The 57,671-nt window shown below is 36.6% G+C and carries 50 protein-coding genes and 1 tRNA gene (1 of these 51 running past the window's edge); 34 read left to right on the top strand and 17 right to left on the bottom strand.

Annotated elements, in window-relative coordinates:
• The first annotated feature begins 33 nt into the window (after nucleotides 1–33).
• A complete protein-coding gene (locus OQZ33_RS16390; protein WP_265800183.1) occupies nucleotides 34–552 on the top strand; it encodes a DinB family protein in 519 nt (172 codons plus the stop codon).
• Here the strand turns inward: OQZ33_RS16390 and OQZ33_RS16395 are convergent.
• Complete coding sequence (locus OQZ33_RS16395; RefSeq protein ID WP_265800184.1) at nucleotides 546–1,397, bottom strand: hypothetical protein; 852 nt, start codon at nucleotides 1,395–1,397, stop codon at nucleotides 546–548. The genes OQZ33_RS16390 and OQZ33_RS16395 overlap by 7 nt on opposite strands.
• 416 nt (nucleotides 1,398–1,813) lie before the next feature.
• Between OQZ33_RS16395 and OQZ33_RS16400 the strand changes: the two genes are divergently transcribed.
• The 6 genes from OQZ33_RS16400 to OQZ33_RS16425 are packed head-to-tail and all read left to right on the top strand — an operon-like array spanning nucleotide 1,814 to nucleotide 13,907.
• A complete protein-coding gene (locus tag OQZ33_RS16400) occupies nucleotides 1,814–4,981 on the top strand; it encodes a SusC/RagA family TonB-linked outer membrane protein (RefSeq protein ID WP_265800185.1) in 3,168 nt (1,055 codons plus the stop codon).
• A 17-nt stretch (nucleotides 4,982–4,998) separates the two neighbouring features.
• Nucleotides 4,999–6,534 carry a RagB/SusD family nutrient uptake outer membrane protein gene (locus OQZ33_RS16405; protein WP_265800186.1) on the top strand — a complete coding sequence of 512 codons (1,536 nt, stop codon included), beginning with the start codon at nucleotides 4,999–5,001 and terminating at the stop codon, nucleotides 6,532–6,534.
• Between the two features lie 49 nt (nucleotides 6,535–6,583).
• On the top strand, nucleotides 6,584–7,666 hold the full coding sequence (locus tag OQZ33_RS16410; protein WP_265800188.1) for a glycoside hydrolase family 43 protein: 1,083 nt from the start codon (nucleotides 6,584–6,586) through the stop codon (nucleotides 7,664–7,666).
• Nucleotide 7,667: 1 nt separating this feature from the next.
• A complete protein-coding gene (locus OQZ33_RS16415; protein ID WP_265800189.1) occupies nucleotides 7,668–8,714 on the top strand; it encodes a glycoside hydrolase family 43 protein in 1,047 nt (348 codons plus the stop codon).
• Nucleotides 8,715–8,750: 36 nt separating this feature from the next.
• Nucleotides 8,751–9,827 carry a glycoside hydrolase family 2 TIM barrel-domain containing protein gene (locus OQZ33_RS16420; RefSeq protein WP_265800190.1) on the top strand — a complete coding sequence of 359 codons (1,077 nt, stop codon included), beginning with the start codon at nucleotides 8,751–8,753 and terminating at the stop codon, nucleotides 9,825–9,827.
• Between the two features lie 51 nt (nucleotides 9,828–9,878).
• Nucleotides 9,879–13,907, top strand: coding sequence for a hybrid sensor histidine kinase/response regulator transcription factor (locus OQZ33_RS16425; RefSeq protein ID WP_265800192.1), 4,029 nt, complete (start codon nucleotides 9,879–9,881; stop codon nucleotides 13,905–13,907).
• A 33-nt stretch (nucleotides 13,908–13,940) separates the two neighbouring features.
• On the opposite strand, the gene OQZ33_RS16430 is transcribed toward OQZ33_RS16425, so the two are convergent.
• From OQZ33_RS16430 to OQZ33_RS16445, 4 genes are all read right to left on the bottom strand, one after another.
• Nucleotides 13,941–15,365, bottom strand: coding sequence for a TolC family protein (locus OQZ33_RS16430; protein ID WP_265800193.1), 1,425 nt, complete (start codon nucleotides 15,363–15,365; stop codon nucleotides 13,941–13,943).
• Between the two features lie 58 nt (nucleotides 15,366–15,423).
• Nucleotides 15,424–16,788 (bottom strand): HlyD family secretion protein, encoded by a 1,365-nt coding sequence (locus OQZ33_RS16435; RefSeq protein ID WP_265800195.1) that lies wholly within the window; start codon nucleotides 16,786–16,788, stop codon nucleotides 15,424–15,426.
• A complete protein-coding gene (locus OQZ33_RS16440) occupies nucleotides 16,781–17,785 on the bottom strand; it encodes an ABC transporter transmembrane domain-containing protein (RefSeq protein WP_265800196.1) in 1,005 nt (334 codons plus the stop codon). The genes OQZ33_RS16435 and OQZ33_RS16440 overlap by 8 nt, the downstream gene beginning before the upstream one ends.
• 115 nt (nucleotides 17,786–17,900) lie before the next feature.
• A complete protein-coding gene (locus tag OQZ33_RS16445) occupies nucleotides 17,901–18,236 on the bottom strand; it encodes a hypothetical protein (RefSeq protein WP_265800197.1) in 336 nt (111 codons plus the stop codon).
• A 292-nt stretch (nucleotides 18,237–18,528) separates the two neighbouring features.
• Here OQZ33_RS16445 and OQZ33_RS16450 point away from each other — a divergent pair, with 292 nt between their 5' ends.
• The 3 genes from OQZ33_RS16450 (at nucleotide 18,529) to OQZ33_RS16460 (ending at nucleotide 19,907) form a co-directional block, all read left to right on the top strand.
• A complete protein-coding gene (locus OQZ33_RS16450; RefSeq protein ID WP_265800198.1) occupies nucleotides 18,529–19,131 on the top strand; it encodes a hypothetical protein in 603 nt (200 codons plus the stop codon).
• 38 nt (nucleotides 19,132–19,169) lie between these two features.
• A complete protein-coding gene (locus tag OQZ33_RS16455; RefSeq protein ID WP_265800199.1) occupies nucleotides 19,170–19,715 on the top strand; it encodes a 2'-5' RNA ligase family protein in 546 nt (181 codons plus the stop codon).
• 118 nt (nucleotides 19,716–19,833) lie between these two features.
• Nucleotides 19,834–19,907 (top strand) — tRNA-Ile (locus OQZ33_RS16460).
• 76 nt (nucleotides 19,908–19,983) lie between these two features.
• Here the strand turns inward: OQZ33_RS16460 and OQZ33_RS16465 are convergent.
• Nucleotides 19,984–20,328, bottom strand: a complete 345-nt coding sequence (locus OQZ33_RS16465) for a hypothetical protein (protein WP_056850348.1) — start codon at nucleotides 20,326–20,328, stop codon at nucleotides 19,984–19,986.
• Between the two features lie 110 nt (nucleotides 20,329–20,438).
• On the opposite strand from OQZ33_RS16465, the gene OQZ33_RS16470 reads away from it, so the two are divergent.
• The 3 genes from OQZ33_RS16470 (at nucleotide 20,439) to OQZ33_RS16480 (ending at nucleotide 22,489) form a co-directional block, all read left to right on the top strand.
• A complete protein-coding gene (locus tag OQZ33_RS16470; protein ID WP_265800201.1) occupies nucleotides 20,439–21,218 on the top strand; it encodes a DUF72 domain-containing protein in 780 nt (259 codons plus the stop codon).
• Between the two features lie 12 nt (nucleotides 21,219–21,230).
• The gene (locus OQZ33_RS16475; protein ID WP_265800202.1) at nucleotides 21,231–21,788 is read left to right on the top strand and encodes a DUF4385 domain-containing protein; all 558 of its coding nucleotides are present in this window, start codon (nucleotides 21,231–21,233) and stop codon (nucleotides 21,786–21,788) included.
• Between the two features lie 83 nt (nucleotides 21,789–21,871).
• Complete coding sequence (locus OQZ33_RS16480) at nucleotides 21,872–22,489, top strand: hypothetical protein (protein WP_265800203.1); 618 nt, start codon at nucleotides 21,872–21,874, stop codon at nucleotides 22,487–22,489.
• A gap of 60 nt (nucleotides 22,490–22,549) precedes the next feature.
• On the opposite strand, the gene OQZ33_RS16485 is transcribed toward OQZ33_RS16480, so the two are convergent.
• The 3 genes from OQZ33_RS16485 to OQZ33_RS16495 form a co-directional block, all read right to left on the bottom strand.
• Nucleotides 22,550–22,894, bottom strand: coding sequence for a hypothetical protein (locus OQZ33_RS16485; RefSeq protein ID WP_265800204.1), 345 nt, complete (start codon nucleotides 22,892–22,894; stop codon nucleotides 22,550–22,552).
• 68 nt (nucleotides 22,895–22,962) lie between these two features.
• Complete coding sequence (locus OQZ33_RS16490) at nucleotides 22,963–23,166, bottom strand: hypothetical protein (RefSeq protein WP_265800206.1); 204 nt, start codon at nucleotides 23,164–23,166, stop codon at nucleotides 22,963–22,965.
• A 25-nt stretch (nucleotides 23,167–23,191) separates the two neighbouring features.
• Nucleotides 23,192–23,476, bottom strand: coding sequence for a hypothetical protein (locus tag OQZ33_RS16495; protein WP_265800207.1), 285 nt, complete (start codon nucleotides 23,474–23,476; stop codon nucleotides 23,192–23,194).
• Between the two features lie 226 nt (nucleotides 23,477–23,702).
• Here OQZ33_RS16495 and OQZ33_RS16500 point away from each other — a divergent pair, with 226 nt between their 5' ends.
• The 6 genes from OQZ33_RS16500 (at nucleotide 23,703) to OQZ33_RS16525 (ending at nucleotide 35,608) form a co-directional block, all read left to right on the top strand.
• Nucleotides 23,703–25,031 (top strand): putative sensor domain DACNV-containing protein, encoded by a 1,329-nt coding sequence (locus OQZ33_RS16500; protein WP_265800208.1) that lies wholly within the window; start codon nucleotides 23,703–23,705, stop codon nucleotides 25,029–25,031.
• A gap of 204 nt (nucleotides 25,032–25,235) precedes the next feature.
• Nucleotides 25,236–26,453, top strand: coding sequence for a Pycsar system effector family protein (locus tag OQZ33_RS16505; protein WP_265800210.1), 1,218 nt, complete (start codon nucleotides 25,236–25,238; stop codon nucleotides 26,451–26,453).
• Between the two features lie 8 nt (nucleotides 26,454–26,461).
• Complete coding sequence (gene ppk1 / locus OQZ33_RS16510) at nucleotides 26,462–28,495, top strand: polyphosphate kinase 1 (protein ID WP_265800211.1); 2,034 nt, start codon at nucleotides 26,462–26,464, stop codon at nucleotides 28,493–28,495.
• Between the two features lie 10 nt (nucleotides 28,496–28,505).
• On the top strand, nucleotides 28,506–29,408 hold the full coding sequence (locus OQZ33_RS16515; protein WP_265800213.1) for an SdiA-regulated domain-containing protein: 903 nt from the start codon (nucleotides 28,506–28,508) through the stop codon (nucleotides 29,406–29,408).
• 39 nt (nucleotides 29,409–29,447) lie between these two features.
• Nucleotides 29,448–33,053 carry a BamA/TamA family outer membrane protein gene (locus tag OQZ33_RS16520; protein WP_265800214.1) on the top strand — a complete coding sequence of 1,202 codons (3,606 nt, stop codon included), beginning with the start codon at nucleotides 29,448–29,450 and terminating at the stop codon, nucleotides 33,051–33,053.
• Between the two features lie 140 nt (nucleotides 33,054–33,193).
• Nucleotides 33,194–35,608, top strand: coding sequence for a GAF domain-containing protein (locus OQZ33_RS16525; RefSeq protein ID WP_265800215.1), 2,415 nt, complete (start codon nucleotides 33,194–33,196; stop codon nucleotides 35,606–35,608).
• A 159-nt stretch (nucleotides 35,609–35,767) separates the two neighbouring features.
• Here OQZ33_RS16525 and OQZ33_RS16530 read toward each other — a convergent pair whose 3' ends face one another.
• Entirely contained in the window at nucleotides 35,768–36,370 is a 603-nt protein-coding gene (locus OQZ33_RS16530; protein ID WP_265800216.1) for a GIN domain-containing protein, read from the bottom strand.
• Nucleotides 36,371–36,685: 315 nt separating this feature from the next.
• On the opposite strand from OQZ33_RS16530, the gene OQZ33_RS16535 reads away from it, so the two are divergent.
• The gene (locus tag OQZ33_RS16535) at nucleotides 36,686–37,042 is read left to right on the top strand and encodes a response regulator (RefSeq protein ID WP_265800217.1); all 357 of its coding nucleotides are present in this window, start codon (nucleotides 36,686–36,688) and stop codon (nucleotides 37,040–37,042) included.
• A 72-nt stretch (nucleotides 37,043–37,114) separates the two neighbouring features.
• The gene (locus OQZ33_RS16540) at nucleotides 37,115–37,480 is read left to right on the top strand and encodes a hypothetical protein (protein ID WP_265800218.1); all 366 of its coding nucleotides are present in this window, start codon (nucleotides 37,115–37,117) and stop codon (nucleotides 37,478–37,480) included.
• A gap of 28 nt (nucleotides 37,481–37,508) precedes the next feature.
• Here OQZ33_RS16540 and OQZ33_RS16545 read toward each other — a convergent pair whose 3' ends face one another.
• Together OQZ33_RS16545 and OQZ33_RS16550 are read right to left on the bottom strand one after the other, a co-directional pair.
• Complete coding sequence (locus OQZ33_RS16545) at nucleotides 37,509–38,813, bottom strand: ABC1 kinase family protein (protein ID WP_265800219.1); 1,305 nt, start codon at nucleotides 38,811–38,813, stop codon at nucleotides 37,509–37,511.
• Between the two features lie 5 nt (nucleotides 38,814–38,818).
• On the bottom strand, nucleotides 38,819–39,472 hold the full coding sequence (locus tag OQZ33_RS16550) for a TetR/AcrR family transcriptional regulator (RefSeq protein WP_265800220.1): 654 nt from the start codon (nucleotides 39,470–39,472) through the stop codon (nucleotides 38,819–38,821).
• 215 nt (nucleotides 39,473–39,687) lie between these two features.
• Here OQZ33_RS16550 and OQZ33_RS16555 point away from each other — a divergent pair, with 215 nt between their 5' ends.
• The 3 genes from OQZ33_RS16555 (at nucleotide 39,688) to OQZ33_RS16565 (ending at nucleotide 41,024) form a co-directional block, all read left to right on the top strand.
• A complete protein-coding gene (locus OQZ33_RS16555; RefSeq protein WP_265800221.1) occupies nucleotides 39,688–40,542 on the top strand; it encodes an HD domain-containing protein in 855 nt (284 codons plus the stop codon).
• A 60-nt stretch (nucleotides 40,543–40,602) separates the two neighbouring features.
• Nucleotides 40,603–40,743, top strand: coding sequence for a twin-arginine translocase TatA/TatE family subunit (gene tatA / locus OQZ33_RS16560; RefSeq protein ID WP_265800222.1), 141 nt, complete (start codon nucleotides 40,603–40,605; stop codon nucleotides 40,741–40,743).
• A gap of 89 nt (nucleotides 40,744–40,832) precedes the next feature.
• A complete protein-coding gene (locus OQZ33_RS16565; RefSeq protein ID WP_265800223.1) occupies nucleotides 40,833–41,024 on the top strand; it encodes a hypothetical protein in 192 nt (63 codons plus the stop codon).
• Nucleotides 41,025–41,091: 67 nt separating this feature from the next.
• Here OQZ33_RS16565 and OQZ33_RS16570 read toward each other — a convergent pair whose 3' ends face one another.
• Nucleotides 41,092–41,295, bottom strand: a complete 204-nt coding sequence (locus tag OQZ33_RS16570) for a hypothetical protein (RefSeq protein WP_265800224.1) — start codon at nucleotides 41,293–41,295, stop codon at nucleotides 41,092–41,094.
• Nucleotides 41,296–41,697: 402 nt separating this feature from the next.
• Here OQZ33_RS16570 and OQZ33_RS16575 point away from each other — a divergent pair, with 402 nt between their 5' ends.
• The gene (locus OQZ33_RS16575) at nucleotides 41,698–45,189 is read left to right on the top strand and encodes a PKD domain-containing protein (protein WP_265800226.1); all 3,492 of its coding nucleotides are present in this window, start codon (nucleotides 41,698–41,700) and stop codon (nucleotides 45,187–45,189) included.
• 3 nt (nucleotides 45,190–45,192) lie between these two features.
• Nucleotides 45,193–46,203 carry a type IX secretion system membrane protein PorP/SprF gene (locus OQZ33_RS16580; protein ID WP_265800227.1) on the top strand — a complete coding sequence of 337 codons (1,011 nt, stop codon included), beginning with the start codon at nucleotides 45,193–45,195 and terminating at the stop codon, nucleotides 46,201–46,203.
• Nucleotides 46,204–46,302: 99 nt separating this feature from the next.
• Here the strand turns inward: OQZ33_RS16580 and rpoN are convergent, their stop codons facing one another.
• A complete protein-coding gene (gene rpoN, locus OQZ33_RS16585; protein ID WP_056850328.1) occupies nucleotides 46,303–47,775 on the bottom strand; it encodes an RNA polymerase factor sigma-54 in 1,473 nt (490 codons plus the stop codon).
• Between the two features lie 161 nt (nucleotides 47,776–47,936).
• Here rpoN and mscL point away from each other — a divergent pair, with 161 nt between their 5' ends.
• Entirely contained in the window at nucleotides 47,937–48,326 is a 390-nt protein-coding gene (gene mscL / locus OQZ33_RS16590; RefSeq protein ID WP_265800228.1) for a large-conductance mechanosensitive channel protein MscL, read from the top strand.
• Between the two features lie 36 nt (nucleotides 48,327–48,362).
• Here mscL and OQZ33_RS16595 read toward each other — a convergent pair whose 3' ends face one another.
• Complete coding sequence (locus tag OQZ33_RS16595; protein WP_265800229.1) at nucleotides 48,363–49,235, bottom strand: ChaN family lipoprotein; 873 nt, start codon at nucleotides 49,233–49,235, stop codon at nucleotides 48,363–48,365.
• Nucleotides 49,236–49,366: 131 nt separating this feature from the next.
• Between OQZ33_RS16595 and OQZ33_RS16600 the strand changes: the two genes are divergently transcribed.
• The 7 genes from OQZ33_RS16600 (at nucleotide 49,367) to tsaB (ending at nucleotide 54,721) form a co-directional block, all read left to right on the top strand.
• Nucleotides 49,367–50,137: a LiaF transmembrane domain-containing protein gene (locus OQZ33_RS16600; RefSeq protein WP_265800230.1), complete on the top strand. Its 771-nt coding sequence runs from the start codon at nucleotides 49,367–49,369 to the stop codon at nucleotides 50,135–50,137.
• Nucleotides 50,138–50,213: 76 nt separating this feature from the next.
• Nucleotides 50,214–51,275 (top strand): sensor histidine kinase, encoded by a 1,062-nt coding sequence (locus OQZ33_RS16605; RefSeq protein WP_265800231.1) that lies wholly within the window; start codon nucleotides 50,214–50,216, stop codon nucleotides 51,273–51,275.
• Complete coding sequence (locus tag OQZ33_RS16610; RefSeq protein ID WP_265800232.1) at nucleotides 51,253–51,987, top strand: LytR/AlgR family response regulator transcription factor; 735 nt, start codon at nucleotides 51,253–51,255, stop codon at nucleotides 51,985–51,987. Before OQZ33_RS16605 ends, OQZ33_RS16610 begins: the two co-directional genes overlap by 23 nt.
• Before the next feature lie 1,059 nt (nucleotides 51,988–53,046).
• Nucleotides 53,047–53,205: a 50S ribosomal protein L34 gene (gene rpmH / locus OQZ33_RS16615; RefSeq protein ID WP_010601723.1), complete on the top strand. Its 159-nt coding sequence runs from the start codon at nucleotides 53,047–53,049 to the stop codon at nucleotides 53,203–53,205.
• Between the two features lie 66 nt (nucleotides 53,206–53,271).
• Nucleotides 53,272–53,667 carry a ribonuclease P protein component gene (locus OQZ33_RS16620; protein ID WP_265800233.1) on the top strand — a complete coding sequence of 132 codons (396 nt, stop codon included), beginning with the start codon at nucleotides 53,272–53,274 and terminating at the stop codon, nucleotides 53,665–53,667.
• On the top strand, nucleotides 53,654–53,884 hold the full coding sequence (yidD, locus tag OQZ33_RS16625; RefSeq protein ID WP_265800234.1) for a membrane protein insertion efficiency factor YidD: 231 nt from the start codon (nucleotides 53,654–53,656) through the stop codon (nucleotides 53,882–53,884). The genes OQZ33_RS16620 and yidD overlap by 14 nt, the downstream gene beginning before the upstream one ends.
• Nucleotides 53,885–54,034: 150 nt before the next feature.
• Entirely contained in the window at nucleotides 54,035–54,721 is a 687-nt protein-coding gene (gene tsaB / locus OQZ33_RS16630; RefSeq protein ID WP_265800235.1) for a tRNA (adenosine(37)-N6)-threonylcarbamoyltransferase complex dimerization subunit type 1 TsaB, read from the top strand.
• Nucleotide 54,722: 1 nt separating this feature from the next.
• Here tsaB and OQZ33_RS16635 read toward each other — a convergent pair whose 3' ends face one another.
• Nucleotides 54,723–56,135 carry a DUF5723 family protein gene (locus tag OQZ33_RS16635; protein ID WP_265800237.1) on the bottom strand — a complete coding sequence of 471 codons (1,413 nt, stop codon included), beginning with the start codon at nucleotides 56,133–56,135 and terminating at the stop codon, nucleotides 54,723–54,725.
• Nucleotides 56,136–56,166: 31 nt separating this feature from the next.
• Nucleotides 56,167–57,671, bottom strand: partial view of a hypothetical protein gene (locus OQZ33_RS16640; RefSeq protein ID WP_265800239.1) — the 3' portion only. 64 nt of this gene lie beyond the right edge of the window; 1,505 of the gene's 1,569 nt are visible here — the last part of the coding sequence; its start codon lies off the right edge, out of view — the gene reads right to left on this strand; it ends in the stop codon at nucleotides 56,167–56,169.

The following is a 57,671-nucleotide window of genomic DNA, read 5'->3' on the forward strand; positions in this document are numbered from 1 at the left end:
TTGTTATAAATTGGCATTTCTTAAAATTTATTTATGGCAAAATTAGAAGTTTGGCAGAGAGGACCATTACAGGACCTCGAACCTCTGTTACAGCCTGTTGGTCATGCGATTTTACAAGCGCAAGAAGAGTTACATGAATATTTGCTCGATTTTCCTACTGCACTTTTATGGCAAAAGCCTGCGGGTATGGCGTCTGTAGGCTTTCATCTGCAACATCTTTCAGGCGTGCTGGACCGTGTTTTTACTTACGCCAGAAACGAAAGTTTAACACCATTTCAGTTTAAGCAACTGGAAGAAGAGGGGTTTGATAGTGAAACCGGATACACTGTTCGATCATTAATGGAGAGGTTTGATGGGCAAATTATTATCGCCATGAAGCAACTTAGAGAAACTGACGTAAATACCCTGACTCAATTTAGAGGGATCGGTAGAGCGGGTTTGCCTTCTACCGTTATGGGTTTACTTTTTCATGGAGCCGAGCATACCATGAGGCATCTGGGGCAATTAATGGTTACAGCGGCTGTAGTGAAGGAAAACTATACAAATCAATAGTTCATATCTAAAGCAACTACATCTTCGGCTTTGATTCCATGCTTGTTCTCTATTTGCCTTTTGGCTTTGTCAAGCTGATTTACCTCATCAGAAATTTGTTTTAAAAACACATCTGCTTGCTTATTGGCCAAGTAATTTCCTATTTTTTGAATGATGGTATCTGCGAAAAATATTTGGATACCCAAAAAGGAAACTAAAAATATATAATGAGAAAAAATAATTTGTTTTGTCCCATTTAAGCCTAGTCGATAAGCCAAATAATCTAAAATAATTGGAATAATTAGTATGGGAAGAAAAGAATAAAGCTTGGATTGGAGCTGTATCTTTTTTTCAGTTTCTTCAACCTGTAATAGTTGTCTTTCTAATTTCGCTTTTAAAGGCAAATCTCGATTGGATCTTGATTGGTCGATTTCTGCTAATTGTTTGCCAAAGGCAACGTCTATTTGGCTCATGCTTTCCAGAAGTGAAAGCTCATCATCATTTAGTTTTTCCTGATCGGCAACAATCGCTTCCTGCTCGGTAATTAAACGCTCCATTTCATCCAGGTCTTCAGGAATCCCTAAATACAGTTTCTGTTCAACAACTAAAATCCTATCGTCTATCGTTTGTCTGATATCTTTAAGTTTTTGGTGCTGCTTCCTTAATGCTTCTTTTTGTAAATCATAATTGCTTTGAACCTGCAATAAGTTTACTGCAAATTCCAATTTTTCCAATTCGGTTTCATTAACAGATACACGTTTGTAAATTTCTCTGATTAATTCAAATTTATCTTTGGTGGAGGATAATTGTACAAGCTGCTTATCGTAGTTTGAAAGGTCTTTTGGCGAAAGAGAAAGGATTGGCATTAATGATTAATGTTAGGCAGTAAAATTATAAAATTTATTTAACGACACGTGTTTAAATAACGCCATATTTCATGATATGGTTTTTATAGTTTGAGCTGTTTAGATGAAAAAAAGATTGCTCAATTTTTTTGGACTACCGAACGATGAGTTTTAATAAAACTCCATTTCTGCTCCTCTCGCACATATTTTTTAAAGCAGAAGCTACATTTGTTATAGATTTAGAAACAATTTTTATACCGTTTTATACCGCAAAGCATTAACATTGCTACTGTTAAATCTCCTTTCGATTTGACAAACTAACCGATATAAACTTATTTCTAAATGATGAAAAAAAGCCGAACATCTTTGCTTAAAATCTGTCATATAACAGACGGATATCTACTTCTCTCCACAAAACAAAACCAAATGTAAACATTATGAAAAAAAGAAATTTACTCAATCTATTTCATGTCCATCAGGTTGGTAACTTCAAGCGCTTAGTTGCTTTGCCCTTGGTAATGGCAGCGATTATTACGCCGGGTTATGCCTCCTCAATAAATAAAAATGCTTTAGAGATTAAAGCTTTTAAAGCCGACATTCAAATTTCAGGAACGGTAAAAGATGCCAGCGGTGAAACGCTGCCTGGAGTTTCTGTTAGCGTTAAAGGCGGTGGCAAAACAGTTGTTACTGATGCAATGGGCAAGTTCAGCATTACCGTACCAGAAAATGCTACGTTAGTTTTTAATTACATTGGCTTTAGCGCAAAAGAAGTTGTTGTCGGATCAAATCCTATAATTAATGTAACCTTAGAATCGTCTAATACTGCTTTAGATGATGTTGTGGTCATCGGTTACCAAGCCATCAGACGAAAAGATTTAACCGGTGCAACCGGTTCTGTGAATACAGGAAATACTGAAAAATTAGTGTCCCGCTCACTTCCTGAGGCACTTCAGGGTCAAACACCTGGTGTTTCTGTTCGGAACGGTGGAGCACCTGGACAAGAGGCTGTAGTTAATATTCGTGGTTTAGCCACGTTCGGTAATGCAAGTCCTCTTTATGTTATTGATGGAATGATTGCAGACCCAAACACTACCGTTAATCCAAATGATGTAGATGATATACAAATTTTGAAAGATGCGTCTGCAGCTGCCATTTATGGTTCAAGAGCAGGTAATGGAGTTATCTTAATCACTACGAAAAAAGGTAAAGAAGGGCCAGCCAAAATCAGCATTGCAACCAGATATAGTATTTCTCAGGTTCCAAAAACTTACGATATGATGGATGCTGCAGAATATGCGGCGACAAATACCCGTGCTTATCAGGCATCAGGAATGGCTATTCAACCTGGTGTTGCTAATTACAATGGTAGAATTAATACCGATTGGGTGGATGAAACATTAAGAACAGGTTCTGTTCAAGATTACAACGCCAGTATCTCTGGTGGTGGTAATGGTTCAAAATACCTTATTTCTGGTGGTTATTTCAAAGATAAAGGCGTATTAATTGCCCGTGAATTCGAACGTGCATCCTTCCGTGTTAATACCGAAACAATTAAAGGTCGCTTCAAATTTGGCGAAAACCTTGCTTTCTCTTCATCTACCTCGAAAGCGCCATTTCAAGGTGGTGCCTTTGCTGGCAACCCATGGTACGATATGTTTTCAAGTGTTCCATTAATTCCGGTTCAGGACAATGCTTTAATTAGTACTGCAAATCCAGGAGGGTGGGGTTATGGTTCAAATGCAAACATCAACACTTTTTCGCGTAATCAGGTTGCCATTGCCAACATTACTTCTGTTAGATCTAATTTTGCAAAGTTAATCGGTAACGCTTACGTCGATTTCAAAATTATCGAAGGCTTAAATTACAAGTTTAATGCAGGTATAGAAACCAGTTTTGATAAAAGTAAATCAGTGAGGAAAGACGGTTCTTGGTATCAAAATCAATCACCAGAACTTAGTCAGCTAGGCGAACGTCGCTCTCAATTTTTAAGTTATTTGTTAGAGCACACGTTAAATTACAATTACAACATCGGTAAACACAGCATTAATGGTGTTGTAGGTTATACGCAGCAAACTACACAAACCGATTTTGTTTCGGGTAATGCCAATAACCTTACTCAACTTAATGGCGAATATTTTACTACGCTTGTTTCTAGTCCAACGGCCAGCAGAACATCCTCTGGTGACTTGTATAAAAGTTTATTGGATTCTTATTTAGGCAGATTAAACTATACTTATAATGAAAAATACTTAGCCACTTTTACCTTTAGAGCGGATAAGGATTCTCGTTTCTCTCCTCAATTTAGAACAGGTTATTTCCCATCTGGTGCTTTAGGATGGAGAATTTCCAAGGAAGATTTCTTTAAAGTTGATTGGGTTTCTGATTTGAAATTACGTGGTTCTTATGGTGTGCTGGGTGTCAATACGTTAAGTCCGTTTCAATTTATTGGTTTCTTAAACCAGGCGCCAGATGTAGTGTTAGGGCCAAACCAGGTAACTACCGCAGGTGCGATACAAGCAAAACTTGCTTCTGGAGATTTAAGATGGGAAAAGAAAAAAACAACCAATTTAGGTTTTGATGCTTCTCTTTTTAAAGATCAGTTTACTATTAATTTTGATGTGTTTAGATCAGTTTCTGAAGATGTATTGCTCAGCCAGCCGTTGCCAAGATATTTGGGTAATTTACAAGGTGATCCAATCGTAAATATTGGTTCCATTCAAAATAAAGGGGTAGAACTTAATTTAGGTTACCGCCCTAAATCAGATGGTGCGTTTAAATGGGATATTGCTGGTAACATCAGTATCGTAAGAAACAAAGTATTGTCATTAGGTAATTTGGGTATTGATACCGAAACAGGTTTACCAAAAGATTATATCCAGTCTGGCAATACGAGAACGCAGGTTGGGCGCTCAATTGGAGATTATTTCGTTTTAAAAACTGATGGCATTTTCCAGAATCAGGCAGAAATTAATGCACACCGGGCACAAAGTGCTTATGCAAAACCAGGCGACATTCGCTATCAAAATACTGTGGCTGGTGGAACAAATGATGATATAAATGATAAAGACCGTGTTTATGCAGGATCAGCATTTCCGAAATTTACAAGCGGTTTGCAATTCAATTCCAGATATAAAGATTTCACCCTTTCTATCCAGTTATATGGTGCTTTTGGACAGAAATTATATAACGATGTATTGAGAGATTTGGACAGCTACGGTAACTCAAACTACAGAAGAGATATCAATCCATGGACACCAAATAACACCGATACGACTTTCCCTAGATTGGGTTATCAATTTGCTGCAAACGATAGAGGAATCAACGAAAATGCAAGAGGAAATAGCGATAGATGGGTTGAAGATGGTTCATTCTTAAGATTACGTAATGTAGAATTGGGTTATAGTTTCCCGCAGAAATTAATCTCTAAAGCCAATATCAGCAGTGCAAGATTATATGTGAGTGGACAAAACTTGTTCACCATTACGAAATATAGCGGTTTAGATCCTGATGTTGTAGGTGCAAATCCAAACCTTGAGCCAGGAGTAGATAACGGAAATTATCCATCCTCAAGAATCATTTCATTTGGTTTAAGCGTAGGTTTTTAATTTTAATTAATAGAATCATGAAAAAATATATAGTCATATTAACTGTTACGATTATTGCTTTAGCAGGCTGTAAGAGAGATTTTGATGCAGTTAACCCAAATGCACCAACAATTGCAAGTTTCTGGAAAAACGAAACCGATGCGACAAAAGGAATTAATGCAGTTTATGGTACTTTTTACCGTACGGCGAGTTTGTATTCCCGATGGATTTATTACCATGGAATTTTAAAATCTGATGAAGGTTTTGGATCGGGTGGAGATGGTGGATTGAACAATCTAATGCGTTTCAATCAAACTAATTATAATGATGGGCTTACAGCCGATACCTGGCAAACACTCTATGTTGGTGTTTTCAGAGCCAATCAAGTGATTGCAAATGTGCCTAACATTACAATGAATGAAACGACCAAGAAAAGGATTATTGCTGAGGCAAAATTTTTAAGGGCTTTATTCTATTTCAATTTAACACTTTATTATGGTCGCCCGCCGTTAATGTTGGCGCCTTCGCAACCGAAAGATGTTCCAAGAAATGCCACTACAACTGAAGCTTATGCTCAGGTGGCAAAAGATTTAACTGAAGCCATTGTGGATTTACCGGTAAGTTATCCGGCAGTTGATTTAGGCAGGGCCACACGGGGTGCGGCTTATGCACTTTTAGGTAAAACTTATCTTCAGCAAAAAATGTATCAGCAAGCAGCAGATGCCTTTGCGTACTTAATTACCGGTGCAGGTGCTTCAACATACACTTTAACAGCCGATTATCGCGACAACTTTATCATCACGAAAGAAAACAACAGCGAATCTATTTTTGAGATTCAGTTTAACGAAAATGTAAATGAGAATACAGATGATGATGTAAATGAAGGTGCGATTAACAATACCGGTACTTCTATTGCACAATTTTTTGCGCCTCCAGGGGTCGGTTTTTCTGATGGTGGTGCCCGCAGATGGGTAGTTGATGAGTTTTTGCAGGAAAGAACAGTAGCCAATGCGCAAGATCCACGTTTAGCAGCATCGTTCATTTTTAATAATGCAAATCCAGCTGGCCCAACTGCAACAATCGTTTATGGCCAAACCTTTCAAAGTCGTTATGGCAACGGTCCTGATGCAAATGGCGTTTGGTTTCGTAAATTGTTAAATGATCACTGGAAAAATCAGGAAGGTTTCCGTTCGCCAAATAATTACCGTTTAATTCGCTATGCGGATGTTTTGCTGATGTATGCAGAAGCACTAAATGGCCTAAACAGAACTGCTGAGGCTTATCCTTATGTAGATAGAGTTCGCCAGAGAGCTGGATTAGCCAGCTTAACAGCAGCAAAACCAGGTTTAAACCAAGCTCAGTTTTTAACACAATTGAAACATGAGCGTGTAACAGAATTGGCGGGAGAAGGCTGGCGCTGGGCAGATTTGCAACGTTGGGGCGATTTAAGTCCAGCGTTAGCAACCAGAGATGCTGATTTTACCGGATTTATTGTTGGCAAACACGAAGTTTATCCAATACCACAAGGTGATATTGATTTGAATTCTAATTTGACGCAAAATCCTAAATATTAATTATACTAAGGTTAGCAGTATAGCTGCTAACCTTTTTAACATCACCTATATGAATATTTCAACATCAAAAGGATTAAAAATTTACCTGCTTTGGTTGGGGATTGCTGTCTCAGTGGGCTTATCCTGCGGGAAAACGAATAATCCAACACCCATCGATCCTGAACCACCGCTAGCGGTTAGTACATTCTCCAATCCTTTAATGAACGGTGCCGATCCCTCGGTATTTCAAAAGGATGGTGTGTATTATTATCTGCAAACTAATGGCGTTTCCATTAATTTATGGAGCACTACAGCTATGTCTAAACTAAGTTCGGCTGTGCCAAAAACCGTATTTACGCCAGTTGCTGGCGCTGCAAACTCCAGAAATGTGTGGGCACCAGAATTGTTCTTCTTCGATGGTAAATGGTACATCTATTACACTGCAGGAAACGGTGCAGACCTTAGTCAACGAACATGGGTATTGGAAAACAGTAGTCCAGATCCAACAACGGGAACCTGGGTAGATAAAGGGAAAATTTTCAGTCCAGGTGCTGATTTTTGGGCCATTGACGGTTCTGTTCTTGAAGTGAATGGCAACAGGTATTTCATTTGGTGCGGGCGTCCTGATGTAACGAATGTGAATTTGACACAAAATATTTACATCGCTAGAATGACCAATCCATTTACCTTAGAAGGAACGACAACAAAGTTAACCGAGCCAGAATTTGCCTGGGAAAAAAATGGTTTTGGGGTTAATGAAGGGCCGCAGGCACTAATAGGGCCAGATAACAAAGCCTTTATCATTTATTCTGCCAGCTATTGTGGAACGGACGATTATGCGTTGGGTCAGCTCAGTTTAAAAGCCGGAGGAAATCCTATGGTAAAAGCGGACTGGACAAAATCTACTACTCCGGTTTTTAGCAAACAACCCGGCAGCAATGCATTTGGCCCAGGTCATAATTCGTTTTTCAAATCTCCGGATGGGAAGGAAAACTGGCTCATTTATCATGCTAACTCTGCAACCAATCAGGGTTGTGCCGATTTAAGAAATGTGCGGATGCAAAAATTTATGTTTAAAGCAGATGGAAGTCCGGATTTCGGAACTCCTGTAGCAACAGGATTACAAATTGCCAGACCATCAGGAGAAAAGTAATATGAATAAAAAAAATAAAATCTATAAGGTTGCGCTTACAGTTTGTATCCTTCTGGTTGCAAAGTTGGGTTTGGCGCAAACCTTCACCAATCCTTTGCTGCCTTCTGGTGCTGATCCGTGGAGCATTTACAAAGATGGCTATTACTATTATACCCATTCCATGCAGAACAAGCTGGTCATTTGGAAAACCAAAAATCTGGCTGATTTAAAAACGGCCGAAAAGAAAACCATCTTTATTCCACCGCCAAATACGGCCTATTCTAAAGAACTTTGGGCACCAGAGATTCATTTTATTGCGGGTAAATGGTACGTTTATTTTGCTGCTGATGATGGGAACAACAATAACCACCGGATGTATGTGCTTGAAAACTCATCAAAAGATCCGCTAAAAGGAGAATGGGTTTTTAAAGGAAAAGTGGGCGATGCAACCAATAAGTGGGCTATCGATGGTTCAGTGTTCATCTACAAAAAACAGTTGTATATGGTTTGGGCTGGCTGGGAAGGAGACATCAACCAGAAACAGGAAATATACATTGCAAAAATGAAAAACCCCTGGACAATTGATGGCGCAAGACATAAAATTTCTACACCACAATTTGAATGGGAAAAACACGGTGATTTAAACGATCCAGGCAATCCGCCACATGTTGATGTAAATGAAGGACCGCAAATTTTGTTCAACAAAGACAAGGTTTTCTTAATTTATTCGGCGAGCGGCTGTTGGACTGATTTTTATGCTTTGGGAATGCTCACATTGAATGGAAAGGATCTCTTGGATGTTTCATCCTGGGAAAAAAGCCAGCAACCAGTGTTCAAGCAATCACCAGAAAATGGCGTTTACGCTCCGGGACATAATTCGTTTTTTAAATCTCCTGATGGAAAAGAAGATTGGATTTTATATCATGCAAACTCTGCACCCGGACAAGGCTGCGGCGGACAACGATCGCCAAGAGCACAGAAGTTTACCTGGAATGCCGATGGTTCGCCAAATTTTGGTGTTCCTGTAAAAAGCGGTCAGGAGTTGCAAATTCCATCACAAACTAAATAATTAATAGGGCTTAAAAGCCCTGCTAAAATTTACATCATGAAAAAATATTTCAGTTACTTATTAATAACTTTTTTCGGTCTCACCACTTTGGCTAATGCTCAGGAAACTACACCTGTTGTTGGAAAGGTATGGTCGATAGAAAAGGCAAATGCCTGGTACAAACAATATAAATGGATTAATGGAGCGGATTTTTTGCCAAGCACAGCCATCAATCAGTTGGAAATGTGGCAGGCTGATACTTTCGATGCGGCAACCATTGATAAAGAATTGGGTTGGGCAGAAAGCATCGGGTTTAATACCATGAGGGTATATTTACATAGCCTGGCCTGGAAACAGGATAAAGAAGGCTTCAAAAAGCGAATGGATCAATATCTCAGTATTGCTGATAAGCACGAGATCAAAACCATTTTTGTGTTTTTTGATGATTGCTGGAACAAGCAAGCGAAAATCGGCAAGCAACCTGCCCCAAAACCGGGTATTCACAATTCGGGATGGGTTCAGGATCCAGGCGACCCAGATTCAAAAAATGAGGCAAACTTTCCGGCTTTAGAGAAATATGTAAAAGATGTTATGACCCGTTTTAAAATTGATAAACGCATTTTGCTATGGGATTTGTACAACGAGCCAGGAAACTCTGGTAAGCTGACCACCTCATATCCCTTACTAAAGGCGGTGTTTACATGGGCACGAGCGGTAAATCCAGAGCAGCCAATTAGTGCCGGACTTTGGGCCTGGGATTACAGAGAGCTGAACGCCTTCCAGGCCTTAAACTCTGATGTAATTACTTACCACGACTATGAAGAACCACAATGGCATCAACGCGTTATCGATATGTTAAAATCTCATGGCAGGCCGATGATTTGTACCGAATACATGGCTCGTACAAGAGGTAGCCGCTTTGAAACGGTGATGCCAATTTTGAAAAAGGAAAATATCGGCGCCATTAACTGGGGTTTGGTGGATGGTAAATCAAATACCAAATATGCCTGGGATACGCCACTTCCAAATGGGGAAGAACCTAAAGAATGGTTTCATGAAGTTTTTAGAAATGATGGAACACCTTACAAAAAGGAAGAGGTTGAAGTAATCAAAAAACTTAATGATATAAAATAGTGGTGCTGCACAGCAAAGATCGCTATATTGTGTGCCCTATCTAGCCATTATATGAAATTCAAAAAACTAAGCAGGGCGATAGCCCTGCTACTTTTTTTTAGTTTTTTTCTGACCGAAAATGGATCTGCCCAAAAGATTTTTTTTCGGCATTATACCGTTAGTGACGGACTTTGTGCCAATACCATTTGGGATATTGAGCAAGATGATCAAGGTTATATGTGGTTTGGAACCAAATATGGTCTAAGCAGGTTTGATGGCTACGATTTCAAGTCTTTTCAATACCAAAAAGGGATTCCGGGCACGATAGGAAATAACTTCATCAGAAAAATTTTCAAATACGATTCAAAAACATTTTGGATTGGAACAGATGAAGGTATTTATGTTTTCAATTTAGAGACTGAGAAATTTACGCTCTTTAAACCACTCAAAAATTTTTTCATAAACGATATCATGCGTTCCAAAGATGGGAAAATTTGGATTGCGACCAAGGAGAAGGGTATTTACTGTTATACGCCGAAAACACAGGGATTACTCAATTTCTCCACTTCCTCGGCTGTTAGAATTTCATCGAACGAAGTGCCAAAAATTTTGCAGGACAATACTGGCGACATTTGGCTGGGTACTTACGGAAAGGGGATCGATGTTTTGAACCCCAGAACACATCAAGTTCGCCATCACACCACTTCTTCAACATCAAAGTTATCCAGCAACGTAATTCTTGATTTGTATAAAGATGCCAACGGCGATATCTGGATCGGTACGATGGCAGGCGGTCTAAACCTATGGAATCATCAAACCAATCAGTTTACCATTTATCAAAAATCTGCCGGAAACTCGATTAGCGACAATATTGTTCGCACGATTTATGAACCCAAACCTGGCTACATTTGCCTGGGCACCGAAAAAGGCCTAAACATCTTCGACCGGAAAAATAACCGCTTTACTGTTTATCAAAACAAAAATAACGATCCATTCAGTATCAACGACGATGCCGTTTACAACGTTTTTAAAGATAAAGAAGGTGGTATTTGGGTGGGAACTTATTTTGGTGGATTGAATTATTACCACGAGGGAAGCTCAGGTTTTGAATTCTATTATCCATCGGGAGTTAAAAATTCGCTATCTGGAAATGCGGTAAGTGCATTTTTAGAAACTAAACCCGGCCAGATGTGGATCGGAACTGAAGATGGTGGCTTGAACTTTTTTAATAGTGCTGATAAAACTTTTAAGAAATTCCCATTTTCGGCAGGGCAAGACAGTCTTTCATATCACAATATTCATGCGCTTTACAAAAGCAAATCTCGAAATATCTGGATTGGGATGTACACAGGAGGTTTAAATATCTTAAATCCATCAACGGGGAAGATAAAAAGATACAAAAGCGATCCGAATAATCCCAACACCTTAAGTGACAACAGTGTTTATTCGATAGAAGAAGATCGGCAGGGTAGAATCTGGGTGTCCACCATTTCAGGTTTGAATCTTTATGATGAAAAAAATGACAGATTCATCAGAATAAAAGGGAAGAACCTGGAAAAGAGTTGTATTTATCAAGTTTATCAGGATACAGACAATGTTATATGGATTGCTACTTACGATAACGGATTGATTCGAATGGGCCTGGATAATCAACTTACGCAATATGCTTACTCGAAAAATCCAGGCGCTATCAGTTCGAACAAAGTAATTTGTATACTCGATGATGGAGAAGGTAATCTTTGGTTGGGAACTGATGGCAGCGGGCTTAATGTGCTAAACAAGAAAACGGGTAAGTTTAAATCTTATGATGATGAAAACTGGATAAAAAGTGCTGTAATTTATGGTATCGTAAAGGATAATTTCGGTAAAATGTGGTTTTCTACCAATAATGGGGTGTTTGAATTTGATCCTAAGACGAAGGCAAAAAAGAGCTTTGGTAAATGGGACAATCTTCAAAGTCAGCAATATAATTACAAGGCGTATTACAAAGATTCTTCTGGCAAATTATACTTCGGCGGTATAAATGGTTTTAATGCTTTTTATCCCAACCAGGTTCAAAGCAATATAACAACGCCGAAAGTCTCTTTTACCAACTTTCAGTTATTTAACAAAGATTTAGATCTGAATGATGAAAACAGTCCGCTAAAACGTTCCATTAATTATACGGATGAGGTGGTGTTAAACCACAATCAATCGGTTTTGAGTATCGAATATGCCTCCTTGAGTTTCATAGCGCCTAACAAATTACAATACGCATTTAAAATGGAGGGTTTTGATAAGGGCTGGAATAACGTAGGCAGTCAGCGTAAGGCGACTTATACCAATCTTCCGGGGGGTGAATATAGCTTTCAGGTGAAAGTAATTGATGATTTAGGCGCAGATACGGGAAAGATTTCCAATATTAAAATTACCATTCTGCCACCATTTTATAAAACCATACCGGCTTACATTTTTTATTTTCTGGTGTTTGTTTCGGGTGCTTTTTGGCTGCGAAGATATGTTTATACGAAAGCACGTAAGCGCAATGAAATTAAGCTTGAGCGACTTAAAAATAAAAATGAGCAGGATTTTTACAAACAAAAAATAGAGTTTTTTACGGCTATGGCGCATGAAATCCGTACGCCATTATCGTTGATTATCGCTCCGCTAGAAAGGCTTTTATCCCGAAAGGAGAAAGATGCGGAAAGCTTGAGCCAGTTACAGGTGATGGAAGAAAATTCAGACCGATTGCTCACTCTGGTTAATCAACTATTGGATTTTAGGCGTATTGAAAGTGATATTTTCGAAATCCACCCAGAACCCATTGAACTTGTTTATTTAATAAACAGCATCCGCGATCGCTTTGCGCCAATTGCTACCAAACGCGAATTAGCGTTTTCTGTACAAAGCCATTTCAAAACATTAGAAGTAAACGCCGACCCAGAGGCCTTAATGAAGATATTGAGCAATTTATTAATCAATGCGTTTAAATTTGCAAGAGAGAAACTGGAAATAAAAGTTAACGATTTGTACACGAGTGAAAACGGCGTACAAATGATTTCTATTAGCGTGGAAGATGATGGAATTGGGATTCCGAAAGCGCAATTGGACTCAATTTTCAAGAAATTTTTTAAGGTTTCTACTGAAGAACATCAGTATACAAACTTAGGCGGAACAGGGATTGGCCTTGCTTTGGCAAAATCATTAACGGAAAAACATGGCGGTAGGTTAGAAGTGCAAAGCTCCGAGGGTGTGAAAACAACTTTCACCGTTTTGATTCCGTTTATTCAAAACGAAATAAGCATCACTGATGATTTAGATGCGTTAAATGAGGATCGGGAGGGCAGACAAACGGTTTTGGTAGTAGAAGATGATCCATCATTGTTAGATTTTCTGGTGAAAAGTTTTATTGCCGAAGGTTATCATACTTTAAAAGCAAAAAATGGAAAAGAGGGACTAAAACAACTGGATAATCATCAGGTCGATTTAGTTATTTCTGACGTGATGATGCCAGTGATGGACGGGATTGAGCTTTGTAAAATCATAAAAAATGATATTGATTACAGCCATTTGCCCGTAGTGCTGCTTACGGCTAAAACCAATACCGATGCAGAAATACAGGGATTGGAAAGTGGGGCAGATGCTTATATCTCAAAACCATTCAAGTGGAAACAGCTTTCGTTAGTCATCAAAAATCTGTTGGAGCTGCAATCGAATTTGAGGCAACGCTTTGCTCAAAGCCCCTTGGAAGGAACTGAAATTTTAATCAGTGGCAATAGGGATAAAAAATTCCTGGAAAAAATTACTCAGATAATCGAAGCCAGGATTTCCGACCCACAATTATCAGTTGAAGATTTAGGTAGAGAAGTGGGTTTAAGCCGATCGAGTTTATACAAGAAAATCAAAGCTAAAACTGGGCACGTACCGAATGAGTTTGTCCGATTGATTAGGCTAAAAACAGCTGCAAAGTTACTGGTAGAGCAAGAATACACGATCTCAGAAATTGGTTACATGGTAGGTTTCAACTCCCATTCGTATTTTAGTAAATGCTTTTTTACGCAATTTGAACTCACGCCAACAGAATTTGCTGAAAAATATAAACGGGATATTCCTGTAGATTAACTATTGGAATATCCCGAAATAAACCTGTTTTTTTTAATTTTGTAGCTGTCTTGTACCCGCTTTGTAGTAAAGCTCGGCTATCGTTTTCTGGTAACTAGAAATCATACTTTCTTGCTTAATTTTCATGTCGATTAACTTTGTTTCTCTACTGTTAATTAAAAACAAGTTACTTTCCCCGAGTGTAAATTTTTGGTTTTCGCCGTTAACCAAAACTTGCTGATTCTCTATACTTTTTTGTTGAAGAGCCAATTGAGCAGAATAGGCAGCAACGTCATTGTATGATGCTACGATGTTATTTCGAATTTCCCTTCCAAATTGCTGCAGCTCAAAATTTAGCTCTTGCTGTTTTATTTTTACTTCCCTAAGCTTACCACGTTCAGATCGTAAAAATAACGGGAAGGCAAATTCAATCCCTAACTTGTAATTGCTCCAGTTAAAATCATAGTAACCCGGAATATTACTGTTAAAGCTGGTTCTATTCGAAATTAAATTACCAATAACATTTAGTTTAGGTTTCAGTAATTCCTGGCGGTAACTTCTTTCAATGGCTAATTGAGCACCTTTTGTGCGCAACTTTACCAATTCTGGATGTTGATTTGCCGATTGACCCAATAACGAATCCAAAATTAAAGGATTTAGTTTAGCAGGGGTTTCGGTTGCATTTTGCGGAATAGCGTCTGCAGGTAATTCCAATGGATTTCCATCTTCATTCCAAAGGTGGTTTGACAAAACCAATCGGGCATTTTGCAGCTCGATTGCTGATTTGGCCCGCTGGATCATTCTTTCTTGCACGGTGATATAAGCTTCTACCGAATCAATAGCAGGTTTATCTCCCAATATGGTTTGCGTACTTAATGCCTTAAACCGTCGGTCGGCCAAATCAAGTCCTTCTTCAATTAACTCATATTGCTTATAAGCATAATACCAGTTCCAATAATCTTTGGCCACGCCATACCAAACACTGTTTATTTGTTTTAGTTGATCGGCTTCTGCATATTCCACCATAATTTTCGATTGGCGCAAGGTGTTCTTACGGGCATCGATAATTAGACCCTGACCCAATGGAATGCTGATGCCAATTGCCGAAAGACCCTGTGAATTGGTTTGACTCTCTGGATTAACGTAAGTTCCAACGTTGCGGTCGTAACCCACTTTTAAATCTGCACCGGCCAACCATAAAGGGATTTTAAGCTCGCTATCCCATTTATTATAATACTCAGTGTTTCCAAACAACTTTCTGGCGAAGCCTGCTTTTAGTGTGGGGTCGAAATAGCCCAGCGACTGCAAAACATTAGCCCGTGCAGCCTCACTTAACAATGCCGCTTGTTTAATAATTGGATGATATTTAAATACCAGCATTTGTAAATCTTCCAAAGAGAAAACCCGGGCGGTATCGTAACTTTTTTTAACAACCGTATTCGCCTTTAGCTGTGCAACACCAATTTGGCTTATTAACAAAAACCATATTAAGCAGACAGAAAAGCTTTTCAATTTTATGTTCATTTTCAATGCTTCTTTATTTTGTATCTGTCAAACTTTTTGGAGGTTCTCTTTCTAAACTTGGAGGGAAACCATTAAGTTGCCGCCAGATTTCATACCATAATGGAACAGATCGAAGAATGATGCGACCGAAAACACCAGACCCCTGGCGTAATTGCGGTGGCCAGGGCTCATCATTTTTAGGTACAGGACTGGTTTGGCTAATTAAAACGCGATATTTTCCGTCAGGACTGCTTACTTTATCAATAGAGAATATTTGGCCAGCGAAGGTACCCACAGCAACAGATGGCCAGCCCGAAAATTGAACAGATGGCCAACCTTCAAATTGCAAACGCACATTGCTGGTATCCAGAATCAGTGGAACGTCCATGGCGCTCACGTATAATTCAGCTGCTACCATAGGCGATTTTGGCTGCAAGGTGGCTACTGATTCTCCTTCTTTTATATTTTCGCCAATACCAGCCTTAAGCGTTTTTACAACGTATCCGTTTTGTGGTGCACGAACAACGTACAAACTTCTCCTTACATTAATATTGGAAATATCATTTCTCAATTTGGCAATTTCACCCTGCGCACTTGCCCTGCTAGAAATGGCTGAACTCATATCAGACTGCGCTTTTGCTAATGATTCTTGATATTTTGCCCTGATGTTATCCAGTTCGATAATCGAGTTCAATAGATTTTGGCGGGAGTTACCCAACTTATTTTGCTGGCTGATGACTTTGGCATTGTCTTCCTGTAATTTTAATCTACGGGTTTCGATGTCTGTTAAAGAGAACAGGCCGTTTTTGTAACCTGCTTCATATCGTTCTAAACGAGCTTTTGCAGTTTCATAAAATTTTTGAACAGCTAAAAGATCTGCACTATCTATGCTTAAGTAATTTCTGGCCTGAAGAACCTTGTTTTCTGCAGCCTTCATTTGGAAACGCAAGCCATCGCTCAATGCATCAATTTGAGATCTGGTGGCATCCATTTTTTGTGCCGCTGCGGTTTCGCTTCCGCGTTTTGCGTCTAATTGCTCATTTAAGCGGGTGGGTAATTCTGGGTCGAAATACGACTGGCTTGTTTCCGAGATCACTAAAATAGTATCTCCTTTTTTTACTTCCTGACCTTCTCTAACTGCCCAATGTTCAATTCTTCCTCCAATTTGATTCTGTACAGTTTGAGGTCTATCTTCAGGCCTCAAAGCAGTAACTGTACCTCGGCCAGGGATAGTTTGGCGGTATGGAAGAAATAGGAGGATAATGAAGAAAACAAGGACAAACAATGCAACCTTCCCTAACCGTTTCGAACCTTTGGCATCAATAATTCTGCTATTTGCATGCGTTGAAAGCTCTTCCCAATTTTTAATCTGAGCCAAATTGTTGCTAATTTTACCCATGGTTCAAGTCTCCTTCCTCTAATTCTAAATCCGTTACAACGGCTAATTTTTCACTTCCGGTAACCATATCAAACACCGTATTTAAATTGGTCATTAACTTCTCAATCGCATAACTAATTTGTACGATAATTACCTCTGCTGCCACAAACTGGCCAAAAGTGATTTGTCGTTCTACTACAAAATAAGATCCCATTAGCAGTAGTGCACCCATTAACACGGTACGCAATGCCACTGCACTCATAAAAAAGTTTCTTAACACGGTGAAATGATCATTACGGGCTTGAATATAATTAGCGGTAATTTCATCAGTGCGATCTATAATTTCCTTTCTTTTCGAACTGCTTTGGCGATAAGTGTCTAAATCTCCGGCAATCTCTTCCAAATAAGCTACCACTTCATATTTATAGCTCGATTCTTCCATGCTAGTTTGTACACCACGACGATAATATATCACTAGCACCAAAACAATTACAAACAATACAAATGTTCCGAAGGCCATAAAAACAGGATGATAAAATGATAACAAAATCACGCTGAAGAATATCTGGACTCCAGCCGCAATAATGTCCACCAGCAATTTTGTTAAGCCTTTTTGAATGGTTAAAATGTCGAAGAAACGGTTAACTAACTCTGAAGGGTTCTCACCTTCCAGCGCTTTCTTTTTGATTCGGGGTAAACGAAATGCAAATTCTAACGCAGCCTTGGTGAATATTTTTTGCTCCAAAAATTCGACCAGCGTAAGTTGGCCTATCAATAAAATTCCACCAATTACAATGCCCACCAGGATTACTGCGATAAGAATATAGGTTGAACTATAAACAGCTCCATTAGATAGTAGGTTAAAAACTGCACTTGTTCCCAGAGGTAGAGATAATCCAATTAAGCCTATTAGTAACGCATATACATAGATGTAATTGATGGTTTTTCGCTCCAAATGGAGCATGCGTACTAGGCGTTGCCAGGGCGTTGGTGCACCGGCGATATGTTGATTTTTCATTTATATTAACGATTAAAAATAGTTTAAATGCTTTGCAGAAAACTCAAGGAGATAGCAGGATGTAATAGGAGACCTAATCACGTCCATCGATTCTCTTTGAAATAAATCAAATAGATTATATCAAGAAGTCGGGAGGCGGTGTCGGAACATTTCGGGGCGGAAAAATATGCAGCTTCGTTTTTTGCATTTGAGCGGGAAGTAACATCCGGTTAATGTAATGCAAATTTTCCTTATGAGTTGCTGAAGATTCGTAAAGCTGAAGTTTCTTTTTTGCTTTCTCAAAAGACTCCTCATCTTTATCTTGATTATCTTCTGTGCCTTTTTCGGTAGAATATGAACTATTCGATGATGCGAATGTAGAAATAGAATAAGAAAAGAATTTTAACATCAGCATGCCCAGCAGCAAAAAGCCAAAGGTGCTTTTGGTAAAATTATTTCTCAGGTGCTTCATCATCATCGCTTATATACAAAGATAGGGGCGAAAATGTTTGTGTCGGATGTTAAGCTTCATACAAAAGTCAATTTCATAAGGTTCGAGGGTTTGATAACTTAAATGTTATACTAGTATTAAAATAGGATTAGAAAAAGGAGTGAATGGAAATTATAGACTAGCTATAGTCGCTCAATGTTGACAAATTTGTCCTGAAAATCCGCGAATAATAATTGGATGAGATTTTTAATGTAGGAGGTTGTTATTTTTAATGACAGAAATTTTAAAATTATTCATTATAAAATTAAATGATATGGCAGAGAATACAGCAGCACCATCCAAAAAACTAACCACCGGCGGAGTTTTAGTTCTCTTATTCGTTGTTCTGGCTTTTGTTGGCTACGGCTATTACGAGTTGGTTTGGAAGGCAAAAATCAACGGTTCTACTTTAATTGATAATCCTACAAACAAAGCTTTAGTAGTTACCATAGACGATCAGCAATACGAAGTTCCAGCAAATACGTTTTTAAAAGTCGATTTAGAAATGGGTCATCATAAAATTGACTGTAAAGATTATAGCATAGCTGGCGAGGATTTATATCTAGATCCGACAGAATACGGTGTAATAAATCCAACAAAGTCAAAGTATGTAATTTATAATATCATCTACACCAAAAAAGATTTAAGAAGTCAGTTTAAAGCTTATGCAATAGAGGGCCGGGAAATTTATTCGCTTTTAGGCAAACCTGAAGTGACCACCGATTTATTTATTCCTGACAGAACAATGGGCAAAGGTAATATTGATGATGAAGAGCCTGATTTTGAAAATTATAATCGTGTTAATCAAGATTATTCTTACCTCACAAAAATTTTTAGATTGAACGACTTTTTCAAGTTTTATGATAAAAACAATTAATAGAATTCTCTTTATTCTTTAGCTAACTGAAAAACATCTTGAGGCACCAGCTGTTAGCAGTATATAAATTACTTGTTATCGATGATGCTTTTTTAATGCCAGTTTACACCCTTACACTCAGAGTAGATCAAAAAAGCCAAGATTTTTTTGATCAGCAACGCAAAGCCTATTTTCCTAAAGAAAGAAATTTACTTGATGCTCACCTTACGCTTTTCCACCATTTGGTTGATTACGATGATATTGTGAATTTTTTGAAAAGCTTGGTTGTCAAACAATTTGATTTGGAAGTAAACTCCCTGCGTTTTTTAGGCAATGGGGTAGCTTATAAAATTGAAAGTGAAGAATTAAACACCCTTAGATTAAAAATTGCGCAACATTTTTGGGATAACTTAACGGCACAAGACAGGCAAGGTTATAGGCCTCATATTACTGTTCAAAATAAAATTAAGGCAGAAGTAGCAAAAGAACTTTACCATACGCTCTCCGAAAAATTTGTTCCATTCACTTGCTATGGCTTAGGTTTGGATCTGTGGGAATACCTTGGCGGACCTTGGAAGCACGTTGATTATTTTCCACTTGCTTAAAATTTATTGCTGAAATACAATGTTTTGAATATTTAGCAGATAATTTTTTTCAAAAATATTTGCCAATATTCGAAGCAAATTTGTAACATTGCACTCTCAAAAAAAACGAAAGTTTTTCGGGCCTATAGCTCAGCTGGTTAGAGTAGAAGACTCATAATCTTTTGGTCCCTGGTTCGAGCCCAGGTGGGCCCACATACAAAAAGTCGCCCTTCGGTTTATTCTGAAGGGCTTTTTTGTAATTTGTTATTACCAGCATTTCAATTTGAGATTACTCAATCTCCTCAACTGTAACCGCTCCATCTACACAATAAATTAATGCTTTAGTATCGTCACGTTTATCATTTACCAAAACTTTGGTATTGATAATGCACAATTTGGCGGCAAGTTCATCAGATATTTCCGACCATTCCTGGCTTACTCTTTCTAAGTGCGCCATTTTACGCTCCCTTTCTGCGTAATTGGTCACATATTTTTCTGCTTCATCCGCAGAGATATAATCTTCTTCGGAAAGATCTTTCAATGGCGTTTCATCAATATTTTTCTTCGCTAATTCAACCTCCAAAATAATATCTTGGTATTGATCGAAAAGTTGTTGTATGCTTAGTCCATTCATGAAGATATAACCAATTAAAGTTTATTAGGTTTTAATTTTAGCAATCAATTGTTTAGCAAAGTACTAATGGCAACAACAATTACCTCGAAATAGATGTTGAATAGTAGCTTATGAACAACATCAACACTGAAAAATATTATCTCGGAACAAGTGGTTTGCTTTTGCCAGTACCAAATAAATCTTTCTATCCGGTAGAATTTCAGGATAAATCCAGGCTGGTTTATTATAGCAGTTTAATGAATAGCATAGAAATTAACAGTTCTTTTTATAAAATTCCGCAACCATTAACAGTAAGCAAATGGCGGGAAGAAGTTGGAGAAGACTTTAAGTTTACTTTTAAACTGTTTAAGGGAATTACCCATCAAAAAAAACTGGCGTTTGATCCTGCAGAAATCTCACAATTTTTCAACGTAATCAACCGTGTTGAGGATAAAAACGGTTGCCTGTTGGTTCAGCTACCGCCCAGTATTCGCCTTGCGGATTTCTCGCAACTTCGAAGCTTAATGGAGAATTTACACAGTTACAATATCGGTAACAAATGGAAGATTGCGGTAGAGTTACGGCACCCATCTCTTTATGTTGAAGAAATTAGCGAATTGTTAACCGAATTTAGTTTCGCTTCTGTTATTCACGATAAGTCCTTCAGCGCTAGTCCGATGGAGTTTAATGATGTTTCATTTGTGTACTTGCGGTTTCATGGACCTGGTGGAAATTATAAAGGGAGTTATGACGAGGCATTTCTTTCTGAATATGCTATCTATATAAAAGATTGGATGATGGAAGGAAAGGAAGTTTTCATTTACTTCAACAACACAATGGGTAATGCACATGGAAATATCAGTACACTTCAATCGATGATTAAAGAATCAAGCAATATCGGCGAATATTAAAACCAAATGTAAATGGAAGATCATTCAGCAAAAGAAAAACTTTCCACGCCGTCCTATCTCAACTTTGACGTTTCTAAATATGCCTGGAAGCCAGATATTGATTATAGGGAAAATCCAGAAAAGTATAAGGTTGGAAAAGGTGAGCAAGGCGTTTTAATCTGCGAGCCTTATAAATCAGAAATCGGTCCTTTTTGGCGATTCAAAAATCCGGAAATCGCAAAGGAAAGCGCTGAAAAAATCTATCAATTATTTGAAACTTATTTATCAAATAACGAATTTGTTGGTGCTGATCTCGCCAGGAAATACCTGCAAATGGGTTATACCAGGGCAAGGAGATATGCAAATTATAAAGGCGGCAAAAAGTACGATGCGAACAACGGTTATTCACCTCTGGAGCGTGCACTGGTGAGGAGGAGAAGGCAAAAGCTGCCGATATATTTTATGGGTTTTGGAAAAGGGCAGAGAATGATCCGAATTATCGAAGTCAGAAACAGCAATGGAAAATTGAATTGGGTTAGCTTAAATATAAGTTTCATTGTGAGAATTAATTTCTTAGCATCGACGGTATAAAAACTTAATTTGATAAAACAAAGCCGCTAAATAAATGATTGTGTTATTAATTGGATAGTTAAAAACTGATAACATTTATCGCAATGGAAAGAGAAATTATCGGAAAAGATCATGTTCCAGTACATCAAAGTGGAGCTGAAACAGATGCAGTAGAAAATGTTGAATTCGACAGTGAACAAGAAGCTACCGCATTTTATCAAGTTGTTAAGCATCGGTTATCGGATGTAAATAATTGGGGTTCGTTATCCAGCATTCCATTATCATCTTTCAAACTTTTTGATCATGCTGGCCGAGCCTGCGATCGTGAAGTGGAGGAGGGCGACTACATCCGAATTGATATTCCCGGACCAGGAACGCGATTAGGAAAGGGTTACGATTGGGTGCATGTAGAATCAGTTTTTTCTGAAGTAGATTTCGATCAGGACATTTTTACCATTCGGGTTCGTCCATCAGCGCATCCACTGGAGCCAGATGGAAAAATCGCTCACTTTTTAACGTCGCGAGCCACCTCTACATTTCAAATTAAACGAATCAAAAACTTCGTGTATGCAGAGGAACATGCTCGCAACGAATCGCCAAATTTTGAAACTGGTAATGGATTAGATAACTTTCGAAATGCTATAGTGGGCACAGCGGCCAGAATTGGCTTCTCTTATCCACAATGGAAAAGCCTTGTTAAAGGCTTGCTAAAAGGGAATTAGGAAATTATTATTACAGAGAGGATAAGTAGACAACTACTCTTATCTTCTCTGTTTCAATATTTATCCCTCATTAATATGGCGGTGCAGATATTCTTCAACGTTAATTAAATCGTGATCAACTTGCTCTTTCGCTGTTGCCGAATCGTAATGTAAAGAGTCCTCGGCAAATTCGCTCAGTAAGGTGATTTTTAAATCTTTTTCCTCATCTGATGCATGAAATTCATTACTGCGGCCTACTACGGTAAATATGCCTTCTACACTATCATGTAAAAAACTATATTTCACTTCAAACCGATCGCTATCTTCGGTTGGCACTTCTGCAATTTCGGTGTATTCACGTTCTTCAACCGTTTCTAACCCTTGCTTTAACAATTTTATTGCTTGTTGTTTTTTTTCTTCAGTCATAATATCGAATATTTTTAAAACAAACACTTCTTCCTCCACAAGGTTTTACCAGGTCTTATATTATCTACCTAATGGTTAGCATCTGCGGGAGCATTTGTTGTAGAATCTGCCATATTGTTTGCGTTAGTACTATCTTTTGTTGTCGTATCCAAAGATGTTGAATCAGTATATTGATTCATTTTATCAGCATTTTCCTGATCGGCTTGTTTGCCATTACAGGCTGCAAACGAAGCACAAATAGCTAAGCCAATTATTAAAAATTTTGCTTTCATAATAGATATATTTTAAATAATGTATTTACCCAGCGGCTGAAACCGATTCACTCAAAGCGCCAACATATTCAAATGTGGCAAAGGCATTTCCATGTTTTGTACGAACAATTCCTCTAAAGCTTGATGGGTAATCTCCAACAGATTCCCAAACCAGTTTTGCCGCATTGGCATAAACAACCAAATCGGTATCATCTTTCACAATAAAGGTCATCGTGTTGTCTCCTTCAATGCCGCCTCGAAAACTATCTATAAACTGGGTTCTGTAATAATCGTTGGGAATCAATAATCCCTCATCACTTATTTTCATCATAAAATTTTAAATGTATTAAGCGCAACCGAACTGAATTGGCCTATTAACTTAACATGATCTTTTCAAATAAGTTTGGGAAATTGATTTATTGAAATGAAAAATCGCTATTTAATTCATCTTATTGGATCATCATGATGTTCGACTAGGTGTTAAGCTATCCTACAACTTTAATGTTTGTGAACAAACTTTAGAGGTCTCATTTTGTTTAGTTGATAAATCATTCACTTTGGAAAATTCTCGCCCAATTGATCTTGCTTTATTAGTTCAGCACAAACTTCGTCTCACCAGGAGTAAACAATTGCTTCCAGAATTGGCCGTGTTAGAAAATTTGTTCGATTGTCTCTTTTACTCTAGTATGTGTAAAGAGGAAAGTGATTTGACCCGAGTTACAGTTACGTTAATCAATCCCGATAATCCCGATCCTGCTCCGCCAGCAAACTTAGTTCCAGAGCGCTGGAGTTGTATTGCTTTCGATCGAAGAATCCCCATGACGACTAAATCATTGGCCAAACTATCGAAAGCGGCGGACCCTTCGAGCACTTCTTTGGCCGTATATTTTGACGATAAAGGTCGTCTTTACGTTTGGGGAATGATTGATCAGGCCATGCACTATCAAAATTTTCTCAACTACGAATCTGACATGTACTCTGAACAACCAGGGTTATTTCAGGTTGCTGTGAGCGATATTGGAACACTACATGTGTTTTTTGATTATGAACTTTTAGCTACACTTAAACAAAATGTTTTGGTTAAAAGGTATCTCGATGTACTTACCATTGGGCCAATATCTAAAATGATAAAGAAAAATGCTGACTTTCTGAAAGTGGCATTAAGAACTTATATCGATCAGGTTCATCCAACGGAACAATACACAGAGTGGGAAGAGTTTTTGGATGGTTTATGGATTCAAACCTTTTCACGACTGTTGTTGAAAATTCAAAACTATCAGCACGGTGGCGCAATTTTAATCGCTCCAGATACAATTGATTTAGATGTTAAATACAAAATACACTACGATCGGCTTGCACAGGCCTTGATTGCACATGCAAAGGCATCCATAGACCAGTATGTAGTTGAAAATAGAATTTACAGTGATTTTAAAAAAGGAAGAAGATCGGTTGCCCGCAATACCTATCAAAAAGAAACAGAGCTATTCTTCCATAAAAAAGGCACAGCCGATGAAATTAAAGGCGCTATTAGTTTTATAGCATCGCAAAGTTGCGTAGATGGCGTGATATTGTTTAATGAAAGCATGGTTGCAAATGGTTTTGGAGCGGTTTTAAGATCGAAGAAAATGCCTCGAAAAATCTTTGTTTCCAATACCTCTACTGCAACTCCAAAATCGCTTGTACCGCATGATCCTAAACATTATGGAACCAGACACAGATCTATGATTTCCTATTGCTGGAATCATCCTTCGGCGCTTGGTTTTGTGATTTCGCAAGATGGAGAAATTAGAGCCTTTTCTAAAATTGAAGATAAATTAATTATGTGGGAGAATATAAAAACACAGCAGTATAAAACCAGCCGCTCCGGCAGGCGAAATCAACAGTAGATATTTCAGATATTCTAAATCGTTCACGATCAACAATAGAATTGTAAAATATATAGCTCAATACAAGTCTGAACCTTCCTGCATCACTTTTGTAAAATTTAGCGTAATTTTATATTTAATATTGGCAAACAATTTTAGCCTTAAAGTATTTAAAGAAAATGCATTTCTCCCGAACAAATAAATTAGTACAATTAGAATCTATTCATGAGCTATAAACAATTGCAGGAAAACGTAGAAAAGTACGTAAGCGATTATTTTCGCAACCACAGCGACCCGCGATTGGTTTATCATAATTTTGAGCATACTGAAGAGGTAGTAAAGGCCGCTCAGCAAATCGCAAACCACTACCAGCTTAGTGATAAGGATTTTTTTACGGTCACTGTCGCTGCCTACTTCCACGATACAGGTTATTATGATGATGCTTTAAATCATGAAGTTAAAGGAGCCGAGCTTGCTGATAAATTTTTTGTTGAGCAGAACGTGGAAACCGAAATCAGAGACCAGGTAAAAAGTGCTATTATGGCTACCAAAATACCTCAATCTCCTAAAAATCAAATTGATAAAATTGTTTGTGATGCGGATTTGTTTCACCTTGGATTACCTGATTTTCGAAAGAAAGGAAAGCTAATGCACAAGGAGGCCGAGCTCATTCATAAAAAAGATATTAGTAAGTTGGAATGGCGAAAAAAAGATATTCAGTTTATGGAATCTCACCGCTACCAAACTGATTATGCCATTCTTTTACTTAACGACCAGAAGCAAGCCAATATTAGCAAGCTGAAAAGCAAGTTAACGCCTCAGGAGGTCATTAATACCGAATTGCAAGAGCCGAAAAACTTTGCGCCGGCAATAGATTTGTCAAAGGTTAAAAAGAAAGGTAAAGATGATCGGCCAGACAAAGGTATTGAGACCATGTTTAGGATTACAGCAACGAATAACCAGCGTTTGAGTGATATGGCTGATAATAAAGCCCACATCCTCATTACCGTAAATTCTATTATGCTTTCCTTAATTGTGAGTTTATTGCTAAGAAGGTTAGAAGATCATGGAAACTTAATTATTCCAACGTTTATTCTGCTTATTGTTAGTTTAACCTGTGTGGTGGTTTCTATTTTATCAACCAGACCTTCGATTCCTAAAGGGGAATTTACGCAGCAAGATATGGATGATAAGAAGGTTAATTTACTTTTCTTTGGAAATTTTTACAAAATGAGCTTGCCTAGTTATACCGAGGGGATGATCAAAGTAATGAACGACAAAGATTTTCTTTATGGAACCTTGATAACCGATGTTTATTCGCAAGGTGTAGTATTGGGTAGGAAGTATAAACTGATTCGTTTAGCCTACAATATTTTTATGTGGGGGTTAATTGCTGCGGTTTTTGCATTTGTAATCGCTTATGCGGCTTACGGTAAACTTTAATGGCTGCAATGATCGAAACTTCTTTTTTTAACCGCGATTTAAGCTGGCTGAAATTTAATGAACGTGTGCTAATGGAAGCCGAACGCGAATCGGTTCCGTTGCTGGAAAGAATTAAATTTTTATCAATTTTTTCATCTAATCTTGATGAATTTTATCGGGTACGCATGCCTGTACTTTTAGCTTTGGAAAAATTGAGCAGCAGAGAGGATAATGATATCCATATCGAAGAAGATCTGTTAAAAAGAGCCAATCAATTAATTTCTGATCAGCAACAGCGCTTCGGGAAAATATTAAAAAGCAGTATTATTCCAGCGCTTAAATCAAATAAAATAAATCTCGTTTATGGGGAGGTTTATCCAGCAGAAATTCAAAAATCAATCACCCAATATTTTTTAAGTCAGGTTTTAGCTTTTTTGCAGCCAGTTTTTATTGATGAGAAAACCCAATTCTTTCCAGCTAATAATGAGCTTTACTTCTTAATTACACTTAAAAAAGATTCAGATACTAAGGCTGTTATTTTAAATATTCCCTCAAATGAATTGCTTCGTTTTTATAAAGTAGAATCGGAGAATGAAACCTTTGTTGTTTTTTTGGATGATATTATCCGTTTTCATTTAAATCGCATTTTTCCGAATGATGAAATTACGGGATGTTTTAGTTTTAAAATAACGAGAGACGCGGAGATTGACCTCAAGGATGAATACTCCGGAAGCTTATCGGAGCAGTTAGAGAAGCAATTGCAAAAACGCGATTTAGGTTTAGCTACCCGTTTTCTCCACCAGCCTGGAATTCCAATTAATGTATTGGTTTTAGTGAAGAAAATCTTCAATCTAAAAAAAGCCAACAATATAGAAGGAGGTCAATACCACAACCTGAAAGATTTGATGTCTTTTCCTGTAAAATCGGATAAACTTTCCAATGATTCGTGGCCGAAAATATGTAATACCGATTTTAATGATGGTTCTTTAACAGAGGCTATTTACAAAAACGATATCATTGTACACACCCCTTATCAGAGTTACGATAGTGTTTTACGTTTCTTTAATGAAGCTGCCATTGACGAAACTGTACAGGAGATTTATGTTACACTCTATCGCGTAGCAAGCGATTCGAAAATTGTAAATGCCTTAATCAGCGCTGCAAAAAACGGGAAAAAAGTAACTGTTTTAGTAGAGCTTAAGGCCCGTTTCGATGAAGCAAACAATATTAAATGGGCAAAAAAAATGAAAGCGGTTGGGGTAGATATCATCTACAGTGTTACCGCTTTAAAAGTACATGCAAAAGTTGCCTTGGTTAAGCGCAAAGTTGAGGGTAGAATGCGGTACGTAGGTTTATTTGCCACTGGTAACTTCAATGAAACTACCGCCGGTTTTTATACAGATCACATTTTGATGACTGCAAATAAAGAAATGTTACGAGAAGTAGAACTGCTTTTTATTTTTCTAGCCAAACGTGTTAAACCAAGCGCAAATAATTTTATCGAATTTGATGAGTTATTGGTAGCGCAGTTTAATTTGCAACAAACATTTATTTCGCTTATTGAGCGTGAAATTCAATATGCAAAACAAGGAAAATCTGCCGCGATTACCATAAAAATGAATAACCTCGAAGAAAAGGTTTTAATTAACAAATTATATGAAGCCTCTGTTGCGGGTGTGCAAATTGATATGATTATTCGTGGCATTTGCAGGCTGATCCCAGGCGTAGCGGGCATGAGTGAAAATATTAAGGTAATCCGAATCGTCGACCGTTATTTAGAACATGGTCGGGTTTTTGTTTTTCATAATCTTGGCTCTGAAGAGGTTTATATGGGCTCGGCCGATTGGATGAACCGGAACATTTACCGTAGGATAGAGGTTTGCTTTCCCATCTATGATCAAAAAGTAAAGCAAGAATTATTAGATATTATCAACCTTCAAAAACAGGATAATGTGCAAGCTGTTTTTATAAATGAAAACATGGATAACGTATCAATTAAAAACGATCAAATCCAGGTTTCATCACAGCATGCTATTTATGAATACTTAAAAAATAAAAATTAATTTTCTTCCCATGAATAAAATAGGATCTAAGACAGCAATGTCTATTGCATTAATGGCTATCGCTTTTATTGGTGTTTCTTGTGTAAACGAAAAACGCGACGATCATTCGAAAACGACTGAAACTTCTCAAAATAGCGAGGCAAAATCCAATCTGCCTTATGATTTAGAAAACCCCGTTAAATACAATATGCCGCAAAATCTTTTCGAAATTTCTGGTATTGTTTTTCACAAAGGCGACCCAAGTAAGGTTTTTGCTATTCAGGATGAAGATGGAGATTTGTTCTATCTGGGCTTGAGTGACAAGGAATCAAAGTTTACCAAATTTGGAGGAAAAGGCGATTATGAAGACGTCGCGGTCGTAAAGGATTATGTGATTGTTTTAAAAAGTAATGGTGAACTGCATACTTTTCCCATTTCAGAAATTAATAAACCTGAAGTAGCGAACGTGGAGAAAACGAAAGACTTGGTTCCAAAAGCAGAATATGAAGGCTTAGCAGCCGATGAAAGTAATGGGATGGTATATGTTTTAACTAAAGAGTTTAAAAAAGAAAAGAAAGAAGCAACTGATATTTTCGCTTTTAAATTCGAGGGAGGGAAATTTACCCCTGCCGGAACTTTCTCCTTACCATATAAAGAAATCGCTGATTTGGCAGGTGAGTCAAAACTGAAATTCCGTCCTTCAGCCTTGGCAAAAAACACTTCAACAGGCGAATGGTATGTTCTTTCTTCGGTTAACAAGTTATTGGTAGTTACCGATGCTGACTTTAAAGTGAAGGCAACTTATCCATTAAAAGGTACTTCATTCAATCAGCCGGAAGGAATTGCTTTTGATCGGGACAACAATCTTTATATCTCAAACGAAGGTGGTGACTTATCTGCCGGAAATATTTTAATGTTTAAGCTGAAAAAGTAAGCAGTTTAAATTATCCTATCTTTATACAAACGCCTGGCTATGATTAAAAGATTTACCCTTTTAGCAATCTTATTTTTAACCCAACTTATTGCCTTTGCGCAAAGCGACGTAAAATATCGTGTTATTCTTTTTGGCGACGCCGGTGAGATGAATACCGCTCAAATGCAGGATTTGAAAAATGCTGCAAAACAAATCATCCCTAAAAAAACCACAGTAGTTTACTTAGGCGATAACATTTATCCAACGGGTATGGGTTTGCCAGGAAGTTTGGAAGAGGAAGATACCAAGAAAATTTTGCGCTCTCAGTTTGAGCCTATGCGCTCAATGGGTGCTACGGTTTATTTTATTCCCGGTAATCACGATTGGGATAAATCCGGACCAAAAGGCTTGGCAAAAATTAAAGCACAAGATGATTTTTTAAAGGCTCAGGGCGATCCGCTTTTAAAATTAATTCCTGATAATGGTTGCCCCGATCCGGTAGCTATTAAATTGACAGATAGATTAACCATTATTGCTTATGATAGCGAATGGTGGCTGTTTCCTTACAACAAAGCCAATGCGGCCAGTGAGTGCGATTGCAATACAAAGGATGAGGTTTTAGTGAGAATGGAGGAACTGTTGGAGCAAAATAAAGACAAAGTAATTTTGTTGGCTTCGCACCATCCGTTTCAAAGTTTCGGCCCTCATGGCGGTTACTTTAATCTAAGAAATCACCTGTTTCCCTTAACTTCTCTAAACAAAAACCTGTATATCCCAATGCCGGTTTTAGGATCGGTTTATCCTTTCTTAAGGTCAACGCTTCTAAGCCCTGAAGATCTAAATCACCCAGCGTATAAGGATATGATCAGATCTGTAAACGGCGTATTTGGCGATTATCCAAATGTAACGTATGTCGCTGGTCATGAACATGGTTTACAGTTAATTAAAGGAAAGCAACTTCAGATTGTGAGCGGTTCGGGTTCAAAAACCTCCCCAAATAAACAAGGCAAAACCTCTCTTTTCCATGCGATGGAGCAAGGTTATGTCGTTGCCGATCAGTTGATGAATAACGATATGCGATACGAATATTATGTTTATTCTGATACCAGTGTTAAAAAAGTATATAGCTATATTAAGAAGTTCGAAACCATTCCTTCAAAGGTTCGTAACCGCGATAAACCGATCACCGCTGATAGTATTTTTGTAAAAATTAAACCTGAATACGATAGTGTTGGGCGTTTTCATCGCTATGTTTTTGGCGAAAATTACAGAAAGGAATATGCTGAGCGCACCAAAGTTCCGGTACTTCATGTTTCAAAAATGATGGGTGGCTTAAAAGCAACTCAGCGTGGAGGCGGTAATCAATCCCGTTCTTTACGTTTGGAAGATAAAGACGGAAAGGAATATGTTTTACGCAGTGTAGAAAAATTTCCCGAAGTATTGCTTCCGGAAGGCCTAAGAAATACTTTTGCGAAAGACATTATTAAAGATAACATGTCTGCACAGCATCCATTTTCTGCACTGGTAGTGCCAGAGTTGGCTAAAGCTGCAAACATACCGCATTCAAACCCGATAATAGGCTGGGTTTCACCAGATGATGGTTTAGGTGAGTTTGAATCTGCTTTTGCCAATACGTTATGCTTGTTCGAAGAGCGTGAACCTGTTGGAGAATCAGACAGTTCGCCAAAAATGGATAAGAAATTAACTGAAGATAATGATAACAAATTGGATGGTCCGGCTTGGGTGAAAGCAAGAGCATTGGATGTTTTACTTGGCGATTGGGACAGGCATGAAGACCAATGGCGATGGAAAGAAACAAAAACAAAAGAGGGCTCAACCTATTCTCCGGTTCCCCGCGATCGGGATCAGGTTTTCTTTCGTGGTGATGGAAAATTACAACGCTTTACGCAATCCTCTTCCTTATTGCCAATGATGCAGGGCTACGAACGCCCAATTCAAAATATCAATTGGTTTTTATGGGAAGGAAGGGAAATTAGCAGTCGCTGGACTGCCAATATAGACGAGAAAGAATTTAACAAGATTGTTAACGATTTTTGCGCAAACTATAATGATGAAGTTTTTGAAAAAGCATTAAAGAAACTGCCAGAACCTAGCTATTCCCTTCATCACGATGCATTTTTAACCACACTGCGTGAGCGAATAGCCAACTTGCCAAAAATGATGAACGATTATTATCATTTCTTTAATCGCATTGTCGATATTGAAATGACCGATAAACACGAACTCATTAAAGTTATCGATGCCGAGCAGGATGGTTTAAGGGTTAAAATTAATAAGATATCAAAAGAAGGAAATATTAAAGATGAGCTATTTGATCGCAAGTTCGATCCTACCGTAACAAAGGAGCTCAGAATTTACATGCACAATGGTAACGATAGTTTGCTTTTGGATAATAAAAACTCTAAAATCAAGATTCGTATCATTGGGGGTAAGGGAGATAAGTATTATAATTTCGCTAATAGCAATAGTAGAGTAAAGTTGTACGGAAGAACCGATAAAGCAACTTATCAAGGTGAATCTCAAGATAAAATTAGGAAGATAATTTCTAATGATACGGCCAATTTTAGTTATATTCCAAAAGATATGTACGTTAGAAGATCGTACAACCTTAATGCAGGTTACAACAGAGATGATGGAATTTTACTGGGTTTAGTTTACAAACAAACCAATCCTGGTTTTAGGAAACAACCTTGGGGAAACTCGCAGACTGTTTCGTTTTTGCATTCATTTTCTACCAAAGCATTCCGTTTTAATTACAAAGGAGAGTGGCTAAAGGCTTTGGGTAAAGGCGATTTGCTGGTTAATGCCAATGCTTATGCTCCGAACAATACGCAAAATTTTTTCGGTTTAGGCAATGACACCCGTTTTGATGAACATGGAGATGATATCAGGTACTATCGTGCTCGATTTAATCTTTACCAGGTTGATGCTGCCATTCGCTGGAGAAGACCAAAGTCTACTCTTTCTATTGGTCCATCTTACCAATATTATAAATTTAACAAAGAGGATAACGATGGACGTTTTATTTTAAATCCTGCTCAGCTCCATTCAGCTGACAGTTTGACGGTTAGAAATGAAAAAATGTTTGCGGGGGCAATTGTAAATTTTGTAAATAATACACGCGATAATGACTTGCTTCCAACGTTAGGAAGTTATGTAGATTTTAAATTACTTGCCTATAAGGGTGTAAACAAGTATTCCAATTCTATTGGCCAGCTTACCGCTAGTGTATCGTTGTATAAAAACTTAGATGGAAGAAAAAATTTCATTTTGGCCGATAGATTCGGTGGAGGAGTAACGGTAGGACAACCTGCTTTTTACCAGGCTTTATATCTCGGCGGACAAGGCAACCTTCAAGGTTATCGCCAGTTCAGATTCGCTGGAGAGCACATTTTTTACAACAACTTAGAATTAAGAGCAAGACTTGGCGATTTAGTCAGTTACGTTTTACCCGGACAAGTTGGCTTACTTGGCTTTTATGATGTGGGTAGGGTTTGGAAACGCAATGAAATTTCAACCACATGGCACCATGGCGTTGGTGGCGGCGTTTACTTCGCTCCGGCATCACTCACGGTTGTAAGATTTGTGATGGGACATTCGTCTGATGGCTGGTATCCATACCTATCATTAAATTTTAGGTACTAAATTTGTGTAACATCATTATAGATATTAAATCCAAGTATTACGTTTCAAAGACGATTTTGCTTTAACCAGTGCTTACCTTTGCAAAGGATTAATAATTAATTAGATAACTATAAAATTTACACTATAGAAAAACTTATACAATGAATACCAACGTAATAAAAATACATAAAAACGAATGTATAGGTTGCCAGGTAGAATCTTCTCTGTCTTTCCGCCCCCTTGTGGAGTACTTAAAAGATAGGTTAAAAACAGAAAAATCAGTTAAATCTGAATTTTACAGATTTTTACTCGAAAAAATTGAAAAAGATAAAGTGCTTTTAACAAGCATCAGCGCTGAAGAATTATCTAAATACAAAGATACATTAGAGTTAATTTTTACCATCCTTACCCCGTTGATGGGTGATGAAGATGATTTGTTCTGGGCTTTAAGTACGCCAATACCCGATCAGATTTTCTTTAGTACTAATGCCTTTTATAAATTTTTCAAAGATCACGATCCTAAAAATAAAGTAACAAAAGATAGTGAGCCTGTTGAAAAGAAACAGCTCAAGTTTATTTATAATATCATTTTAAGCCGTTTTTATAACTTCACTTACGTACTTAAAAATGAAATCATTTACGGGCATGTTAACGAAGAATCGAAGCTTACCCAGTATTATAATATTCAAACCGACACCAAATTTGTAGATATCAAACATAAAGGCGATCTGCCTAAAATTAATTTTGAGGAATTAGGGCGTTATTTTCAGGAAGATAACGAGCTGGAATACCTAATTACACATTTGCCACTGCAAAACTTCTGCTTCGAAGGTTTTAGTATCATCTCCATTACCGATGTTACCTTGCAAAACTCAATAGATGGTATTCGCGATGCTTTGGTAAATCACAACTATCAAACTGAGGCTTACACCCACGTTATCCAGGCTTTAAAAAGTTTAAGTGGTAATGGGGGTTTAGAATTTGGGCTGATGCCGTTTCTAACGGTAAATAATAAACTGGTTTTCGACAATAAAGAGTTTTCTCAAAGTATGCTGATCAATTCGGCAAAGGCAGCAAATCTCGAGGAGGAAGTATTTTATTCATTAGTTGATAAATACAAGGAAAATCCAAAGGCGATATTTGTAAGCGCCATTAATGATGATCAAATTTCGAAAGATCCATTTTTAAGGGTGTTAAAAGCAGCCGGAGTTTGTTCTTATTCTGTTTTACCAGTGTACTACAATAACCAGCTAGCTGGTGTATTAGAAGTTTATTCTACCCATGAAGTATTAGTTGATGATAAATTGCTTTCCAGGTTACGTCCAGCAATGCCGTTAATTGGCCAGCTTTTTCAGTATAGCATTGAAGAGTTTGATGCCAAAATGGATGAGGTATTGATGGATAAGTTTACTGCTTTGCAACCATCAGTTCAATGGAAATTCAATGAAGCGGTATGGCATTTTCTTCAAAGTCAAAATTCAAATAGTAAAGTAAAAGAAATAGAAACTGTTACTTTTAAGCATATGTACCCATTATTTGGTGCAATCGACATTAGAAATTCGACAACAGAACGCAACAAGGCACTTAAAGATGATTTAAACGTACTATTAAATCAGTTAATGGATGCACTAAAGGCCATAAAAAAAACAGTTAAACTTGATCTTATTGATAAGCTTTTATTTAATTGTAAAGATTGGATTAAACAGATTGGAAGTTTTGCTTCATCGAATGAAGAAAATCGTTTAAGAGAATTTTTAGAGATGGAAGTTTATCCGTTCTTATCGATTATCAAAACAAATCATCCAGAAACTGCAGAAATTGTTGATGAGTATTTTACTGTAATTGTGCCCGAAACCGGAGCTGCCTATACAAATCGTCGGCAATTGGAAATTTCGATGCAGTTAATCAATACGGAAGTAAGTCAATACTTAGAAAAATCGCAGGCTAATTTGCAGGCATCTTATCCTTGTTATTTCGCCAAGTTTAGAACTGATGGGGTAGAATATGATATTTATATCGGACAGGAAATTGCTCCAGAAAAACCATTCGATATTTTATACTTAAAAAATATCCGATTATGGCAATTGACTTCTATGGTTGATATTGCCCGCTTATCGAAAAGCCTAATTGGCGAAATGCCACGGCCTTTAGAAACAACACAGTTGATATTTATCCATTCAAACGCCATTGATATCAGTTTCAGAAATGACGAACGACGTTTCGATGTAGAGGGCGCTTATAATATCCGCTATGAAGTTGTTAAGAAGCGAATAGATAAGGTTTTGATTAAGGGTACTAGCGAACGCTTGACGCAACCACATAAAATTTCGATGGTTTATTTTAACCAGGAAGAAGCTAAGGAATATCTTGAATACATTAAATACATGCAGGTTCAAGGTTATTTAACTAACGATGTTGAATTACTCGATCTAGATGAATTACAAGGCGTTTCAGGATTAAAAGCTCTGCGTGTAGGCGTGAAGTATTTAGATGACAAACGCGATGCTACCAAGAAGCTAAAGCCAAGAGAACTCAAATCAATTGAAAAAGAGATAGCTAAAATGCTCCAGAATTAGCATCATAAAATATTTGATCTCCTAATTAAGGAATAGTGTTGAAGATTGTAAAGAAATGTATAGATTTTAGATTATCTTCAACAGTATTTTAGCGATAAATTAAAAAGGGCTTTCTGATTACCTCAGAAAGCCCTTCGTTTTATTTGTGTGTTTGAACTATTAGTTTATTGAAGCAATTTCCTTTTCGATAGCAACTGTTTCTACCGAGCTCATGTTCGTTTTCAAAGCTGCAAATTTATCGATAGTTAGTTTTTGAGTCTTGCCCATTACCAATGTGTGGCTGTCGGTAGAACCGCTTAATTTTAAATCGGCATTATCTTTAATTACTGTGTATAACCCTTCGGTGCTGGTGTTGATATCTGCATGTGCGTTGCCATTCAAGAAAATTTGTAAAAATTTGGTAGTCAATTTGCCTTCAGTTTTAACAATGGCATTTTCCGATGCTTCTATCCTAAAAATATCATTAACATAAACGATTACTTTGGTTAGGCCCTTATCCGATGATGAGATTTTTAAGTTATCTCCATCTTGAAAAACTTTTGCACTTCCAATATTATCATCTGCATAGGTTACTCCAGCTTTTGATCTTTGAATTAAAGTAATTTCAACATTTCCTTTCACCGAAATTCTTTTAAAATCACCAACTCTCGAAACTTTTACTGGTGCAACTTCGGTAGCCGAAATGCTGGTAGAAAATAGAGTTGTAGATAAAACGATTGCTGTAAATGAAGATGTGATTAGGGTTTTGATTGAGGTTTTCATAATGTTTTTTATTTAATAATTAAATGTTAATTAATTGTTATTGAATTGTTTAAGTGATTTTGTTCTTGTTTTGTAGATAAGACGCTCCCAAATCGAAAACGTTGCAAGCGTTTTGTGTGTATTATACCAGTCTCATGTAATTCTCGACGAACGGGCATAAATTCAAGACGAAAACATGAGACTTTCTAGAAGTTTTTGAACCACGTTAATTTGAAACTTCAAGTGTACACTGTTGTTGACACGTAAAAAAAGTAATAGTGTCTCTTGCAACTATTCTTTTTGCTATATTTATGGATTAATATTCCTATTTAGTTTATGAAGAAAAAGGTTGTACTTGTTCAGGATAATAAAGATATTCTTGATATAATGGACCAAGTGTTAGATGAGGAGGGTTTTGATGTTACGCCATCTTTAACCACCGAACCTATCGAGAATATAGAAAAAATTGATCCTGATTTAGTGATAGTAGATGACCATATCAAGGGAAAAGTTAAAGGATCTGAGATCATAAAGGCACTAAAATCTGATCCGGAGACGGAAGATGTTTCTGCAGTACTTACATCAACTTCTGCCGATTTGCCAAAAACCGCAGAAGAGTGTAAAGCTGACGATTACATCGAAAAACCATTTGATATAGATCATATGGTTGACGTAGTAAAGAAAAACGCTTAACGTTAAGCCGCTATTAAACTTCTCACGCCAATTCTGATGAAAAATAGTCCTTATCGTATCTTAATATCCGTGATGATTTTGCTCCTTATTTCTTGTAAAAAAGATCAGCCAATCGGAAAGTGGAAAGATAATATCAAATTATCTCAGAAAGCGGCGACATTAAACGCCAATTTAAATTCGATAACCATTAATACCGAATCAACTAGTTGGTGGCTAAATAACATCATGCTTAACAAAGTTGATGTTAATTTGTTGATAGTAAAAAAGACAGATAAAAATTTCGTTGTCAATAATGCTGATTTCAGAGTGGAAAGAATAAATGGCAATACAATAGTTATTACCATGAATAGAAATACGACCGGCTTTGATAGATTGTTAACCATAGGTTTGCAAAACGGAAATTATTTCGATGAAATAGAAATCACGCAGCAAAAATAACATCTAAATTTGGCACAAAAGTCTGAAACTACCTATTAAGCGTTGGCTCGTAAGTATCCGTGCTAACCGTAGCCTGTAGCTCATGCAGAATTTGATAAAGCCCAAAATTCGTTCTGTTTACATAGATAAAATGCTTTACGCCTCTAGCTTGTTTAAATTCAGGCATTCTAGAAATTTTTTCGCCATAAGCATATAGTTGATCAAAAAACTCAGGTTTACTAAAGTCAAATATCTTATTGATATAGGGCTTAGCAAAAAGGCTGATCATTTCTTTATAGGCTTTATAATAAAATTCGACTTGATTTTCCGTATCATCATTGTGAATCATATCAAGCCTTCTAAAAGCATCAATGGTTTTTTGTTTATCATTGATTACATCAGTAGAAATTAATGAGAAAAATGGATAGTAGAAATCATTTGGTAATTCTTTAATACAGCCAAAATCAATTACACCTAAATCTTCATTTGGGGTAATCATAAAATTTCCCGGATGTGGGTCGGCATGTACAGCTCTTAACTCATGCTGTTGAAAATTATAAAAATCCCACAAAGCCTGCCCAATTTTATTTCTTAACTCCTGTGATGGATTTGTTTTCAAAAACTCTTTTAAATGCAAACCCTCAAGCCAATCCATCGTGATAATGCGCTTACCAGAAAGCTCAGGATAGTATTTTGGGAAAACAACGTGATCTAAGTTCTGGCAATCCTCTGAAAATTGAATAGATCTTCTGACTTCCAATTCATAATCGGTTTCTTCCAATAGCCTTTCTTCAACTTCTTTAATATAGATGTTAAGTTCTCTCTCAGACATGCCCAGTAGCCGAAATGCGAACGGTTTAACCAGTTTTAAGTCTGAGGAGATACTGTCCCCAACACCAGGATATTGAATTTTTACAGCGAGTTTTTTGCCATTTAAAGTGGCTTCATGCACTTGGCCTATTGAAGCAGCATTGCTTGAGTTAAGGTTAAAGGTATCGAAAATCTGGTCAGGCGTTTTACCGAAATTTTTGGTAAAAGTTCTCACAATGAGTGGTCCGGAAAGGGGAGGAGCATTATATTGTGATTGCGTAAACTTATCTACATAAGATTTAGGCATGATATTCTTATCCATACTCAGCATTTGAGCAATTTTCAATGCACTGCCCTTTAGCTCACTTAACGATTTGTAAATATCGGTGGCATTATCTTCGTTAAGCTGTTCTCTATCCATGTCAGGATTGAACAATTTTTTCGAATAATGTTTAATGTAATTGCCCCCAATTTGAAAACCTGTTTTAACAAATTTTGCTGAACGTTCTACTTTTGTTGTCGGAATACTGTCTTGTGCCCTCATCAATTCTAAAATCCCATCTTTTCTTTAAACTTTCCGTTACGCGATAAAAACTTTCCGTAATCAATCAAATTATCTATAGGAGAATGTTGAAAGAGATCGAAAGTTACATTAATGCCTTTTTCAATGGCTTCGTCACTTTTTTCAAAGCCATCGCTGTCATCATTGATCCAAAAATTAACTATAAATGAAAACTGAACCCAGAGTGCATCTTTATATCTTTTAGTTAAAAATTTGCGTTCCGCTAATTCCCCGCTATCGAGGCCTTCATCAATAATTTCTTGAGCAAAGTTTTCAAAAATAGGTTTCACTCCTGCCAAAACATTAGGTATAGAAAATTTACCCTGATAATCTTTAAGGCTATAAATTACAAAGCTACGTTCGCTTTTTAACTTCTCCAGGTAGCTGTAGAAAAAGGATAGCATTTTCTCTCTGGATGTATATTGGTGCCAAACTTCCTGGTCTTTAATTTTACTAATCGTTTCAAAAGTAAGATCGAACCAAATGGTCTTTTCAATGCTTTCAAATGAGGAGTAGAACTGATAAAATTCTGCCTCAGTAATTTTTAATTTCTTAGCAAAACTATATACCGTTTTTGGTTTCTCATCGTTGGTTAAAACAAAGTCAATATATGCAATTCTTATTTGTTGAGCAGTGGCCATATTATTCCTTTTTTACAATGATAACGTTAAATATCAAACCTTGTTTTCTGATGATAATTATTGTTAATCATGCAATTGTAATAATAGCTTTCAAAATAATTGAAAGTTGGTTTTTTGCCTAGTAAATTTAGCAAATATAATACTACTGTGGAAATAAAAAATTTTATAAAACTAAAAATATTAGTAATATTGAGCTCAATTTAATCTTCATTAATATGATACAGCTAAACGACTTTTTATATGGTAAAATGGAATTTCCACAACTATTCTCTGACCTGCTAAATACTGAAGCTTTAAAACGTTTAGCTGGAATTCATCAAAGCGGCGCTATTTTTTTGGTAAATCCCGACATTTGCCATTCACGACTGGAGCATGCAATAGGAGTAACAATGCTAATCAAAAAGTTAGGAGGTTCGGAATTGGAGCAAATAGCTGGTTTATTACATGATGTTTCGCATACCGCCTTTTCTCACGTTGGCGATTATGTGTTTGAGCACCTGGATGAAGATTACCACGAGAAGGTTTTTGCTGAGGTAATTTATAAATCGGAAATTCCTGACGTTCTACTGAACTATGGTTATGATGTGAATCAAATTCTTTACGGAAAGTTTAACATTTTAGAACAACCATTACCATCACTTTGTGCGGATAGATTAGATTACACTTTAAGGGATGGTGTACATGGAGGGATTATATCACGGCAAAGAGCTCGTGAGTTTCTTAATGCTATAGTGATCAATGAAGGTAAAATTGCTGTGAATGATAATGCTCAGGTAAATTGGATAAATGACGTTTTTGAAAAATTGAACAATGAGTTTTTTAAGCTTCCGCTACACTTATATGCTAACGGCAAAATGGCCGAGTTAATAAGAAGTTTTATTAATAAAGGTATTTTAAAAGAGAGCGATATGTTTAAAACGGATACACTGCTGCTAAATAAAATTAGAACCACCTACGCAGGTTACGAAGCAATTAAATCCATTAAGCAGCTTCGTGGGTTTGCAGAATATATCCGACATGGAGATTTGCCTAAAATAAAACCCAGAACCTTGAAAGCTTTGCTTGTTTAATTAAGCTGGAAATAGAAACAATGATATTTCTTTGCTGTATATTAAACAAAATTGTATGATATGTCTATAATAGAAATTATTTTAATAGGTGTAGTTGTAGTATTAATTTTTGGTGGCAAGAAACTGCCAGAGTTAATGCGTGGAATTGGAAAAAGCGTTAAAGAATTTAAAAGTGCAAAGGAGGAAGGTTCAAGTAAATAATTTTTATTTATCATTAATACCTTTCCAATAATGACATCACGATTCAAACTTTAAGTTAACTTTTGTGTTTTATTTTAAACGCAAAAAGCATGGAAATTCAGGGTCAAGAAAAATCAAAGAAAAATTCGAGCGAAATAATTGAGAAAGATTCTTCTAAGGGTTTGAATGATTGGAACGATCGTTTAGATGAAAATCTTGAACCAGAAGATCGTAATGATACTACCGCAGACATTAAGTCAAAGGAATACTCTGAGAAGTTTGACGGTAAAGCGGATCAATGAATACATATAGTTTGAGCACTTTGAGTCAATTTCTGTAGTAGTCATCATTTAATGGTGTGTCCAAATCTTATGAGGAAAAGATCATGTTGCTGTAAGACACAATTTCCTCTGTTTCTTTAATATCATATAAAGCGCCATCTAGCTTTTTAATAGTTGCGTCCAGTTGATTCTTATCCGTGTCGTCTAACTGATTTTTGATTAATCCGAAACCATCTTTTATTGCGTTATTAATATTTCTCTTAAAAGAGAAAAACGCATTTCGATAATTCAAAAATAAAGATTCATCTTTTTTAGAAGCATGTTCTAGTCTAAATGTGCTTTTTCAACTTCTTTATAAAGTTCCAAATCTGCCCCTCGTTCACTCTCGCAGGATAAATTTTTTTATTAAGTAATGGTAGGAATTAATTAGCTTTTCCATCTTTTACAATCTTAAATTGATAAATGGGATGAATGCCGTTGTATTAGGGAATAATTATTTGAAACGGCTTAGAACGTAATTTGGTATTTTTAATATTATTTTTACATCAACCCCTTAGATTATTACACGAAATGGCTATTATGCTCTTTTAAAAATTTATAAATCTTTATAACCTATTTTTCTTATCTGCTATAAATAGTATATTGCATCTCTATAACTTTCCAAATGAATTACCTTTCTAATTAGCTAATACCAATGAAGCGAGCTGGATTATTAGCTTTACTAATATTTTTATTGGTTTCAATGCGCTCTCGTGCTCAAAACGTTTCCAACGAAGGGACAGATTTTTGGGCAGTTTTCCCCACGCATGTACCTAGCCAAAATAGCTTAGCTAACATTACGGTTTTTGTAACTTCCAAATTCAATACAGAGGTTACGGTTAGTTGCGGCACATGGTCGTTAAAAAAAACAATTCCAGTCAACCAAGCTATACGATTTGATGTACCTAGAGCGTCGGCGTATATCGAAGAATCAGAATCAAATACAGTTTTATTAGATAGGGCAATACGCATTCGAGTAACCGATGGTTTACCCAAAGTTTCTGCATATACCCACATCTGGGGAAGAGCTAGATCAGCTGCTTCGTTGATACTTCCATTTGAAACACTTGGCCAAACCTATTATTCCATGAACTACACTCAATCTGAAGGGGGAAAAAATTACTTGGCCATCGTAGCTGCAGAAGATAATACAAGTGTTATTATTCATGAGAAAGGTGGCAGTACTTTACCAGTTACTTTAGCCAAAGCAGGCGATGTATACGAATACATCACCGGTACGGGAGATTTAACCGGAGTTTATGTAGAAACAGATAAAATAAAATCATCTTGCAAACGATTTGCTGCTTTTTCTGGCTCATCTGCAATTGTAATAGGCCCCTGTACCGGTTCTCAAGATCCACTATATCAACAACTTTATCCAACGGCAAGCTGGGGAAGAAACTATGGCGTTGTTCCACTCAAAGATAGGCGGTACATCTTAAGGATTTTGGCTCAAGAAGACAATACAAAATTCACTTTAGATGGTACTTCTATTACTTTAAATAAAGGCGAATTCTATGAAAGTGGCATTTTAACCCAATCTACATTTATCTCTGCCGATAAACTAATTAGTGTTGCACAATATTCACTTACTCAAAATTGTTCTTCAGCTTTGGGTAACGCTATCATTGGCGATCCGGAAATGGTTATTCTTAATCCAGTTGAATTCAGCATTAAAACAGTTACTGTTTTTTCATCCGACTTGGAATCAATAGTGGATAAGTACATCAACGTTCTAATTAGAACAAATAAAGTAAGCAGCTTTAAAATTAATGGAGTAGCGCCAGCAGCATCATGGAGTACACTTATTGGCAATTCTACTTATTCGTTTGCTCAGATTCCTGTTATAGAAAGTAGTTTAACGTTGACCGCTGATGACGGATTTAATGCAATTGCGTATGGATTTGGTAATGCCGAATCATATTCCTATTCAGCAGGGACTAATTTATCATCAAACAATTATTTAACGGTTATTGATGAAACCCGAAATGAGGAAAGTCCTAATGGTTGCATTGGCCAAACTGTTGATTTTAAGGTCAATTTGCCTTATGAACCAGATCGTATCACCTGGACTTTGGAAGGTGGGGTGCCAGAAACAGTTCTAAATCCTGAACCAGATAAAAAAATTGTAAACGGACAAACTAGTTATGTGTACAGATATCCCGTAAATAAAACCTATACTCAAACCGGTGAATACCATTTAGAAGTGGTTTCGCATGTACCAACGAATGCGAATAATTGTATCACAGGCGATATTACCACCAACTATGTTTTTAATATTTACGATTTGCCTATTACCGATTTTGAAGCCAAGTTGACTGGTTGTGCTAATACTGAAGTTCAGTTTACTGATAAAAGTGATTCAAAAACAACCGATTTTTCGATTGTAAATTGGCTCTGGGATTTTAGAGATGGCACAACCTCAACCGATCAAAACCCAAAACATGCTTTTTTAAAGGAAGGTAAATACAAGGTTTTATTAATGGTAAAATCTGGAACAGGCTGTTATTCTGAACCCGTTGAAAAAGAAATAGAAATTTACCCACGGCCAGTTTCAAATTTCAAATCTCCTGCTGAAACTTGCACCAATACCGAATTTACAATTCAAGACTTATCAGAGATAAGCAATGATATATCTGTAAATACCATTCAAAGCTGGGCCTGGAATTTTGATGACGGAACAGCAATTTCAACTGATCAAAATCCAAAACATAGCTATACTAAAATAGGAAAGTATACCATTTCACTGGTAACAACCTCGTCGAATAATTGCGTAAGCGAAGCAAAGAAATGGGAAATCAATGTTACAGAACTACCAAAAGCAGGTTTTAAAATGCCAGATATCTGTTTGAAAGATGCTGTTGCTAATTTTACCAATACAGCAGTAAATATAGAGGGTACGGCTGACGGATTAACTTATAAATGGGATTTCGGAGACAAATATTTATCGGCAGCTCATTTGGTAAAAAACACATCAAGTGCGAAAGATGGTTCACATACTTACACTGTAGCCGATAATTACGATGTTACCCTGACCATAACTAACACTACTGGATGTACTGATATTGTCAAACAACAGTTTACCGTAAACGGATCTGTCCCCAAGGCCAACTTTGAACCCTTGATTACTAATAATTATTGCAGCAATACGGTAATTTCAATTAAAAATACATCAACGGTAGATTTTGGAAAGGTAACCAAGATTGAAGTTTATAAAGATTTAGATAATCAGCCAGAGAGCATGGAAACTTTTAATTTTCCAATACCAGATCAAATAGATTTGAATTATGCGCCTTTTGGCTCTCCGCTAACTAAAAATGTTCAAATTAAAGTAGTTGCCTATTCGGGGGGGCAATGTTCTGATTTTATCATTAAAACCATTACTTTGAACGCATCACCAACAATAACAGTTGATGAAATTTTGCCTGTGTGTGAGAATGATGGTAGTGTTGTTATCAATCAATTTAATGAAACCACCGGAATTTCAGGTATTGGAGTTTATAGCAGTGATGGAAATGGTTTAAAGCCTGATGGAACGTTTAATCCTAAACTGGCTGGGCTTGGGCCTCACAATATCACCTATACTTTCACAGCAGATAATGGTTGTAGTGCTACGGTTACAAAATCAATTTTTGTAAATAAATCACCAGTGGTTGATGGCGGCTCAATTATTTATATCTTAGCAGGAGGAGAAATACAAATTCCTGCTGTAGCAACAGGCGAAGGATTGAAATATGAGTGGTTACCGGCTACAGGGTTGAATAATAACAAAATCATGAATCCAATTGCCTCACCAGAAAAAGATATTGACTATACATTAACTGTGACTACCAGCCCGGAGCAATGCACTACAGTACTACGGGTATCGGTAAAGGTTTTACAGGCTGTTAATCCTCCAAGTAGTTTCACTCCAAATGGTGATGGAATTAATGATGTATGGAATATCAAGTATTTAGAAAGTTACCCAAAGGCAACTGTACAAGTGTTTAACCGGAATGGGAGCCGAATATTTTTTAGTGCTGGATATAGAACCCCATTTGATGGGAATTATCAAAATGAACAACTTCCGGTCGGTGTTTATTACTACATCATAAATCCACGAAATGGAAGAAAAAACGTTACCGGACCGCTCACAATAATCAGATAAATTTTGAAAAAGTACATCCTCATATTTGCCTTACTTGTTTCTACCAAAGCTTTTTCACAGCAAAAGCCGCAATACACCCAGTACATTTTTAACCAATATTTGCTCAATCCGGCACTTTCGGGGATAGAAAATTATATTGATTTTAAAGCAGGTTATCGGAAACAGTGGGCTGGAATTAACGATGCGCCACAAACCTCTTTCATATCAGCACATTGGGCGTTGGGCGATAATCAATTGTGGAGTAATGCGCTAACTTCATTTCCCGAAGAAACAGGCAATCCAATGGATCGGAATTACATGCAGAATTATACTTCGTCACCTCCACATCATGGCATGGGTGTTACCGCCGTTTTGGATAAAACAGGCCCGATAAAGAGATTGGATGCCAATGTTACTTACGCCTATCATTTGCAGTTGAGCAATAATTTTAATTTATCTGCAGGTGTTGCAGCAGGTTTATCTAGTATTTCGTTAGATATAAATGCATTGACATTCGAAAATCCTTATGAACCATCACTCAATAGAGCAATAACCAACCAACTACGTCCAGATTTAAGCGTTGGCGTTTGGTTATATGGTGCAAGAATATTTGCAGGAGTATCGGCTCAACAAATATTGTCTCAAAAATTAAGTTTTTCAGGAGATGAAGCCTATAATCAAGGAAAGGCAGTTCCGCATTTCTTCGGTACAGTGGGATATAAATTCTTTCTTGATGATGAAATTGCTGCAATTCCTTCCGTTATGGTTAAATATGTGCAGCCAGCGCCAGTATCGGTAGATGTAAATATGAAAATAGCCTTTAAAGACAAGTTGTGGCTTGGGGGAAGTTATCGTAAGGACGATTCATTTTCGGCAATGGCCGGTTTCAATATTGGTAAGATGTTGAATTTGACCTACTCTTACGATTTTACCACTTCAGATTTGAATCAGGTAAGCAATGGCAGTCATGAAATTGTTTTGGGATTACTACTCAACAACATTTATAAAGTACCTTCTTATATCCGAATGTGGTAAAGCAGTACTTATGTAATTTCTTTTTAAATGGATAGCCAAACTGATAACCAGAAACTGAATACTGATGGATACCACCTGAAAACTGAAAATTGCCGCGTACTAAAGTTCCTTTCTTAACCTCGCCACCGGAATATTCATTTGCTCTCTGTATTTAGCAACAGTTCTACGGGCGATGTTATAACCTCTTTCTTTTAAAATATCGGTCAATTTCTCGTCGGCAAGAGGCTTGCGTTTATCTTCATTTCCAATACAATCTTCCAGTATTTTTTTTACTTCTTTGTTCGATACCTCTTCTCCATTTTCTGTCTGAATGGCTTCTGAGAAAAAAGATTTTAATAAAAAGGTACCAAATTCAGTTTGCACATACTTCGAATTGGCTACACGAGATACGGTAGAAATATCCATGTCAATTTTATCAGCAATATCTTTTAAAATCATTGGACGCATTTTGCGCTCATCAGCTGTTAAAAAATACTCGTACTGATAATGCATAATTGCATTCATCGTTTTTAACAAAGTTTGTTGCCTTTGTTTAATGGCATCGATAAACCACTTAGCTGAATCTAATTTTTGCTTCACAAACTGCACAGCTTCTTTAAGTTTTTTATCTTTTGATGAAGCTTTGTCGTAATGCTCAAACATTTCCTGATAAGAGCGGCTTACTTTTAACTCAGGTGCATTTTTGGAGTTCAGCGTTAAAATTAAGATTCCATCATTATTACTAATATGAAAATCCGGAATGATTTGCATTTGTTTGGTTGTTACCTGATTTGCATCACCTGGTTTTGGATTTAAACGCAAAATCTCGTTAACTACCTCTTTAAGTTCTTCGCTATCTAGTCCTAAGCTTTTTTCGAGTTTGTCGTAATGTTTTCTCGTGAATTCGTCCAAATAGTTTTCTACAACATTCATTGCTTTAACTATTATCGGATTATTTGGGTCTTTCCTTTTTAATTGAATGAGTAAACATTCTTTCAAGTCTCTTGCGCCAATGCCTGGAGGGTCGAAACTCTGAATAAGTTTTAACATTTCCAATACATCCTCTTCCTCAACCATTACATTTTGAGAAAAAGCCAAATCGTCAATCATAGAACCCAATGGGCGACGTAAATAGCCATCATCATCCAAACTTCCGATAATTTGCTTACCGATAATAAAATCCTGGTCTGATAGAGGAATAAGATCTAATTGCTCTTGTAAACTTTCAAAGAAGGTGCTTTCAATAGCGATTGGAGTTTCTTTTTTCTCTTCGTCATCATCACCATTGTTGTAATTTGTACTATAATCGTTGGTATTGTCATCTTGCAGATAATCATCTACATTAAACTCATCCATGCTGGTATCTTCAGATGGTCCATCGAAGTCTTCAGGGCTGTCGTTTAAGTCATCATATTCGCTTTTAGGCTCATCCTGTGTCATCAAACTAGGATCTTCTAAAGCAGGATTATCTTCTAATTCTTCTTTTACACGCGTATCTAAAGCAACCGTTGGCACCTGTAACAACTTTATAAACTGAATTTGTTGGGGTGATAACTTTTGTAATAATTTTTGTTGTAGATGTTGCTTTAGCATATTTTGTATTCAGGATTGCAGCAAAAATAAACAAATCATTTCAGATATTCTTTCGAATTAATGTAAATGCTTTTGAATGTTTGGTTTAATTGTTTGCTAAACATTTGGATTCAGTTGAATGTTTGCTATTTTCGTATATAAATCATCTAAGCTTAAAAATTATGGGTTTTGTTAAAGAATTTAAAGACTTCGCGGTTAAAGGGAACGTGCTTGACCTAGCTGTCGGTGTTATCATCGGTGCTGCATTTGGAAAAATTGTAAGCTCACTAGTGGAGGATATTATTACGCCATCAGTGCTGGGCCCGGCATTAAAAGCAGCAGGATTAGAAGATTTAAGCCAACTCACTATTGCGGGTACAGCAATAAAGTACGGAAATTTTCTATCGCAAGTAATTACGTTTATTATTGTGGCTTTGGTGTTATTTGTGATTATTAAAGGTGCCAATAACCTCAAAAAAAAGGAAGTTGCGGCTCCTGCAGCTCCATTACCACCAACAAAAGAAGAAGTTCTTTTAGCTGAAATAAGGGATTTGCTTAAAGCAAAAGCATAAAAAAACAAAGATCTGCTCAATGGTAAATCTTTGTTTTTAAAAACTTCTTTTCACTTTCGGATCCGTGATTACAATATAATCGCCAAGGTTTCGATGTTTTTCCCACTTCGGATTCTCAAAATTTTCATCACTGAATGAAGAAATATTAAGAATTTTTAGCGTTGGAGCATATTTTTGAAGTTTGGCCAATGTTCCAAGCTTTTCATCGCTATGAAATCGGCCATTTAGTTGTAGAATTTTAATTCCTTTATTTGCTTTCGCAAACTTAGCGATTGACCAAGCCATGGTAGCATCCCAAAAATTTTGAGTCTGATAGACTTTTATCAAACCCATGCTATGCCCTCCCAATAGTTCAGTGAATTTTTCCAGATATCTTCCGGTAGCCGTATCAATAGGGAGAGGTGCCAAATTGTTTAGGGATGATTTAGGAAAGCCACTTAAAACAGTCAACCCATTTTTGGTCACTGCATTGCTATAGCGAGTGGCGGCGTTGCCGGCAATTACAGCAAGCTTGTTTTTTTTGGCATATTCAACTAAGGGTTTATAGTCTTTGTAGTTTGACCACGCCCTTCCTTCTTTAATGAAATTCTTTTCTGATATTAAGTCGGCTAGATATTCATCTACTATGGGTTGAATATCGGTATGGAACATTTCTAAACTAAGAGCGGTTTTTTTAGGGAATTGTTCAGCTAATTTTTTGAAAATAATAAATTCCAAAATATGCCCTATTGAATCGTTATGCTCTTCTCCAAAAAATAAAACATCAGCCTTATGCATGTCGGTAATTACTTCATCTAAAGAAATTACTTTTTGCTTTTTAACATCATAAACTTTATAGTGTGATATTAAATCTTGGGCAAATACATCATAATTGAAAATAATGAAGCTTATAAATAGTAAATATTTCATGTGCTCAAAATAAGAAAATATTTTTCGCCGATGAAATGATACCACTTACCGCCATTCTGCGCATGCTGAAGAAAACAACAGTTGTTAACTTTTAATTTATAAATACTTTTGAATATTAAATAAATGAAAACATGGAAAATGTAAATGAAAATAATCACATCAAAAACTCGGGTAGAGTTTGGAGTGGTTCCATCATATTAATCATTGGGCTAGCATTTTTACTAGATAATTTGGGTTTGAATATTCCAGGTTGGGTATTTAGCTTTTGGACATTTCTAATTGCGCTTGGGGTGTTTATTGGTGTAAGAAAAAATTTTAGGGGCGTTTGGTGGCTTGTTCTTATTTTATTTGGCGTATACCAAACGGTAGATGACATGGGCTTCGATTTCGATATATCTAAATACGCCCTGGGAATAGGTTTAGTAATTGTTGGTGGCTTTTTAATTTTTAAACCAAAGGATACGCTAAAAAGGAAACAATCATTTAAAGGTGCACTTAAGAATCAGTTTGGTGTAAATGATGAGATAGATCTTGATGAAGAAGCAGATAAGAAAGCAAATAGAAATGACATAATTGATGTCGCAGCGGTTTTTGGGGGATCAAATCAAACCGTTTATTCTAAAAATTTTAAAGGAGGAGATGTTACTGCAGTTTTCGGCGGATCGGATATTATAATGACACAAGCTGACTTTACGGATTCTGCGGTGATTGATGTAACTGCAGTTTTTGGAGGTATCAAATTAATTGTGCCACCAAATTGGGCAATACAATCTAATGTTACAGCAATATTTGGTAGTGTAGAAGACAAGAGGGGGCACATGTTGCCGATAGATCAAATGCAGAAAACCTTAGTTTTAGATGGAACTGTACTTTTCGGGGGAATCGAAATCAAAAGTTTTTAAAACCATAATCAAAAGTAAATGATCAGAGATTTTCTGGTCGTTTACTTCGTTTATCATTACCTAAACAAATAACGCTTTGACAACTAGACCTCTATCCATCCCACAAATTCAAAAAACCTCTGCAGCTATAGCTGTCGCTTGGTTTATTCTATGTGCTGTTGGCCTACATTATGTGGTGAATTTTTCTTGGTTAATTTCATTTGCAGATAGCTTTTTGAGTAATTTCTTACTGGTGATGGCCTGCATTGCCATAAGTAATATGCTGGGCTACTATCAGCCAAAAAACGAACGAATATTGTATGTGCTCATCATTACATTGGCGCTTACGTTCGTAATTATTTATGCTGCAAAATATGCGATGCTATACATATTTCCAGATTTTAAGGAGTATTTGGATTTTTATAATTTTTCTTTTGCCTTCCGTGGTTTAATTTCCTTTATGTGTTTGGGCTGGTGTGCATTGGCCAATATTTTATGGTACAGACTGGAGGAACAATCGGAAACACACGAAAGGCTTTCGGCGGCAAAAAGTTTGGCAAAAGAAGCCGAGCTAAACAAGCTTCGTCACCAATTGCAACCCCATTTTTTGTTCAATAGTTTAAATTCGGTATTTGCGCTTACAATGGTAAACCCTAAAGAGGCAGGTGTAATGATTACCAAGTTAGCTTCTTTTCTTCGGGGAACCTTAAAACGAGATGACGAATTGTGGGTATCTGTAGAAGAAGAAATGGAATATATCCAGCTTTACCTTGACATTGAAAAGGTACGTTTTAGCCATCGCTTAAATATTGAGGTAAATGTAGCTGACGATACTTTGAATTTATGTCTGCCGGGAACTTTACTACAGCCGATTGTAGAAAATGCCATTAAGTTTGGTTTGTACAATACATCTGCCGGTATAACTATCAAGGTTGATGTAACAGTTGATCGTAATATTCTGGAGCTGCGGGTGCAAAATCCTTTCGATCCGGAGATGAAAGCCGCAGGAGGAACTGGCTTCGGTTTAACGGCTATTAAACGTAGATTATATTTGTTATTTGCAAATCCGCATTTGCTGCAAACCGAAATTGAGGCAAATAATTTATATATTACCACTCTAAAAATCCCACAAAAAAATGATCAGAACGATATTAATTGATGATGAACCTTTAGCGAGAGATATTGTTAAATTTTATCTTACCGATCATCCTGAAATTGAAGTTGTTGCTGAATGTTGCGATGGTTTCGAGGGATTAAAAGCCATCACTTTACATAAGCCCGATTTAATATTTCTTGATATTCAAATGCCAAAAATTAGTGGCTTCGAAATGCTGGAATTGGTTGAAGATAAGCCCGCTGTAATTTTTACAACTGCTTTTGATGAATATGCCATTAAAGCTTTTGAAGTTAATGCCGTTGATTATTTACTCAAACCAATTGATAAGGCACGTTTTGATGCTGCCATCAAAAAGCTGCCTTCCAGATTAAATCAAACAGAAAATACGGAAGCTGTTTTGGATGCCGCTGCTTTGAGTCCTGCACAAAATAATAGAGTAGTAGTTAAAAAGGATGGCGTAATTAAAATTATTCCAACTGGAGATATCAATTACCTTGAGGCTGATGATGATTATGTTAAGTTAAGTACAGCAGACGGTGTTTTCTATAAAAATAAAACGATGGCTTACTTTGAGCAAACTCTTGATCCAGGCCAATTTATCCGTATTCATCGCTCTTATATTATTAACCTTGCTCAGGTTACAAAAATCGAATTAAAGGAGAAAGATAGTTACGTGGTGCTGCTCAAATCAGATATCTGGCTGCCAGTGAGTAAAACTGGATACATAAAATTGAAAGCAGCGTTGGGCTTGTAATCTCGGATCTCTTTATGTTTATCGCTGTGGTAATTTTCAGGCTGGATAAACAATAGTTTTTGGAAAGCAATCACATCGTAACACATATCGTTAGTCCTGTTTTTAGTTTCAATCTTTTTGCGAATGGCAGCTTAGAATAGGTTTTTGGGTGTACCAAAAAGGATTTCCACTACAACCAGGTTTAGTTGGCATGGCTTTTAATTCTCTTTAAGATTGTTTCAGATGAACTATAAACAAGAGATGTTCCTATGGAACGAACAAACAATCCTTCATATATTTTTTCTACCGATGAGTCGTCCTTACGGGACGGTAAGCAACTTTTCTTGCGGTGTTGAGCTAGGCAGTGTTTTAGAATGAAACCTCGAATACTTTGTTTCAATTTGGTCGATTTTTGTTGCACTTAAGATTGTCGATTTTGCACACAAAACCTTCCTAAGGAACGAAAAATGAAACGTTTCATAGATTTTTTCTACGGTTGAGTCGTCGCTACGTTACGGGGGGGACATTTTTCTTGCGGTGTACAGCTAAGCTGTATTTTTACATAAAACCCCGAATGCTTTTTTTTTTAATTTGGTCGATCTTTGTTGCGCTTAAGATTGTCGATTATGGGTACAAAACGTTTCTACTGGATGAAAGAAGCAAACTGTTCATAGATTTTTTCTATCGATGATTTTTTCCAATGAGATGAGAAATAATTTTCTCGGAGTGTTTTGAAAAATGATATTTTTATACCGAGAGCTAATTTACTACCGTCCAGTAGGGCGCCTCCTCGGTAGCAAAAATTGTTTTGCAATCGTTTCGTTCCGTAGGAACGTTTTATGAATTATCGCGTGTAGGATATCATTACATTATTGTAGTGGCCAATATAAAATAAACCCGACCGAAGCGAAATGCCGGCTTTTTCTGCCGGCAGAAGCGGGGGCGGGACTGAATTTTAAAAAGAATTACTACATTTGCTTTTCAAATAAAAAATAAAACTAAACAGACTTGCATTTATAGAGAAATCGCTTTATATTTGCACCTCTTAATTTTGAAATTATAATAAGATAATATACAGTCATGAAAAGAACATACCAACCTTCGCAAAGAAAGAGAAGAAACAAACACGGCTTCCGCGAAAGAATGGCAACAGCTAACGGCAGACGAGTATTAGCATCACGTCGTGCTAAAGGAAGAAAAAGATTAACAGTTTCTGACGAACGCAAGCATAAAGCATAATTTTTGATTGCTTTTCCGATTAATCGGAATCGGCAGATCAAAATCTGCAATTATCAATCAAAATATATGTACACATTCAGAAAAGAAGAACGGTTATGCAGCAGAAAACATTTAGATCTGCTGTTTAAAAAAGGTTCTTCTTTTTTATTATATCCTTTTCGTATTTCTTACCTGTTTATTAATGAAGCTGCTCATGTTCCGGCGCAGGTAGTAATTAATGTTCCTAAAAAGAGATATAAACGAGCTGTAGATCGCAACCTGCTCAAGCGCCGCATTCGCGAGGCTTACCGACTAAATAAACAAGAAGAGTTTTACAGTCAATTACCTGATGATAGAGGATTATTGCTTTTTTCCATCCAATTTGTGGGGAAGGAGAAGTATGAATTTATTTTTATTCAAAAAAAATTGGTGTCAACTTTTAAGCGCTTTAAAACTTTAATTCAGCCAAATGAAGTTCATTAATAATATATTTGGTTCGCTTTTTTTGGGGTTGATAAGGATTTACCAATATGCCATTTCGCCTACGCTTGGCGCAAATTGTAGGTTTACCCCAACTTGCTCGCAATATGGGATTGAGGCTATTCGGAAATTTGGCCCATTTAAAGGTGGCTGGATGGCCTTAAAGCGTATAGGTCGCTGCCATCCATGGGGCGCACATGGACACGACCCTGTTCCGTAACTTTTAGTTATCAATTGCGAGTTATGGCTTGCGAGTTACCAGTTTGAATGCAAAAACATTGAGAATCGTGGATTTTGATGCAGAAAAAAACAAAAAAATCAACTTATTAAACCTTCGGAGAAAACAATTTAAACCCATAACTCATGTAACATGGCTAAAATATTTCAAATAGAAACAGCTACACAGGCTTGTTCTGTAGCTTTATCGATTGATGGGGTAACAGTTTCTACCAAAGAAGAGATTGGTCAAAACTTGCACGCCAGTAACCTTACTTTATTTATTGATGAGGTGATTAAGTCTTCTCACTTCACTTATAATGATTTAGACGCCATTGCGGTTAGCAAAGGCCCAGGATCTTATACGGGTTTGAGGATAGGCGTGTCTACAGCAAAAGGGCTCTGTTATGCATTAGATAAGCCATTGATTGCTGTTGAAACGCTAGAAATGATGGCTAATGGTTTTATGACTGAAAACCCGACATACGCTGGACTAATTTGCCCTATGATTGACGCCCGAAGAATGGAAGTTTACAGCGCTGTTTTTGATAGCAATTTGAATGTTTTGGAGCCAACCTCTGCTAAAATAATCGATGAAAATAGTTATTCAGAATTGCTCCAGAAAAATGAAATTACTTTTTTAGGAGATGGAGCTGCAAAATGTAAGGAAACTTTAAATCATCAAAATGCGATTTTCAACGATAATAATTTTAACTCTGCAAAGTATATTTCGGGTTTAGCATACCAGGCATTTCAAGCGCAAAATTTTGAAGACGTAGCGTATTTCGAACCTTTTTATTTAAAAGACTTCGTAGTTACGCAACCAAAAAAGAAAGTTTAGGTTACTTCCGTTTAAAAATTGAAAATAGATTTTTAAAGAAACTGCCCCCTTCATTGTCATTTATACCAGGCATCACATCGCTGAACTGGGGGTGATTGACAACATTTCCAAATTTAATCCCTATACCCATATATACTGAAGCGCCGACTCCGTTAGTAGAAGATCCGGTACTTCCATTGCTGGATATTATGCCCTTAGTAGTATAGGCAGTAGAAACTAAATTGTCTGATCCAAGAAAAATTTCGAAGTTTGGCGTTTGATATTTACCTTGTAAACCAACCATAAAAATATTGTTAAGGTTGTAAAGTGGCGTAACACTTCCAGAGAAATTTTTATAATTAAAGGTGTTAACCAAAGCAATATCTCCACCCTTGTAAAAAAGACTTTTCGACACAATAAACGAAGGTTTGTAGAAGCCATATATTTTTGAAACATATAGATCAATCTTTGCATTTGTTGGAGCAAGGAATTTTTTGCTTTCCTGAGCCTCAGTAAATATATCGGTAATGCTATTATTAATGTTGTTTCGATTTGCAAAAGTATTTATCGTAATATTCGATGAGTTGACGATTGTTTCTTGAGTACTTTTTCTCCACCAAATAAAACCCAAATCTTTAATGTTTGCCATCAACATTAAACCTTTTTTTGAGGTATAATTCGTTCCAAAGCTCAACGATAATCCAGGATTTTTGAATGGAAGCAATGTTTTTTTTCTGAGTTCTCTTCCCTCTGTAAAATTACTTCTATAGTTGGCTGCCAACCCTAAATTGAGGGTGTTTGATTCTGGGTCTGAATATAAATACGAATCAGTGATATCGATTTTATTGTACAAAATACCACTTAATAAACTAGCTTTTAAACCAAAGGCTAATCGCTTATTGTAATTTTCGCGGTAGCTTATACTAAATTGATGATAAGATTGTTGGTATCCGGATGAATTGAAAATTCCACGTAACGGAGTATTGATTGGAAATTTATTGGGAGAATTAAAAATTGCAAGCGTTTCATTGGTGTAATCAATTTGCGCATCAGAACGAATTTGCCACGCCAGGCCGATTTCTTTTTGGTATTTGTATGAATGAAATAACCTGAAAGTGGCAACATAAATACTGCTGTTTTGGTAAAAGTGGTTTACATCACCATTCAATAGGGGTAAGTCTTCCGTATCAAGATATCCGGTTTGAGCAAGTCTCCTGATTACGTTATTTGCTTCACCCTTGTTTGCCGCATTAATGCCGAAATAGGGCATGAAAAAATTAGAGGAGAATTTGCGAGAGGAATCTAATGTGAACGATTTCTGAGAAGGATTCTCGAAAGCATCGAACATAGTTTTCGTGCCAAAAAGGGCGTATTGCTGAGCGTTTGCAGCCTTAAAACTAGCAACTATAAGTAAAGCAAGTAAAAATTTCTTCATAAATCTATTGGTTTTCAGGCTGGTTTTCTTATTAACGGATACTAAGTGAATCTGGTATTGGTTGTTGTACATATTTGTTTAATAGTACATTAGAGATGAATTTATTCTTATCGGCTATCAGTTGGTAGCAGAATGTATCGAAAGTTTTAAGGCCACTATCTGCCCTAAAATGTTTGTAGTATTTTGATGAAATATTATCTCTCAAAATATTCTCAGATTTTCGAAGATCTACATAATAGCTAATATTCGAAGTAGTAGAGATTTGATTCATGGCATCCATGTAAATAGGATTCTGGATCATTAACCTATTGTTTTTATAGCTGTTTAAAAAGGATGCTATTGTACTTGCATTGTTAGCCACAATTAAATAATTATCGATAATGGCATAAAATGGTTTATTAAAATTTTTAAATGCGTCTCCAAAATATACTTGAAGAATGTTTGCAGACTTAAAAACTTTAATTTCATCACTATAATCTGTACTTACGTCAAATAATAATTGTTTCACTTTCTCTCCATTAGTAAGTTGTATTGCCCCCAGTTTTTCACTGGTACTTAATTGAAATGTTGCAAATTGATTTTTAGCATACAATGGAAATATTAAATTTAAATCTGTTCTATAATCATTTTTAATTGAACTAATCGTTTGGTCTGCCTGGGTAATTTGATTGGCTTTAATCTGTAGAGCTTTTAGGTTTTTAAACCAGGTTTTATAATCATCAAATGCGTAGATCGCATAATTTGCCGTATTATCAGGTAAGATATTTTGAATATTTGTAGCCTGCGCTGCGCTTTGTTCAAATAATTTGAGGTAGCTAGAATCATCTTTTAACGTAGTGCTGCCGTTAAAAAGAATACGCTCTTTGCTAAAATTGTAACTTAAAGAGGCAAATGCATTTTGCTTATTTAAAACTTCAATACTTCCATTTAATTTACCAATCAAAATGTTCTTTAGCACCAGTGGTATATGATTAAAGTTGATATAGATTTGTGCCAAGGCACTTCTGCTAACAGCATTATTCCCTTTTATATAATCAGTGAAAGGATTTTCAGCTAATCGAATAGCAGCATCATTGATAAGTTTTAGCGAGGTTGACAGCGTTATTACTCTATCATTGAGATTTGCGTAAGCAGAAACACTATCTTTAAGCTTCAAGGAATATTGCCCGTTCTGTAATGGGGTAATGTAGTTTTTCGATTTGATTACCTGATTAAATTTATTCAGGTCTTCATCTGCCTTAAGTTGAACAGTGATTAAAAAATTAAGGTTTTTATTGGAGTCTGGAAGTACGCTAACATAAATATACTGATCTTGAAAAAATTTATTTAGCGCATTATCGTTAATAATTAAATCCTTAAGCTGAATCAGTAATTGAATTTTATCTTCGCCTAATACCTGCTGAATAAGGTTTTGCGCTTTAATAATTTCATAAAATCCCTTATCATTTTGAAATGAAAATACTATTGCAGCATTATTCGTGGCAGATTGCAATGCTAAATCTTTTGCATTATTTTCATTGCCCAATTTTGAGAAAT

It is taken from the genome of Pedobacter sp. MC2016-05 (assembly GCF_026239735.1).
GTDB lineage: Bacteria > Bacteroidota > Bacteroidia > Sphingobacteriales > Sphingobacteriaceae > Pedobacter.

Coding starts and splice junctions, on each gene's coding strand:
- OQZ33_RS16390 (WP_265800183.1), top strand. CDS start 34: ATGGCAAAATTAGAAGTTTGGCAGAGAGGACCATTACAGGACCTCGAA.
- OQZ33_RS16395 (WP_265800184.1), bottom strand. CDS start 1,397: ATGCCAATCCTTTCTCTTTCGCCAAAAGACCTTTCAAACTACGATAAG.
- OQZ33_RS16400 (WP_265800185.1), top strand. CDS start 1,814: ATGAAAAAAAGAAATTTACTCAATCTATTTCATGTCCATCAGGTTGGT.
- OQZ33_RS16405 (WP_265800186.1), top strand. CDS start 4,999: ATGAAAAAATATATAGTCATATTAACTGTTACGATTATTGCTTTAGCA.
- OQZ33_RS16410 (WP_265800188.1), top strand. CDS start 6,584: ATGAATATTTCAACATCAAAAGGATTAAAAATTTACCTGCTTTGGTTG.
- OQZ33_RS16415 (WP_265800189.1), top strand. CDS start 7,668: ATGAATAAAAAAAATAAAATCTATAAGGTTGCGCTTACAGTTTGTATC.
- OQZ33_RS16420 (WP_265800190.1), top strand. CDS start 8,751: ATGAAAAAATATTTCAGTTACTTATTAATAACTTTTTTCGGTCTCACC.
- OQZ33_RS16425 (WP_265800192.1), top strand. CDS start 9,879: ATGAAATTCAAAAAACTAAGCAGGGCGATAGCCCTGCTACTTTTTTTT.
- OQZ33_RS16435 (WP_265800195.1), bottom strand. CDS start 16,788: ATGGGTAAAATTAGCAACAATTTGGCTCAGATTAAAAATTGGGAAGAG.
- OQZ33_RS16440 (WP_265800196.1), bottom strand. CDS start 17,785: ATGAAAAATCAACATATCGCCGGTGCACCAACGCCCTGGCAACGCCTA.
- OQZ33_RS16445 (WP_265800197.1), bottom strand. CDS start 18,236: ATGAAGCACCTGAGAAATAATTTTACCAAAAGCACCTTTGGCTTTTTG.
- OQZ33_RS16450 (WP_265800198.1), top strand. CDS start 18,529: ATGGCAGAGAATACAGCAGCACCATCCAAAAAACTAACCACCGGCGGA.
- OQZ33_RS16465 (WP_056850348.1), bottom strand. CDS start 20,328: ATGAATGGACTAAGCATACAACAACTTTTCGATCAATACCAAGATATT.
- OQZ33_RS16470 (WP_265800201.1), top strand. CDS start 20,439: ATGAACAACATCAACACTGAAAAATATTATCTCGGAACAAGTGGTTTG.
- OQZ33_RS16475 (WP_265800202.1), top strand. CDS start 21,231: ATGGAAGATCATTCAGCAAAAGAAAAACTTTCCACGCCGTCCTATCTC.
- OQZ33_RS16480 (WP_265800203.1), top strand. CDS start 21,872: ATGGAAAGAGAAATTATCGGAAAAGATCATGTTCCAGTACATCAAAGT.
- OQZ33_RS16485 (WP_265800204.1), bottom strand. CDS start 22,894: ATGACTGAAGAAAAAAAACAACAAGCAATAAAATTGTTAAAGCAAGGG.
- OQZ33_RS16490 (WP_265800206.1), bottom strand. CDS start 23,166: ATGAAAGCAAAATTTTTAATAATTGGCTTAGCTATTTGTGCTTCGTTT.
- OQZ33_RS16495 (WP_265800207.1), bottom strand. CDS start 23,476: ATGATGAAAATAAGTGATGAGGGATTATTGATTCCCAACGATTATTAC.
- OQZ33_RS16505 (WP_265800210.1), top strand. CDS start 25,236: ATGAGCTATAAACAATTGCAGGAAAACGTAGAAAAGTACGTAAGCGAT.
- ppk1 (WP_265800211.1), top strand. CDS start 26,462: ATGATCGAAACTTCTTTTTTTAACCGCGATTTAAGCTGGCTGAAATTT.
- OQZ33_RS16515 (WP_265800213.1), top strand. CDS start 28,506: ATGAATAAAATAGGATCTAAGACAGCAATGTCTATTGCATTAATGGCT.
- OQZ33_RS16520 (WP_265800214.1), top strand. CDS start 29,448: ATGATTAAAAGATTTACCCTTTTAGCAATCTTATTTTTAACCCAACTT.
- OQZ33_RS16525 (WP_265800215.1), top strand. CDS start 33,194: ATGAATACCAACGTAATAAAAATACATAAAAACGAATGTATAGGTTGC.
- OQZ33_RS16530 (WP_265800216.1), bottom strand. CDS start 36,370: ATGAAAACCTCAATCAAAACCCTAATCACATCTTCATTTACAGCAATC.
- OQZ33_RS16535 (WP_265800217.1), top strand. CDS start 36,686: ATGAAGAAAAAGGTTGTACTTGTTCAGGATAATAAAGATATTCTTGAT.
- OQZ33_RS16540 (WP_265800218.1), top strand. CDS start 37,115: ATGATTTTGCTCCTTATTTCTTGTAAAAAAGATCAGCCAATCGGAAAG.
- OQZ33_RS16545 (WP_265800219.1), bottom strand. CDS start 38,813: ATGAGGGCACAAGACAGTATTCCGACAACAAAAGTAGAACGTTCAGCA.
- OQZ33_RS16550 (WP_265800220.1), bottom strand. CDS start 39,472: ATGGCCACTGCTCAACAAATAAGAATTGCATATATTGACTTTGTTTTA.
- OQZ33_RS16555 (WP_265800221.1), top strand. CDS start 39,688: ATGATACAGCTAAACGACTTTTTATATGGTAAAATGGAATTTCCACAA.
- tatA (WP_265800222.1), top strand. CDS start 40,603: ATGTCTATAATAGAAATTATTTTAATAGGTGTAGTTGTAGTATTAATT.
- OQZ33_RS16565 (WP_265800223.1), top strand. CDS start 40,833: ATGGAAATTCAGGGTCAAGAAAAATCAAAGAAAAATTCGAGCGAAATA.
- OQZ33_RS16575 (WP_265800226.1), top strand. CDS start 41,698: ATGAAGCGAGCTGGATTATTAGCTTTACTAATATTTTTATTGGTTTCA.
- rpoN (WP_056850328.1), bottom strand. CDS start 47,775: ATGCTAAAGCAACATCTACAACAAAAATTATTACAAAAGTTATCACCC.
- mscL (WP_265800228.1), top strand. CDS start 47,937: ATGGGTTTTGTTAAAGAATTTAAAGACTTCGCGGTTAAAGGGAACGTG.
- OQZ33_RS16595 (WP_265800229.1), bottom strand. CDS start 49,235: ATGAAATATTTACTATTTATAAGCTTCATTATTTTCAATTATGATGTA.
- OQZ33_RS16600 (WP_265800230.1), top strand. CDS start 49,367: ATGGAAAATGTAAATGAAAATAATCACATCAAAAACTCGGGTAGAGTT.
- OQZ33_RS16610 (WP_265800232.1), top strand. CDS start 51,253: ATGATCAGAACGATATTAATTGATGATGAACCTTTAGCGAGAGATATT.
- rpmH (WP_010601723.1), top strand. CDS start 53,047: ATGAAAAGAACATACCAACCTTCGCAAAGAAAGAGAAGAAACAAACAC.
- OQZ33_RS16620 (WP_265800233.1), top strand. CDS start 53,272: ATGTACACATTCAGAAAAGAAGAACGGTTATGCAGCAGAAAACATTTA.
- yidD (WP_265800234.1), top strand. CDS start 53,654: ATGAAGTTCATTAATAATATATTTGGTTCGCTTTTTTTGGGGTTGATA.
- tsaB (WP_265800235.1), top strand. CDS start 54,035: ATGGCTAAAATATTTCAAATAGAAACAGCTACACAGGCTTGTTCTGTA.
- OQZ33_RS16635 (WP_265800237.1), bottom strand. CDS start 56,135: ATGAAGAAATTTTTACTTGCTTTACTTATAGTTGCTAGTTTTAAGGCT.